At 65.1% G+C, this 51901-nt stretch carries 29 protein-coding genes, 1 tRNA gene, 9 pseudogenes and 1 CRISPR repeat array; of the genes and pseudogenes, 18 read left to right on the top strand and 21 right to left on the bottom strand.

The genetic code is table 11. The annotated features are described in order from the left end of the window. Window positions 1–311 precede the first annotated feature (311 nt). Window positions 312–1134: direct repeats of the CRISPR family, unit length 29 nt; unit sequence CTGCTCCCCGCGCACGCGGGGATGGTCCC. A 138-nt stretch (window positions 1135–1272) separates the two neighbouring features. Then, window positions 1273–2865 carry an ISL3 family transposase gene (locus MB828_RS30785; protein ID WP_301651035.1) on the top strand — a complete coding sequence of 531 codons (1593 nt, stop codon included), beginning with the start codon at window positions 1273–1275 and terminating at the stop codon, window positions 2863–2865. A gap of 235 nt (window positions 2866–3100) precedes the next feature. Here the strand turns inward: MB828_RS30785 and MB828_RS30790 are convergent, their stop codons facing one another. Continuing rightward, complete coding sequence (locus tag MB828_RS30790; protein WP_301651036.1) at window positions 3101–3268, bottom strand: ATP-binding protein; 168 nt, start codon at window positions 3266–3268, stop codon at window positions 3101–3103. A gap of 130 nt (window positions 3269–3398) precedes the next feature. Here MB828_RS30790 and MB828_RS30795 point away from each other — a divergent pair, with 130 nt between their 5' ends. The 4 genes from MB828_RS30795 (at window position 3399) to MB828_RS30810 (ending at window position 6802) form a co-directional block, all read left to right on the top strand. Further along, window positions 3399–4463: a tyrosine-type recombinase/integrase gene (locus MB828_RS30795; RefSeq protein WP_301651037.1), complete on the top strand. Its 1065-nt coding sequence runs from the start codon at window positions 3399–3401 to the stop codon at window positions 4461–4463. Further along, window positions 4460–4777, top strand: coding sequence for a helix-turn-helix domain-containing protein (locus MB828_RS30800; RefSeq protein WP_301651038.1), 318 nt, complete (start codon window positions 4460–4462; stop codon window positions 4775–4777). Before MB828_RS30795 ends, MB828_RS30800 begins: the two co-directional genes overlap by 4 nt. Window positions 4778–5181: 404 nt before the next feature. Then, complete coding sequence (locus tag MB828_RS30805) at window positions 5182–6420, top strand: tyrosine-type recombinase/integrase (RefSeq protein ID WP_301651039.1); 1239 nt, start codon at window positions 5182–5184, stop codon at window positions 6418–6420. Window positions 6421–6430: 10 nt separating this feature from the next. Beyond that, window positions 6431–6802, top strand: a complete 372-nt coding sequence (locus MB828_RS30810; RefSeq protein WP_301651040.1) for a hypothetical protein — start codon at window positions 6431–6433, stop codon at window positions 6800–6802. A gap of 49 nt (window positions 6803–6851) precedes the next feature. Here MB828_RS30810 and MB828_RS30815 read toward each other — a convergent pair. From MB828_RS30815 to MB828_RS30845, 6 genes and pseudogenes are all read right to left on the bottom strand, one after another. Further along, window positions 6852–6947: pseudogene (locus MB828_RS30815) on the bottom strand (IS21-like element helper ATPase IstB); the annotation flags it as partial. Window positions 6948–7321: 374 nt separating this feature from the next. After that, complete coding sequence (locus tag MB828_RS30820; RefSeq protein ID WP_301651041.1) at window positions 7322–8755, bottom strand: hypothetical protein; 1434 nt, start codon at window positions 8753–8755, stop codon at window positions 7322–7324. A gap of 295 nt (window positions 8756–9050) precedes the next feature. Continuing rightward, window positions 9051–9125, bottom strand: a tRNA-OTHER gene (locus MB828_RS30825). Window positions 9126–9375: 250 nt separating this feature from the next. Continuing rightward, window positions 9376–10326 (bottom strand): PIN domain-containing protein, encoded by a 951-nt coding sequence (locus MB828_RS30835; protein WP_301651042.1) that lies wholly within the window; start codon window positions 10324–10326, stop codon window positions 9376–9378. A 654-nt stretch (window positions 10327–10980) separates the two neighbouring features. Further along, a complete protein-coding gene (locus tag MB828_RS30840; protein ID WP_301651043.1) occupies window positions 10981–11301 on the bottom strand; it encodes a hypothetical protein in 321 nt (106 codons plus the stop codon). A gap of 37 nt (window positions 11302–11338) precedes the next feature. Further along, on the bottom strand, window positions 11339–13570 hold the full coding sequence (locus MB828_RS30845) for a transcriptional regulator (protein ID WP_301651044.1): 2232 nt from the start codon (window positions 13568–13570) through the stop codon (window positions 11339–11341). Window positions 13571–13914: 344 nt separating this feature from the next. Here MB828_RS30845 and MB828_RS30850 point away from each other — a divergent pair, with 344 nt between their 5' ends. Together MB828_RS30850 and MB828_RS30855 are read left to right on the top strand one after the other, a co-directional pair. Continuing rightward, window positions 13915–14121, top strand: coding sequence for a hypothetical protein (locus MB828_RS30850; protein WP_301651045.1), 207 nt, complete (start codon window positions 13915–13917; stop codon window positions 14119–14121). A 414-nt stretch (window positions 14122–14535) separates the two neighbouring features. Beyond that, window positions 14536–14691 carry a hypothetical protein gene (locus MB828_RS30855; protein WP_301651046.1) on the top strand — a complete coding sequence of 52 codons (156 nt, stop codon included), beginning with the start codon at window positions 14536–14538 and terminating at the stop codon, window positions 14689–14691. A gap of 129 nt (window positions 14692–14820) precedes the next feature. Here the strand turns inward: MB828_RS30855 and MB828_RS30860 are convergent, their stop codons facing one another. Further along, window positions 14821–16056 (bottom strand): IS701 family transposase, encoded by a 1236-nt coding sequence (locus tag MB828_RS30860; protein ID WP_301651047.1) that lies wholly within the window; start codon window positions 16054–16056, stop codon window positions 14821–14823. Window positions 16057–17128: 1072 nt separating this feature from the next. Between MB828_RS30860 and MB828_RS30865 the strand changes: the two genes are divergently transcribed. Beyond that, window positions 17129–18055 (top strand): hypothetical protein, encoded by a 927-nt coding sequence (locus MB828_RS30865; protein ID WP_301651048.1) that lies wholly within the window; start codon window positions 17129–17131, stop codon window positions 18053–18055. Window positions 18056–18136: 81 nt separating this feature from the next. Here MB828_RS30865 and MB828_RS30870 read toward each other — a convergent pair. After that, window positions 18137–18956: pseudogene (locus MB828_RS30870) on the bottom strand (IS5 family transposase); the annotation flags it as partial. A 295-nt stretch (window positions 18957–19251) separates the two neighbouring features. Between MB828_RS30870 and MB828_RS30875 the strand changes: the two are divergent. After that, complete coding sequence (locus MB828_RS30875; protein ID WP_301651049.1) at window positions 19252–19704, top strand: DUF6228 family protein; 453 nt, start codon at window positions 19252–19254, stop codon at window positions 19702–19704. Between the two features lie 22 nt (window positions 19705–19726). On the opposite strand, the pseudogene MB828_RS30880 reads toward MB828_RS30875, so the two are convergent. Next, window positions 19727–20528, bottom strand: a pseudogene (locus MB828_RS30880) (IS5 family transposase). Between the two features lie 98 nt (window positions 20529–20626). Between MB828_RS30880 and MB828_RS30885 the strand changes: the two are divergent. Then, window positions 20627–21010, top strand: coding sequence for a hypothetical protein (locus tag MB828_RS30885; protein WP_301651050.1), 384 nt, complete (start codon window positions 20627–20629; stop codon window positions 21008–21010). A 117-nt stretch (window positions 21011–21127) separates the two neighbouring features. On the opposite strand, the gene MB828_RS30890 is transcribed toward MB828_RS30885, so the two are convergent. From MB828_RS30890 to MB828_RS30900, 3 genes and pseudogenes are all read right to left on the bottom strand, one after another. After that, window positions 21128–21739, bottom strand: a complete 612-nt coding sequence (locus tag MB828_RS30890; protein ID WP_301651051.1) for a hypothetical protein — start codon at window positions 21737–21739, stop codon at window positions 21128–21130. A gap of 284 nt (window positions 21740–22023) precedes the next feature. Beyond that, window positions 22024–22320 (bottom strand): annotated as a pseudogene (locus MB828_RS30895) (transposase); the annotation flags it as partial. Between the two features lie 349 nt (window positions 22321–22669). Further along, complete coding sequence (locus MB828_RS30900) at window positions 22670–22972, bottom strand: hypothetical protein (RefSeq protein WP_301651052.1); 303 nt, start codon at window positions 22970–22972, stop codon at window positions 22670–22672. A 113-nt stretch (window positions 22973–23085) separates the two neighbouring features. Between MB828_RS30900 and MB828_RS30905 the strand changes: the two genes are divergently transcribed. Beyond that, a complete protein-coding gene (locus MB828_RS30905) occupies window positions 23086–23481 on the top strand; it encodes an Imm7 family immunity protein (protein WP_301651053.1) in 396 nt (131 codons plus the stop codon). 360 nt (window positions 23482–23841) lie between these two features. Here MB828_RS30905 and MB828_RS30910 read toward each other — a convergent pair whose 3' ends face one another. The 4 genes and pseudogenes from MB828_RS30910 to MB828_RS30925 all read right to left on the bottom strand — a co-directional run bounded on the left by MB828_RS30910 (window position 23842) and on the right by MB828_RS30925 (window position 29528). Continuing rightward, window positions 23842–24699, bottom strand: coding sequence for an IS5 family transposase (locus MB828_RS30910; protein WP_301651054.1), 858 nt, complete (start codon window positions 24697–24699; stop codon window positions 23842–23844). A gap of 350 nt (window positions 24700–25049) precedes the next feature. Beyond that, window positions 25050–26837: a Shedu anti-phage system protein SduA domain-containing protein gene (locus tag MB828_RS30915; RefSeq protein ID WP_301651055.1), complete on the bottom strand. Its 1788-nt coding sequence runs from the start codon at window positions 26835–26837 to the stop codon at window positions 25050–25052. 26 nt (window positions 26838–26863) lie between these two features. Next, window positions 26864–28547 (bottom strand): annotated as a pseudogene (locus MB828_RS30920) (ISAzo13 family transposase). 232 nt (window positions 28548–28779) lie between these two features. Next, a pseudogene (locus tag MB828_RS30925) lies at window positions 28780–29528 on the bottom strand (transposase family protein). A gap of 459 nt (window positions 29529–29987) precedes the next feature. Here MB828_RS30925 and MB828_RS30930 point away from each other — a divergent pair. From MB828_RS30930 to MB828_RS30940, 3 genes are all read left to right on the top strand, one after another. Beyond that, window positions 29988–31583: an ATP-dependent nuclease gene (locus tag MB828_RS30930; protein ID WP_301651056.1), complete on the top strand. Its 1596-nt coding sequence runs from the start codon at window positions 29988–29990 to the stop codon at window positions 31581–31583. Between the two features lie 4 nt (window positions 31584–31587). Then, entirely contained in the window at window positions 31588–32604 is a 1017-nt protein-coding gene (locus MB828_RS30935; RefSeq protein WP_301651057.1) for a UvrD-helicase domain-containing protein, read from the top strand. Window positions 32605–32687: 83 nt separating this feature from the next. Next, window positions 32688–33524, top strand: coding sequence for a hypothetical protein (locus MB828_RS30940; RefSeq protein WP_301651058.1), 837 nt, complete (start codon window positions 32688–32690; stop codon window positions 33522–33524). Window positions 33525–34184: 660 nt separating this feature from the next. Here the strand turns inward: MB828_RS30940 and MB828_RS46990 are convergent. Further along, entirely contained in the window at window positions 34185–34601 is a 417-nt protein-coding gene (locus MB828_RS46990; RefSeq protein ID WP_430381450.1) for an ankyrin repeat domain-containing protein, read from the bottom strand. Further along, window positions 34588–41283 (bottom strand): GH-E family nuclease, encoded by a 6696-nt coding sequence (locus tag MB828_RS30945; RefSeq protein ID WP_301651059.1) that lies wholly within the window; start codon window positions 41281–41283, stop codon window positions 34588–34590. The genes MB828_RS46990 and MB828_RS30945 overlap by 14 nt, the downstream gene beginning before the upstream one ends. A gap of 1271 nt (window positions 41284–42554) precedes the next feature. On the opposite strand from MB828_RS30945, the gene MB828_RS30950 reads away from it, so the two are divergent. Both MB828_RS30950 and MB828_RS30955 read left to right on the top strand, forming a co-directional pair. Then, complete coding sequence (locus MB828_RS30950; protein ID WP_301651060.1) at window positions 42555–47378, top strand: LamG-like jellyroll fold domain-containing protein; 4824 nt, start codon at window positions 42555–42557, stop codon at window positions 47376–47378. A 556-nt stretch (window positions 47379–47934) separates the two neighbouring features. Next, a pseudogene (locus tag MB828_RS30955) lies at window positions 47935–48453 on the top strand (lamin tail domain-containing protein); the annotation flags it as partial. A 313-nt stretch (window positions 48454–48766) separates the two neighbouring features. Here MB828_RS30955 and MB828_RS46995 read toward each other — a convergent pair. After that, a pseudogene (locus MB828_RS46995) lies at window positions 48767–49463 on the bottom strand (HNH endonuclease family protein). A gap of 188 nt (window positions 49464–49651) precedes the next feature. On the opposite strand from MB828_RS46995, the gene MB828_RS30965 reads away from it, so the two are divergent. Next, on the top strand, window positions 49652–50338 hold the full coding sequence (locus MB828_RS30965; protein WP_301651061.1) for a GmrSD restriction endonuclease domain-containing protein: 687 nt from the start codon (window positions 49652–49654) through the stop codon (window positions 50336–50338). A gap of 59 nt (window positions 50339–50397) precedes the next feature. Next, window positions 50398–50616: a hypothetical protein gene (locus MB828_RS30970; protein WP_343236215.1), complete on the top strand. Its 219-nt coding sequence runs from the start codon at window positions 50398–50400 to the stop codon at window positions 50614–50616. 637 nt (window positions 50617–51253) lie between these two features. On the opposite strand, the pseudogene MB828_RS30975 reads toward MB828_RS30970, so the two are convergent. Beyond that, window positions 51254–51610 (bottom strand): annotated as a pseudogene (locus MB828_RS30975) (lamin tail domain-containing protein); the annotation flags it as partial. Window positions 51611–51901: the final 291 nt, after the last annotated feature.

Below are 51901 nucleotides of genomic sequence, written 5' to 3' on the forward strand. Positions count from 1 at the left end.
AGCCGTCGCTGTCACGATCATGCTTCGCCCACACCAGCCGAGCTGGGCCGCTCAACCGAACGCGCAGCCCGATCTGCTCTCCCCCTCACGTGCCATGCCAGATGACTACACGCAAAACCCATAGTCGGGCCGCTTTTCCAGGGAAACCGGCTCGATCAACCTCAAGTCCCCCAGCCGTGATCCATAAGTGTCTAGACTGCGCTGTCAACTCAATCCGGTCGATCGAACTGAGAGGTTTGGGCACTATGCCGGATTCCGTGGAAGTGTTGAAAAACCCGTCCACCGCCCAGCAAAGTCCCAGGTCACGTAGCCTGCTCCCCGCGCACGCGGGGATGGTCCCTGCTCGCCCCACAGGGAGGCGAGACGCTTGTCCTGCTCCCCGCGCACGCGGGGATGGTCCCGAGCTGAGGGCGCGGGCCCAGGCGGCGGCGGACTGCTCCCCGCGCACGCGGGGATGGTCCCATCACGTCGGTGTGTTCGCTGAGCATCTTGTCCTGCTCCCCACGCACGCGGGGATGGTCCCTACCACCTAGCGTCGCTGATCATCTTGCAGCACTGCTCCCCGCGCACGCGGGGATGGTCCCGCGTCGAGGAAATCGTAGAGTTGATTGACGGGCTGCTCCCCGCGCACGCGGGGATGGTCCCACGGTCAACATCGCCGATGGTGCCATCACCACCTGCTCCTCGCGCACGCGGGGATGGTCCCTCCAGCGTGCCGTCAGGGCGGATCGTGACGAGCTGCTCCCCGCGCACGCGGGGATGGTCCCACCGCGTCGGCGATGCGGGTGACTTCGTCGGTGCTGCTCCCCCGCGCACGCGGGGATGGTCCCACGGCCGAGGCGATCCACGAGCTTCTCCAGGACTGCTCCCCGCGCACGCGGGGATGGTCCCGGAAGGCCCCCGGTTGGCCGAATTTTCGGTCCTGCTCCCCGCGCACGCGGGGATGGTCCCGCCTCCGCCACCTACATCACGCACGCCAAGGACTGCTCCCCGCGCACGCGGGGATGGTCCCGCGGACAACTACGAGAAGGGCCTGATCACGTTCTGCTCCCCGCGCACGCGGGGATGGTCCCCGCCGCCGCCTCCGCAGCCCATACCGGAGGAGCTGCTCCCCGCGCACGCGGGGATGGTCCCGGGTAGACCGTGGCCGCCTGGGTGGTCGGGCCGCTGCTCCCCGCGCACGCGGGTGTCGGCGACGCGTGAATCGTGGTTCTGGATCACTTTTGGTGCTGATGCCACGGAGGGTCACCAGGCCCGCGATCATGAACGGTCGTGACCCATGACCTGCTCCAGGACCTCTGGCTCCACCAGACCACCGACGTCGCGGTCAGCGCCGTCACCATCCACGCCGACCACGTCACCGTCCACGCCGCCACCACCAGGGCGGGCGCGGCGTGTCCGACGTGCGGGACGTCTTCGGGTCGCGTCCACAGCAGCTATGTACGCAGGCTTGACGACAGCGCCGCAGGCCAGCGCCGGGTCGTCGTCGAGTTACGGGTCCGCCGGTTCCGCTGCCGCCAACCAGCCTGCGAGCGGGCGACGTTCGTCGAACAGGTCGAGGGCGTCACCTTCCGACACGGGCGCCGAAGCCAACAACTCCAAGCCGCGTTGCAGAGGCTCGGGCTGATGCTCGCCGGCCGGGCTGGGTCCCGCCTTGCCGAGGCGTTCGCCGTCCCGGTCAGCCGCTCCACGCTCCTTCGCCTGATCCGCGCTCTGCCCGAAGAAGCCCCACCAGTGCCGCGCGTGCTGGGAATCGACGAGTTCGCCCTGCGCAAGGGGCATGTCTACGCAACCATCCTGGTGGACATCGAGACCCGCCGACCGGTCGACCTGCTGCCCGACCGCACCGTCGAGACCGTCCGTGCCTGGCTGGCCGCCCACCCGGGAGTGAAGGTCATCTGCCGCGACCGCTCCGCTCTGTATGCCGAGGCCGCACGGCTCGGCGCCCCGGACGCCATCCACGTCGCCGACCGCTTCCACCTGTGGCAGAACCTCGCCGACGCCGTCGAGAAGACCGTGCTCCAGCACCGCGCCCTGCTGCCCGAACCGCCGCCACCCGCAGGGACCACCGAGCCCCTGACCCTGCCGGTCACCGCTGCCGAGCCCCGGCGGACCGGACCCCTGTCGGACCGCGTCCGCGAACAGCACGCGGCCGTCCACGCCCTGATCCGCGAGGACGTCAGCCTGCGCGCCATCGGCCGGCGACTGGGCCTGGCCCGCGGCACCATCCGCCGCCTGGCCCACGCCGCGGACCCCGACGAACTGCTGGTCGGCCGCTGGACCGGACGCACCAGCATCCTCGACCCCTACAAGCCCTACCTCAACCAGCGGTACGCCGAAGGCTTCACCGTCGCCCGCCGCCTGTTCGAAGAGATCCGGCAGCGCGGCTTCCCGGGCCAGGAGCAGATCGTCCGCGTCTACATACGGCAGCTGCGGGAGGCGTTCCCTCACCAAGACCCGCCCCGCCGCAAGCCCTCCGTGAGGGACGTGACCGGGTGGATCACTCGCCACCCCGACCGGCTCGACGACGCCGACGCGCAGCAGCTCAAGGAGATCCTCGCGCGCGTCCCGGCGCTCGCCCGCACCGCCGATCACGTCAGAGACTTCGCCGAGCTGATGAACGACCGCCGCGGCCACCAGCTCCAAGACTGGATCGCCCGCGTCCAACAAGACCAGGTCCCCGCCCTGCAGAGCTTCGCCACCGGCCTCCTGCAGGACCTCGACGCCGTCGTCGCCGGGCTCACCCTGCGCTACAGCTCAGGAGCAGTCGAGGGCCACAACAACAAGATCAAGATGCTCAAGCGTCAGATGTTCGGCCGCGCCAACTTCGACCTCCTGCGCAAACGCATCCTTCACGCGGCATGAGCCTGGTGGTGGCGGCGTGGACGGTGACGTGGTCGGCGTGGATGGTGACGGCGCTGACCGCGACGTCGGTGGTCTGGTGGAGCCAGAGGTCCTGGAGCAGGTCATGGGTCACGACCGTTCATGATCGCGGGCCTGGTGACCCTCCGTGGCATCAGCACCAAAAGTGATCCAGAACCTGAATCGTGACCCAGTTCCGACGGGTGAAAAGTGACCCCCTCTGCGTCATTGATGTTGGTCATTCCCCCGTGTTGGCGGCGGGAACCCGTCCGAGGTCGCGGCCGCGCATGCGGTAGGAGTCGCCCTTAAGCGAGATCACTTCGGCATGGTGGACGAGGCGGTCGATCATCGCGGCGGCGACGGTGTCATCGCCGAAGACCTCGCCCCAGCGATCTGGGGCTGGCACTTGTTCCCTCACAAGAGTTGACGCTGCCACCTGGCCGTATACCGCTCCTGGGGTCCTCGTTGGTTCTCGCGGTAGTGCCCTGGTTTTCAAGGTGCTGCCTTGACCGTTCAGGTGCGAGGAAGGTGTGCCGGTGGCCGAGGCCAGACTCCAGGTCATCGCGGGCGGGGCCGTCCCGCAGAAACCGCTGGCGACGGACCCGTGGCAGTTCCAGACCACATGCGTCGACGCGTTCGTCGCCTCCTGGCGGGCCCGCGGGTTCAGCCCGGTGACCATCGACAACGACATCGGCCTGCTGGAGCGAACCCTCGCTGCTCTGGGCCGACCCGCGTGGGAGGTGACGCCGGAGGACATCGACCGGGTGGTCGGCGACCTGGCGGTCAAGGGCCGGTCGACGTCGACCCGGCGCGAGTATGTGCAGATCTTCAAGGGGTTCCACCGGTTCCTGCAGGCCCGCATGGCGGCCGAGATCGAGGCAGCGTTCGGTGTCCGTCTGGTCTGCCCGGTCGACGAGTTCAACGCCTCCCGGCATGTCGGCGACGACTCCCCGGCCCTGGTGCCGCCGCCAACACCGGAACGGGTAGCGGAGTTCTTCGACTTCATGAAGCAGCGGATCGCGACCGCGAGGAAGTACGGGCCCGCCGCCCGGGACTATGCGATGTTCCGGACCCTCTATCACGCCGGCCTCCGCTCGGAGGAGGCATCGCTGCTGGACAAGCCGGATGTGCACTTCAGCCGCGGCCCGTTCGGCAAGCTCCACGTCCGCTTCGGCAAAGGGGCTCACACCTCCGGGCCCCGGCCCCGCTGGGTGCCCATGCTCGACGGCCTGGACCTGGTGCTGCGATGGTTCCTGGACGACGTGCGCCCCAAGTTTCCCGACTCTCCTGTGCTGTTCGCCGATGAGTCCGGCGGAGCCCTGCATCGCGGAACGATCCGCAACCGGCTGCGCTATCTCATGGAGCTCGAAGGGCGGCCGGCCTCGGAACGGTTCAGCCCGCATGCGCTGCGGAGGGCCTGCGCGACCCACAACTACGAACGAGGTGTCGACCTGGTGGCCATCCAGCAGATGCTCGGTCACTGGACGGTCAGCTCGACCATGCGTTATGTCCGGCCTTCCGCGACGTTCATCGAGGACGCCTATCAGCGGGCGGTCGCCGGCACTCTGGCCGAGCTGACCGGGAAGGACACCACGGCATGAAGATCCGATGGCGGCTGCGGATGGCCGCCGCCCAGCGCGAGGTGTGGACCGGGACCGAACTGCGGCGGCTGCTGGCCGAGAAGGCCGGCCTTGAGCTCTCCTCGGCATCGGTGTCCGCGCTGTTCACCAAGGAGCCCTCGCAGGTGAAGATGACCACCCTGGCCGCGTTGTGCACCGCGCTGGAGTGCACCCCCAACGACCTGATCGAGGTCGACACCACCCCCGTCGAGCGGCCGGTGGCTCCGCCCCGGCCCGTCGCCGACGTCCCGACGGCCGTCGGTTCCGCCCGGGGCCGGTCGATGCCGCCTCTGTGACCTGCGGACCTTTCCGTGAGTAAGAAGCAGCGGGACTGTGTCACCTGCGGCGGGCCGGTCGGCTATCGCGACCGCCAACACTGCTGCCGGTGCTGGCGCCGGATGAAAGAACAGGCAGCGAAGGCGGTGTGTCCGTCCTGCGGCAAGGACCGGGTCCTCCAGGAGGACACTGGCCGGTGCATCACCTGCTCACGCGTCTGCGACGAGTGCGGCCAACCCGTCCGCGCGGCCTATAACCGGCTCTGCGGAGCCTGCCGGCGAAAGGCAGACCGGCTCGCGACCAGCAGCCCTGCCCACGCTGCGGCAAGCACGGATACCTCCGCGAGGAGACCGGCTGGTGCGGACATTGCTCGCGGCCCCGACAGGACAAGCAGCCCCCGCGGACCTGCCGCGAGTGCGGACAAGTGCGACGGCATGCCGGCCTTGGCCTGTGCTCAGCCTGCTGGCAGAAACATCCTGGCCGACCATTCATCCGCGGCGAGCACCTCCGCGACCAACTCACCAACCCGCCGACGTGGCTGGACGACTTCGTCGGGCATGTCGCGGCCCGCTTCTGTGTCTCCCGGGCCTGCGGCCTGATCACCAGCCTCGGCCGCCTCCTGCAGGACGAGCACCCCAATTCGCCCCAGGCGCTTCTGGAACGGTCCCGACGACCAGGACGATCGATGGGCACCTTCGCCCGTGCGCTTGAGGACTTCTTCACCCATCGTGGCCTGGCCCTGCCCACCGATCAGGCCGAACGGCTCGCCGCCGGGCGGCGCAAGCGCCGCATCGATGCCGTCCCCGGGCCCCTCAGGACAGCCGTTGCCGCCTTCGACGCCTCCCGCATGCGGGCCCAGGACCGGGCCCGCCGGGCCGGCACTCGCCCCCGCAGCAACCACACTCTGGAAACCGCCCTGTCCATCCTGCGGGACCTGGCCCGCTTCCTCACCGAGCACCGCGGCAAGGACGACTGGGCCCTGACCGACGTGCACGACATCGAAGCCTTCCTGGCCACCTCGCCCAAGGCCCGCAAGCGTCGGCTGGTGGTGCTGCGGCAGTTCTTCCGCTTCGCTCGCTCCCCGCACATCGTGCTGATCGACCCGACCCGCACTCTGATCGTGAAAGAACGCAACGGCTTCCGCGGCCGCACCCTCACCCTCGACCAGCAGCGCGAGCTCTTCCGTCGATGGACGACCGACGATCAGGTTCACCCGCACGAGGCTCTGCTCGGCATCCTCGCTCTGCTGCACGGAGCCTCCAGCACACAGGTCCGGACATTGAAGATCACGGACATCGACGCTGCGGCCCAGACCGTCCGGCTCGGCAAGCGCCCCCATCCCGTCCCTCTGGATCCCGCCTCCTGGACCGTGCTGGAACGCTGCCTGGACCACCGCGCAAAATGGCCGACGACCAACCCGCATGTGATGGTCACCAAAGGAACCAAGGCCGGGCGGAGCCCGGCCTCAACTGCCTATTTTTCCCATGCACTTGACGACTGCGGATACCCACCCCGGATGATCCGCAGCACCCGCCTCGTCGACCTGGTGAACACCATGGACCCCAAGCTCGTCGCCGCCGCGTTCGGCATGGACCCGCAGGCCACCCTCATCTACCTTGCTGATCACATCGCCCCAGGACGCCTGCCCGACCAGCACCCGTAGAGGAACTTGCATGCGGCACCTCACCCCCTCTTTCGCCCTCGCTGCCCTCCAGCGCGGACGGCAGATCGAGCAGTTCCTCGGCAGGACCGAACGCGACGGTCACCAAGGGCTTTGCTGGATCGCCCTCAGCCCCGGCCCTTCCGGCGTGACGATCTATGTGAGTGACGTCGAAGACGTCGGCACCGACAACTTCTTCGATATCACCGAGTTCCCGCCCCTGGACCCCGAGGAGAACACGTGGGGACGGGAGATCGCGGTCCTGCCCACCCCCGAGGAAGCCTTGCACCTTGCCCAGCGTGACCTCGCCGCAGACCCCGAACGCTGGGTCAACCAGGGCATCGTCTGTGACGAGTACCAGGACTTCCGCAAGATGAACCCGTAATGTTTCGGCGTCGCCTGGCACGTGTTCGCCGGAACATGTGCGCTTTGCCGAACGACTCGTTGGAGGCGATGGCGACGCTGTTCTTCTCCTCACGTTCGGTCAGGACCTGGAAGAGGAGTTCGGCGCCGTGGCGGTCGAGGTCCATCGACTGATCTCGCCTGCGCTCAGGTCCGCGTCTGCCGTGCACTCGCGCATGGATCTCCCCACGTTGCTGAACCGCATGGTTGGAGGAAGCCCAGGAAGATCTGGAGGCTGCTCGAGCGACGAACCGCGAACTGACCAGGGCGCTCAACCAAACAGGGTGATCAGACTGGTGATACCGCCCCGTTCATCTGGGGCGGTATCACCAGTCTGCGCGCCCTCGGTGTGTTGTCAGCCCGGTCCTTGCCGAGTGCTCGGTGTAGAGCCGAAGAAAGCACCGATCCTTACGGACTCAGTCGGCGAACGACTAGAATATCTGGCAGGTGTGAACCGAGACGCTGGCCGCATATTGAAGAACTTCGTCGATAAAAGACTTAATTACCAAAGTCGAGTCAAGGAAGAGAAGTCGGAAAGGTCAATGGCCTGCTCAAGAGCCCAATTCGCCTTTGCGGCAACCATTCCTGGAGGCTCCTGGGTTCGGCGCGAAGCAATGACAATGGTATCCAGAAGTGCACCGAGGAGTACCTCGGCCGATGGCAGTAGGATCCCGAATCCGTAGGGCTCCAACTCCCCGGCATGAACGATGGAGTTTCTGGCCGCATAGAGGCGCGACAGGGAAATCATGAAACTATTTTTTAGAGATCTAACCTCGTTCGGATCGTTGATAAGTTTCGTTACCCGTTCGACGGCAAGCTGACCGAGTGCGTTCGTAATTGCAAGGCTCCCACCTGTCCGCAGGTGGTCCTCAATCTCTCTGGCTCGGGCATTGGCGGAGAGATTCTTTAGATTTACTGCCAGAGCATCCTGGCTAGAACGAGAGTGGCTAACTGCAAGGCCATTGAGTTCATCGAAGATGAAGCGACATGTCAGGATATCCGCAGCTCGCTCGGCTACTACGGCAAGCTGTCCGAAGTCCTCCCTTCCGGCGAGCAAGGTCTCCACGGCTGCCCATGAGCTAATGCAAGTACTGCGATCCAGCCCGGATTGAAAATCGCTCAGCAAGTCGATTGCAGATTCAATTTGGCTGGGCAGGGTATCGAATAGCTCTATCCCACCATCTTCGTCCAGGGATGGGATGCGGAATGATCTGGTGCGCTCATTTGGAAGACTCGCCGAGAATTCACCCGGGCTCACCCACGCCACGGCCTGGTGCATGATTCTTCGTTTACTGCTTGCCAGGCCTGCCCGAGTTTCAATCTGAGCCATGCGTTTCTGGGAAGTTTCAAGTACGGTATATTTGTCTATCGCGTTAATGGTCAACTCAAAGCCGCCCACATGGGCTGGCATTTCATGTGAAGGGAACAGCTCGGCGAAGCGCTGCGAGAAGTCTTTTCTTGATAGCCAGGGCTTCCCGCTCCGGCTGTCCATGCGGGCGGATTTGGCCAGTGGGATCAAGACGGTCCAGGGGCCCTCATCCTGGCCCAGTCGGCTGGCTTCTTCGAGGATTTGAGCCATTGAGCTAGAGCTCTTATTCCGACTCAACTCATAGCTGAACTTATTGACGATCCAAGATTCAGAGAATCCCATCATTTGCAGATGCGAGCCAATTAGCTGAGCCGAGGTGTCAATGTCCAGAGAAAATTGCCCTACGGATTTCGTCTCGTCGGAATTTTGAATCCGGTCGATCCAAAGATTCATATATTCGGCGTCGAGCGTATTGACCTCATGGAGCAGAAGATTGAACGAATAGCTACCTTTTTGGAACCTATCCAGGTTATTCTTCTTGGGGAGGGCCCTGATTACTGCCCCACGCCTTTTGCCAATTATGCACGGGTCTTGCAGAATCATGGAATTTGCCGCTGCGAGAGCCACCTCCTGAGCGCGAGCAGATGCCCTGGGGTCGGCAAGCGCCAGGAGTTCGCGCAGTTGGCCGATTGTTCCGTATCTCCATGATCGCCTAGACCATGGAGAGTCGGGTCCTCTGAAAAGCTCCTTGATTCGCAAAGCCAGCACGTGGCCCGCGCTTCCGTCGACAAACATTCCTTCATTGCATCACACAAGCGACGTGTGTGCAGGGCGTTTCGATTTCCGACTGGCCAGTTTCTGTTGGATCAGATAAGCCGACGGATAGCAAAGGGCGAGGAGCTGAAGCTCCTCGCCCTTGCCGTGGTCTGGCTGGCAGGACTCGAACCTGCGATCTCCCTTTTGTTGAAGGGTGCTCTAGCCGCTGAGCTACAACCGCCCCCATGCTACCAGCACTGCCATGTCTGCCACGACTCAGGTTGAACTCGCGAAGTCGCCGTTCAGGGTTGTTCGGTGGTCAGCCCGGTCCCGGCCAGACATCCGTCGATGAACTGGGGCCGACACTGGATCTTCCATAAGCCGTGTCTGACCGTTCGTACGAGGTGGTCGCGGTCGGCGAGGTTCTGGGTTCCTCGCCAGCGAACCCGGTCGTCCGAGGTGATGGTGGGATGGCTGGCCGTAGCAGTTTCTCAACTGACCGTAGGAGCCTCGGCTTCGGCCTGTCGGGCGCGCCGCTGGGCACGTACGCCGGTGCCAGACCTGTCCGGGGCCGACCAATCCGGTTCGTCACCCGGGTCCTTCGTGACCACCTTGGTCACCTGCAATCCGGCGGCCCGGCCGCGGGTGTGCTGACTCGTATCGCACGTCAGCAACCGAACGTTGCAGCCGGCCAAGCCCTGGATGGCCACCGTCCGGTCGATGATCTCGATATCGGGGCGGTCCAGGCGCACGTGGCCGGGGGGATCGAGGACGATCTCCACGTTGACCCTACCGAGGGTCTCGCCGTCCTGAACGGAGTGCTCCCCCTCATGCAGAACCCCGTGGGTACTGCCGTTGAGGACCCCGTCGAGGAGACCGAGCGTGTGGGCGGCACGCCAGCGGGCCCGATGCTTGCTCGCGTCCTTGAGGTCGTCCAACTCGTCGACCACCACGATCGGGAACAGCAGACGCACGAACTGCCAGCGTGGCACGTCGAGCACCTCGTGCAGGTCGACGTCGGCCAGCTTCACCTCGTTTTGGATGTAGAAACTGGAGTCGGCCACGACGAACGTCTCCCGCTGGCTCCACCGGCCGATCTGCGTATCCAGCGCGGCCACGGCCGTCTCGAAGGCCTCAATCCGTTCGGTGACCTCAAGTTGGACCAGGCCGTTCACTAGGCGCTGCTGGTCGGTCCCGGCGAGCATGCCGCAGCTGCCCAGCAGCGTCCGGTAGCGGTCGGTGAATACGAGCTGGTCGAGGTCCCGGTCGCTGATTTGGGGTCGCAGCATCTGCGCAGACTCCGTGGCCCACTCCAGATACGCCAGCAGCCCGGCGAATGCGCTGCCGTACGGCCGCTGCAGGTTCATCGCCGTGGTGTGGACGCCGCTGAGGGCCTGCCGGATGTTCTTCCGGTCCGCGCCGGGGCGCGGTGTGATGAGCATGCGCCGATCATGTCAGCGCGGCCCCAGGTGCACCTGGTGTTTCCACGAGGAGTTCGACCTACACCTGGTTCCTCCGACTCGAGCAGCCACTTGAATCACATCTGTTGCGCTCGATAGCCTCTGACCTACAAGGCATCTGAACTGTACTCATTGAGAGCCGATGAGCTTCACAGAGCTGCCCTCCCCTACAGAAGGAGGGTGGCGTAGCGAGATTGTGGATCACCGCCGGATCGACGTTGGGATTGACCCTGTAGTCGAACTCCCGCAGCGACTTCTCGCGGGGAAATTGCCTGCCCGGATGCGGCATTCGGCTCGGCGCCGGTCCCGGTCCTCGCACTCGGCCATCAGCAGGTCGGCGAGGAGTCCAGCATAGGACAGGCCCTCGCATTCGGCCCGGGCGATTCGTGTCGGCGGCCTGGGCCCGCATGGTGGGCAGACGCAGCAGCCGGCAGGCGGTGTCGATCGCCGCGTCGGACGCCTGTGCGGTCAGTGCGTGATGGGCGGTGGTCATGATGAGTCCATCCGGCGAAGCCGCAACAGCTCGTCCCACTGCTCCAAGCGGGGCAGGGGACGCTGATCGGCGGGCAGAGCACGGGGAGACGCCGCGGTGTCGGTCTCGCGCAACGGGCGCAGCCCCGCCTGCGTAACAGCTCGTCATTCCCAGTCGCTCGTCGTCCTACTTCGTAGTTCCGCCAGGCGAGTGAGGGCGCTGGGGTTGCCTGCGTCAGCAGCCATCAGGGCGAGTTGGTCGGCCTGTCGTCCGTCTCCCGCCATTTCGCGCATGATCGCCACCCTGGCCATGGCGTCAGTGTCTCCGGCCTCGGCAGCTTGTCGGCCCAAGCTTTCGGCCCCCTCCTGGTTTCCCGAGACCTCCCGCATGTCGAGCAGCCTCACCAACGCTGAGGTATTGCCTCTTTGGGCCGCTTGCTGAGCAAAACGCTCTGCTCCTTTGGGATCCCCGGTGAGTTCACGCATCTCAGCAAGGCGAGCGAGAGCGCTGGTGTCACCCGCGTCAGCAGCCAGCAGCCAGCAGGGCGAGCTTCTCGGCACCTTCTCGATCGCCTGTTGCTTCCCTTATGTCGGCCAGGCGGGCAGCGGCGCTGGGGTTTCCTGTTTCGGCCATCTGTCGCGCAAGGAGCTCTGCCCCTTCGGAGTCTCCGGCGGCTTCTTTGAGTTCTGTGAGCCGGGCCAGGGCGGTGGGGTTGCCCGCTGTAGCGGCTTGCTGGAGGAGAAGCTCAGCTCCTCGGTGGTCTCCTCCTACTTCGCGAATGGCAGCGATACGTATCAGGGCGAAGCGGTGGCCGGCTTCGATGGCTTGTTTCGCCAGTTCTTCGGCTTCCTGATGTGCGCCTGCTGCTTCACGCATCTCGGCGAGCCGGACGAGCGCGAAGGACTGGCCGGCTTTTGCGGCGCGTCGGGCGAGTTGCTCGGCTTCTTCTTGGTAGCCGGCTGTCTCCCGCGCAGCGGCGAGACGAGCTAAGGCGCTTGCGTTTCCCACACGGCCGGCACGCTGGTAGAGACGCTGAGCCTCATTGCGGGCGATGCGGCCGCCGCTCTCCCTGATCGCCGCAAGCCGAACGAGGGCCGTCGTGTCTCCAGCCCTGGCGGCCAACCGTCCCAGTCGTTCGGCTCCTTGTCTGGCTCCTGCCAGTTCTCGTATTTCGGCCAGTCGAACGAGCGGGCCCGTGTCGCCCGCGGCGGCGGCCTGCAGCGCGAGGTCTTCGGCCTTTTCCCGGTCGCCCCACCTCTCACGTATCTCGGCGAGCTGACCGAGTCCTCTGATATCGCCTGCGTCCGCGGCTCGCCGGGCGAGGGCTTCAGCCTCATGGCTGTGGCCAGCCCTGTCCTTTATGACAGCGAGTTGGATCAGAGCATTGGTGCTGCCTGCGTCTGCGGCTTGCTGGAGGAGCAGGTCGGCTTCCTTCTCGGCGCCGTTCATCCGTCTGATCTCAGCAAGCCGGGCGATCGCATCGGTGTTGCCCGCATCGGCGGCCTGCTGGGCGAGTTGTTCGGTCCAGTGGAATCGGTGGCGGATCCGGGCTGCGTCAGCGAGGTTGATAAGGCTCTCGGGGGTGAGATGGTCGTGTGCCGCTTGCCAGAACGACTCCGGAGGGCAGAGGCGTGCGCGGCTGCGTCGTCCGTGTTGCTCCAGATAGTCCGCGAGTCGGTAGGCGTGTGACGGGGCGGTCTCCGCCGCGGAGGATCTTCGAGTGGGACGGGGCCGGACGCGGCGTAGTGGGGCCAGACGTCCGTGGACTGGGGAGGTCACGTCGGAGAACGCCTGATCAAGCCAGTTGTCAGCGAGGTCGTCGTACTCATCGTCGCTGAGGTAGTCCTCGACGGCCTGTTCGAGAAACCCGACTGGAAGGTGCAGACCGCCGCCGAGACGTCGCGCGTCCATGGCGACTTCGAGCAGGGCTCGCACGGGCGGGTCAGCGCTCTCGTAGCGGCGTAGGAGCTCCGGGGCTCCCGCGAGGAACTGGGTCAGCCGGCCACTGTCGGTGTGCTGAAGTGCATGAGCGAGCTGTCGGTCGCCTGCGCCGGCAAGAGCCTGGGCCTTGGCAATGGCGATATGGTCGAAGTGATCGGGCAGAGTGATGAGGCGCCCAGCCAGCAGAGCACGGGCCTGCGGATACGGGTCGGGACTGCCTGGACGGGGCAAGGGCATGTAGTCGTTCTGATACTCGGGCCAGAGGGTTCCCAGGACGAGCACCGGGCTGCGGGAGACATCAGTGAGCAGCCGGTGGACGGCGGCGGCGATCCGTTCTCCGTCCTCACTGCCAAGGTATTGCTGGGTGTCATTAAGCCAGACCACGGTCCGCGGCTCCACCCGGTGCAGGTCAGCCAACGCGGCGTCGGCCCGTGTGGGGTCGAACGGATGCCATAGCCGCCATCCGAAAGCCGCCAGTGGCTGGATGGCCTCCCAGCAAGCGCGGGTCTTGCCGGTGGAGGAGGACCCCACGAGGACAGCCATCCCACTGTGCCCCTCGTCGGCGGCTTCAACAAGGGCTGCGAGATGCTCGTCATGCGGACGTCGTACGTAGGCTGGCAGTGTTCCGGATCTGCCGTTCCGATTTCGGTCTCTTCCTGCGCTGGAGCCAGAGTTCGGCGCCTCGACGGCGAAGTGGACTTCCAGATCGTGGGGATCCCACATCGGAATGGGCCTGCCCAGCACTGCTGTATCCGCAGTGGTGCCCTGACCACGTCCGTAGGCAGTATCGAGGAGGCCCAGCAGTACGGTCACGTCGAGCCGCAGGGCCCGGCCCAGCGCTCCCACGGTGTCGGCCGTCGGGCCTGGCGCGCCGGAACTCAAGGCACGGCTGACCGTTGTACGCCCCAAGCGTGCAGCACGGGCGAGTTCGGTCTGGTTGATCCCCCGAGCTATCCGCCCGGTCTCAAGCCGGGACCGCAACTCCGCCAAGGCCGCGGGATCGTGCACATCATCCATCCCCACGCGGAGCCCCCACTCCTCGCCTTGCCCCGTTGTTCGCCCGTGTTCATCTTCGAGCAGTGAACCCTGATGAACACGGCATCCCCGAAAGTCCGTGACACGAGATCAGCCACACTGACCGGAAGGGATGTCCGACCTTGTCCGACCACTACGCCGTTATTCTCCTCGCCTGCGCTCTGGTTGTGTTGACCGGGATCCTCTGCGCGGCAGCGGCCGGCTACCTGGCTCGCCGCGACCACGCCACCTACCCGGCTGCACTCACCCGGGCAGCCATGGCCTTTGCTGCAACCCTCACCCTGGCCACCGCTGTGCTGACAGCCCTTACCAGTCTTCTACGGCACTGATACACCCACCACGCGGCGGATCTGGAGCGCAAGCACAGCAATCCCACACTCCGCGTTCGACGCGATGCCGCCTGAAGAGCATTCCCCTCGCGTGGGGAATACCACATCGACAGCAGAGCACGGGGCGTCTTACCCGAAGATATCCACACCCTGACAGGCGACGGTAATGTTGGCCTCGCAGCCGCAGGTTCTGGCGAGCCGACAAGTCGTCACAACCCGCGTGATCCGTGAACCACGACCCGGACCGCTGCCCACCATCGTCCGTCTGTGGCCAGCCCCCATTGGGGCCACCTGACCGTTTTGCCCTGCCATACCTGAGCTTTACTGTCGGCGTGGATCTCAGTTCTGACCGTTCGCGGTCGAACTGAGCACACACCCAACTCCGGTTCGGCCCTTGTAGAAGGTGTCGAGTCGATGGATGTGCTCACGCTATGGATCCTGGCCACCTCCGGTGTCGTAGCCAGCGTCCTGTTCGCGGTCCGGGGCATTCTGGAACAGCTTCCAGGAGTGTTCGCCGCGTGGCACCGGGCAAAAAGGGCTCTGCGGAACCAGGAACCGGACGGCGACTAGTAGTGCTTCGTTAGGTTCTGGGCTGTCTGCTGATGCCCCGAGGGCTGGGCAGGGGGCGTCCGCAGGTGGTGAAGGTACCGGTCCAGCACCTCAGCAGGTCCTGCAGAGCGTCGAGGACCTGGTAGAGGGTTAGGCCGGTGTGCGGACTTTTGGGTCGAGCCGCCTGAAGGTGAGGAAGGCCTGTGCGGCGGTGACGAGGGTGACGTGGTGGTGCCAGCCGCGCCAGGTTCGGCCTTCGAAGTGGTCCAGTCCCAGGCCGTGTTTGAGTTCGCGGTAGTCGTGTTCGATCCGCCAGCGCATCTTGGCCCATCGCACCAGGTCAGCGGCCGGTGTGGTGGCGGGCAGGTTCGATATCCAGTAGTCCGTCGGAGTGTCCTGGCTGTCCGGCCATTCGACGAGGAGTGTCTGGACGGGCAGGACGCCGTCCCACCGGTTGCGGCCGCCGCCCGCCTCCTGAGCTGCGGCCAGGGACTGCTTGCCCGCGGGCCGCACTGTCAGCACCGCGAACCGCGAGGTCATCGTGCCTTTGCTGCCCTGCCTCCAGGTCACCTCGGTGAACCGCTCCGCACCCGCCTCCGCTGCGAGGACACAGACGGCTCGCGGTGGGGTGCGGTAGCGGGGAAGGGTGGGTGGTCCGAGCCCGCCATAAGCAGGCTGGTGCGGCTCGACATCCTCCGGGTGGGCGACTTCCTTCCCGTTCAGGGCGAGGACATAGGACAGCCCTCGCTCCTGGAGACCGAGCCGGAAGGGGGTGCTGACGCCGTAGCCGGCGTCGGCGACCACCACCGGCGCCTTCAGCTGCCACTCGGTGAGTGTGTCCAGCAGGCCGAGCCCGAGACGCCACTTCTCCTGGTGCACCACGTCGTCGGGGACTCCTGCCCTGCGGCATCGGTCCGGCTCGTCCGTCCACTCACGCGGCAGATACAACTGCCACTCCAACGGGCACGAGGCAGTGTCGGTGGCGGCATGGACACTGACCGCTACCTGGCAGTTCGCCCGTTTGCCGACTGCTCCGCAGTACTGGCGGGCCACCCCGACCGTCGCCTTGCCGCACTTGGGGAACGACACGTCGTCGATCACCCACACCTCGGGCCTGACAACTGAGGACAGCCGCTCGGCGATCCGCTGCCGGACCGGCAGCGGATCCCACGGCGACTGGTTCACGAACTGCTGCAGGGCCTGCATGTTGCCGTCCGGCAGCCGCTCGGCCATCGGCTGGACCGACTTGCGCCGGCCGTCGAGCATCAGGCCCCGCAGATAGCACTCGCCCCACCGCCGCTGATCCCGCCGCGGTAACGACCCGAACACATCGGCAACGAACTCCGCCAACTCGCCCCGGAGCCGTTCCACTTCCCCCAACCTCACTCCGGGAAGCTGCCCACGATCAGCCGAGATCACCCAACGTAACGAAGCACTACTAATTGCCGACCGAACGTTCCTCCGCCGGTCCCCGTGCTGAAGTCTGAGCACAGCAAGCGGGCGGAAAACCCTGTTGTCGCACTATGGCCGAGAATGGGTATTTACCAGAGCGACCGCGAAGCCCGGTCCTGGCGCACGACTACGAGTTGCCATGCGTCAGACCGTCCAGCTTCCCAGGTGCCCAGACCCGGAGGCGCGAGGACAGGACGGCAAAGCCGACCACCTCGGAAGGCGGGGGTCCAGACCCGCCCAGTCGGATCCGGCAGGCGCTCACAGTTGCTTGCTTCAGCCGGCATCGCAGCATCGCGCCCGGAACCGATCCAACAAGCGGTGGAGGCGTTCAGTGGCCGCTCTCCAGCCCATCAGGCTCGCGCCGCCTCTTTTGTTCCGTGACGGTGGGCATGGCGGGCTGCTGCCCAACCGGTCCAGGAAAGCGAAGAGTTGGGGGGCTGTGCGTGTGACCGGGGACCTGGGAGCAGCCGGAGGACGACATTCCCTTTGAGTTTTAGACGTCTTTTTGCCCTGTATGCGACCTAAGGCGGGGTGGCGCAAGGTGGCGCTTGGCGCGGGAGCGGCGAGAGGGCATATGCGGCTGGGTTGAGCCAGGCAGACTTCCTCTCGGGAACGAGCCCCGATGTAGGCCGTCCTGAGCCGTTGCCTGCAGTGCGCGGGTCCGCCGTCACGGTGGCTTCGCGCAAGCCAAGCGGCAGTTTCTGTACACCCGACTCTAACGAGGAGCGAGGCGCACGCGGATGACGTGAGCCGATCCAGCCATGCCGACATCCTTCATCCATGACGTCAGCGTTCAGTACATCGCTGCCGTGATGTTCGCTCTCACCGCGGTCACCGCTGGTGCGATCCGCTCCGCCTGGCGCCGTAGGCGCCGCCGTCAGGTGCGTGAGCAGGTCCTACAGTCGCGGCACCCGGCCGTCTTGGACACCCGGGCCCAGGCAGATCGCGATCCCACACCATCCCAGGCGACGGAGACGTCGTCTGGGAGACGACGCGAGGAGTCGTCTTGAGGACGACACTCGACCCTGGAGACGAGCAGCGCCCGGATCCTGAGCACAACCGGGACCAGGCGTGGGCACGGCTGACCCGGACTCCCTCGGGCACCCGCCGGCTTCCCTTGCGCAGCGGCGGCTCGCCGGGACGGCTGATGGATATCGCACGGAACTACGACCGCGTCTGCCAGTGGGCCGAGGGCATCCTGCTGCCCGACGCCACCGACGCTGACGTGCTTGCCGCGCTGCTGGTCATCCGGATGCTGCGCGAGAAGCTCGACCATGACGAACTCAAGCTCACCTCTCTCGCCCGTACCAGAAAGATCACTTGGGCCCGTATCGCCCAATGGCAGGAGCTCAGCGGGCGCCAGGCAGCAGAGCGGCGACACCTTCAGCTCAGCCGGGCCTACACCCGACCCGACGGCACGGTGCCGCGCACTCAGAGCGAGCGGGTCGAGCAGGCCCGCGAACGCCGAAGCCGGCGCGCCGAACGAGAGTGGGCCCGCCAACACGCGCAACGAATCCGCCGCATAGCAACCCAGTTGGCCGCTGTTGATGACCTCCAGGAGCGCGTCGACCGGTCACAGGAGGCACGGGTCATCCTGGCGGTGCGCGGCTCCGAAGCCAAGGACAACCCCGAGCCGGTCCCGCTCGTGTGGCCAACGGCCCTGCGGGACTGCGTCGCCGAGGACGAACGGTTCCGCAGTGCCCCGCAGCAGCCCACCGACGGCGATGACCCGGACGGCCCGGACTGGCACTGGCAGCAGCAGGAAGCCGACATCCTGCACCGACTACTCGGTCTGGTCCGGTACGCGGCCAGCCCGCGCAACATCGACCTGTCCGACCTCCCCAGCCTGGTCGATGCCATCCGTGTCCTTCACCGCGACTCGCAGCAGCAGGCCAAGATTCGCAGGCAGCCAAGACCGGGTGCTTCTACGTAGCAGCCGCTCAACAAAGCGCACTGACTGAGCGTTTGGTCCAGTGATTCGTGTTTGGTCCCGGGTCGGATTCCGCGCCAGTTCGGGTGTGGCTTCACCGGTGAGTCTGCAGGCCATGAGGTCGATCATGGCGAGGTGGATCACGGCTTCGGAGCGGTGGGGGTGCGTCTCGTAGTCGCGGGCGAGGCATCGGTGGTGCACGAGCCAGCCGATGCTGTGCTCGATGGTCCACCGTCTCGGGATGATCGTGAACCCGCGGGCGCCGGCCCGGTGTTGGCCGGGGTGGACGTCGATGCCGAGGCGCTCCGTGGTCGATTGCAGTGGTGCGGCAAGCCGCGTTGACCCAGGCCTTCCTGATGTGCGGGTGCGCGGCGGCGATGTGGGACAGCCGGATCACGCCGGCTGCGGTCTCGGAGACTCCGGCGGCGGTGACCAGCACGGTCAGCAGCAGGCCAAGAGGGTCGCGGCCGAGGTGGCGCTTGCGCCCGATGATCCGTTTCCCGGAGTCCGTGCCCTGGTCCACGAGGTACACGTTGGCGGAAGTCTTGATGATCTGGGAGTCCAGCACGCAGGCGGATGGTTCCGTGCTTAGACCCTCGGCTTTGCGGACCAGGCGCCGCGGCAGGCCGGTGAGCTGCTCGAACACCCTGTCCTGTTGCCATTTGGCGAAGTACCCGTAAGTCGTGGCCCAAAGTGGGAAGTCGTGCGGGAGGCAGTGTCAGGGGGTGCCGGTGCAGTCCACGTAGCAGGATGGCGTTCATGATCTGGCGCAGGTCGTGCTCGGGCGGTCGGCCGAGTCCAGCGGACGGGCACGGCGCTGGTTGCGCCAGGACGTCAGGACGGGCTCGATCAGTTCCCAGGACGTGTTCGGCAGGTCGCTGGGGCAGGGACCGTGCGGGGTCATGTTCGGGAAGTAGCCGACCGCGGCCGGCCCTACCAGCGGCCAAAGGGCGGTGCGCGGGGGCGTGTTGGGAGCAGACAGGAGCAGTCGGAACGAAACGATTCCCGGGTGTCGCGGACGGGGCGACTGCCCCGTCAAGCACAGCGGCTCCGGCGCCGCAGGACTCCGAAAACGTCACTTATAGCTCGTAACAGAATGACCGCGTCGAAGGAGCGGTCGGCTTTCTCCGGAGACCGGTGTCCGGCAGGAAGGGCAAAACTCCTGGTCACAGGGAGTCTCGTGCCCGTAGCCTGCACACGTGATCGAGGAAGACGAGCTCAGCCCGGTTGTCCGCGTCGGAGCTGACCGTTATCGAACGATCAGCCTGCGCTTCCACCAGCTCACACGTTCCTTCCCGGAAGAGCGTGACGACCCGATGCGCGACTTCCTCGTGACAGCTCAAGGTGAGTCGGCGCGGATCGAGGTCATGGTCAGGACCTGGGGCGGTGACGACCTCGACGTCTTCCTTGCCGAACTGGCAGAGGAATTTCGAGGATGGAACGGCACCAGGGCCTGGCGCTCTCTTGAGGGTGACCTATCGCTGGCTGCCGAGCACGCAGGATCACATGTCCGGTTGACGTGGGGGCTGCATGACCGGCTCCCCGATGACGAGTGGCGTTTCGAGATGACGACCATCCATGCTCCTGGGGAAGACATGCGAAGTCTTGCCATCGAAATGCGTACGTTCTTGGAGTCGGACCCGCCGTCGTGAGCGGAAGCAGTTCGTCAGTCGCCTATGGTCGGCACAAGGCGCCAAGTTGTCGATGAGTGATCAGGCAACAGGCGAGTCTGAGGAACGCTTCGTGGATGTCGGCCCGCCGTTCCCAGCGCATCCGTAGACGTCGGAAGCCGTGCAACCAGGCGAATGTCCTCTCGACCACCCGCCGGTAGACGCCCAGACCAGTGCCGTGCCGGGCACCACGACGAGCGATCGCTGGCACGATGCCTCGATCACGGACCTGGTTGCGGTAGATGTCGTGGTCGTAGCCGCGGTCGGCGAACAGCGAATCAGGTTTGCGGCGGGGCGGCCGCGAACCGGTGGGATCGCGTCGAGCAGAGGCAGCAGCTGAGTGACGTCGTTGCGGTTACCGCCGGTGAGCACGACCGCGAGCGGGGTGCCGTGCCCGTCGGTGATCAGGTGGTGCTTCGAGTCAGCTCGGCCCCGGTCGACCGGCGACGGGCCCGTGTGCTGCCCCCTTTTAGCGCCCTGACATGGGACGAGTCGACCACGCAACGGGACCAGTCCAGTCGGGAGGCCGCATTGAGGTCGGCGAGCAGGACTTCGTGCAGAGCCTGCCAGACACCCGCTTAGTTCCAGTCCCGCAGACGTCGCCAACAGGTCATGCCCGAGCCGAAGCCCAGCTCCTTGGGTAGGTACTGCCACTGAATCCCGGTGTGCAGCACGTACAGAATCCCGCACAACACATCCCGGTCAGGTAACGGCTTGCGGCCCGGGTGCCGGAAGCGCCGTTCGCGCTGAGGCAGCAGCAGCTTCAGACGGTCCCACAGCTCATCCGGCACGACCCACGGCGACATCTCCACACGGGACCGAACGCTCAACTCCCGCCGTAGGCACGGTCATCAGCAGCGATCCATCTCATTGTGTTAGCCGCTGTAAGTTGCGATCTGTGTCCATGGCGTTCATCCACAATTCAGGAGCGGGAGGCCTTTTTTACCAGATCAACAATGGGCTGGATTCTGTGTGGTTGGATCTTCGCAGTATCCAGCAGGCGTCGCCGTCGGCCCTCATGCGGGTTCGAGGGGTTGCAGAAAGCTTGATCGATCGACTTGAGGATGTCGGTGGAGAGGCAGCCGGCTTCGCCGCAGACGCCATTTCCCTATCGGTTGCCTCCATGTCGAGCTTCCTCGGGCAGGTCGCCCTCGGCATCCTCTTGAGTGAGCAGGGCGGTGAGGACCTTCTCCCAGGTGCCGTCGGCCGCCCACATCCGAAGCCGGTTGTGGGCTCCCTTCCACGACCCGAAATGCTCGGTCAGGTCCAGTCCCGGTGCGGTATTTGAACGCGATCGCGTCGATCACCTGCCGGTGATCACGCCACCGCCCTCCCCGCGCTTCGGCGTCCGGTCCGGCAGCAACGGCTCGATGCATGCCCACTGGGCGTCAGTCATCGACACACATCAACCAACGATCCGATGATCTGAAGGAAACGGCCTAGACCGAGTAGGCGGTGCAGGATGTCGGCTTCCTGCTGCTGCCAGTGCCACACTCGCGCGACCAGCGTAGATGCTCCGGACTCGCTCGCCGATTGGGAGGTAGACCGTATCGGCTTGATGTGCCAGCTCGACCAGGTGGATCTGTGCGCTGGTGTGCAGGAGGCCAGCCCTCTCCGCCATGTAGCCCACGAGCGTTGCTGCGGCTCCCCTGATGTCGTCGGCAAGGATGAACCCCAGCTCGGCAGTTACCTTCGACAGCTCGATCTCGAAAGCTTGACCAGCCTCCTCACGCCGTTGCGCAGTGCCGGAGCCTCGGGATGCCGCCCCCTGGGAGGTGACGTCCCAGCGCACTGCGCCGTTGTAGTCGTAGAGCTTGTCGACGGCGTTCCGAACCAGTTGGTTGAACGCCACTAGGTGTTGCAGTTCAAATTCCTCCTGCCGCGCACGGAGTGCATCCGCTGCGTCGTCGGCACGATCCTTGCGTTGTCGACGGTAGGCAAGCCAACCGTTGAGCTGCGTTGCCAGGCCGCCGAGGAAAAACGCGGCGATCCCCCACCAGAAGTTCCATCCCTCCACGCGCGGCAGTGTACGACGATCCCGACCGCTCTGGAGAGAGCTGACCGCGCAGTGCTCTGGGCAGTCTGGGGGTGTGCCTCGCGCTTCCAAAGCCCGGCAGAGCAGCCGCCGTGGGTGGCACTACATCCTCACGATCACCTGGGGGTTTCGCCACATGGAAACAATGACTGCCTGCGGAACGGTTGGGTCGTGTCCGCGGGAGTGGTGTATCGACGGCCACTCGGTGATCTCACTTTGAGGCTATGCGCTGTGTTCGGTGGGCAGGGCTGTCTCGTCGGTCTCTGACTCGATCGGGTGAGACGGATCTTGGCGAGGAGTTCGCGGTCCATGTAGCGGCGGGCCTCGGTCCATTCGTCGTTCTGCTCGGCCGGGACCGCGCCGACGAGCCGGATCAGGGCGGTGCGTTCGGGGAAGATGCCGACCACGCCGGTGCGGCGGCGGATCTCCTTGTTCAGCCGTTCCTGCGCCTGCGGATTGTTCGACCAGATCTGCCGCCAGATCTCCCGCGGGAATGCGGTGAAGGTCAGCAGGTCGTGCTGGGCAGCGTCCAAGTGGACAAGCGCCATTGGCAGCTTGGCCGACGTGTGACCACTCGGGGACTCCTGGATGGCGGAGTTCAAGAGTCGGAGCTGGCACGGCCCTTGCGCGAACATGCCGAACGCGCACGCGCGTGGCCGCGAACCAGGAAGCTGCTCATCGGGGCTTGCGGAGTCGTATGAAGCTCACGTTCGATGGGAGGACGCAGAGCGACGGCATCAGGGCCTGGAGTAGGTCTCCGCCAGGGCTTATTGCGAAAGCGCAGGCCGCAGCCACTCATTGGTGGCGATTAAGCAGCCGCACTCAACCGAGTGCCGCCGCTTGTAGTCGTCGGCGGCGCAGCGTATGGATTCTGATCCGCGACCTGGTTCCGGCATTGGTTGTCGCCGAGGGCTAGGCAGTGGTAGAAGCCGGCTCCGGTGGGTAGCCCTTGGCGCGGAGGAAGGTGTCGAGGGCGAGGGTGACGATGTCGCCGTGGGGGATGCCGCTGTCGGCGTTGTAGCGGCGGATGCGGCGTTGGAGTTGGAGGGTTTCGGGTACGGCGTAGTTGAGCTGTCCGCGGACGGTGTGGCGGCTTTGGATGACTGCTTGTGTGTCTGGATGTGGGGTGAACGGATCGTCGGTGGGCTCGGCTTGGGTTTCGAGTAGGTCGGCGAGCTCGCGCAGCAGGCGGACGTGGTGGGTGTGGTCAGGCATGTGTGGGGTCTCCGGTTGCTGCGACTAGGCAAATAGTGATCCGCCTAAGGCGTGTCCGGCGGATCATGCTGCCGCCGGAGCCGTGAAGCGGGTCATCTCGCTACGATCGTGGGATGTTTGAGTACCACGGGTGGATCACGGTCAGGGAGACCGCAGCCAATGACGACGATGAGATTCGGTTGCGGCAGATCGTGGATGAGCTTCGCCGTCACATCACCCAGATGGGCAGCCCGTACTTGCTTGACCTCAGGTGGATGAACGGCGCACCGTTCATCCACCTCGGCGGCTCTTCCAATCACCGCTTGTCTCCTGACGTTGTCGAACTGTTTGAGCATGTGGCCATGGTCGCCCCTGGTTCCTACGGACTTCTCCACTTTCACGATGACGAGGAACCGGATCGCGAGAACGAGATACAGGTGCTGAGGCTCGTTCGAGGCACGATCACGCAGCACGGGGAGGCATTGCTGTCTCCATACATCCCGACGGTGGAAGATCCCTTCACGGCTTGAGACGTCGTGTAGCCGACGGGGAGTAGTGCGGGTGAACTGTGGGGTGTGGCATTCTGGGGTCGTCCCAAGGACATGGACGCCACCAAGGCCCGCTAAAACCAGCGGTGGTGTCCGGAACCGACCTCCAATCGGTGCCAGCGAAGCCTCCAGGATGGCCATCCTGGGGGCTTTCGTGCGCTCCGGCACCGGTCGGAGGCAGGCGTCCCCATCGCGGCTCGACCGGAGACGACCGAGAGGCCTGTCGGAGTCGCCACCCTGGATCCGCACCGTCAACGCCGGTCGCCCAAAAAGCAGTTTGGGAGGCCGATGCCTCTGACTGCCTCTGAGAGGTCGTTTTCTCCCGTTGTTTCATCCCGGAATTTACTGTTTGGTCTGCGGTGTCGGGTCGCGCCAGGAGATGGTGTTCTCGCTGATGAGACGGCGGACCATGAGGTCGGTCATGGCGAGGTGGATCATGGCTTCGGAACGGACGGTCAGAGTCTCGTAGTCGCGCGCGAGACGTCGGTGGAGCATGAGCCAGCCATAGGTCCGCTCGACGGCCCAGCGCTTCGGGATCGGGGTGAAGCCCCTGGTCCCAGGGGTGCGGGCGGTGATTTCCATGTCGATGCCGAGGGCGGCGGCGTGCTCGACGAGGTGCTGGCGGTAGCCGCCGTCCACCCATACTTTGCGGATGCCGGGGTGGTCGGCGGCAACCTGGTCCAGGAGTCGGGTGCCGGCGACGGAGTCCTGAACACTGGCCGCGGTGACCAGCACAGCCAGCAGGAGACCGACGGTGTCGGTGACGATGTTCCGCTTTCTGCCCACGATCTTTTTCCCGGCGTCGATGCCCTGGCTGGAGACATGAACGCTGGTGGAGGTCTTGACGCTCTGGGCGTCGATCACGCAGGCCGACGGCTCGGCGTCCCGTCCTTCCTTCTCCCGTAGCAGTTGCCTGAGCAGGCCGTTGAGATGGGCGAACACGCCTTCCTGCTGCCACTTGGCGAAGTAGCCGTAGACCGTGTTCCAGTGCGGGAAATCGTGCGGGAGATAGCGCCACTGGATCCCGGTGCGGTCCCCATACAAGATCGCGTCCATGATGTCGCGCAGGTCGTGCTCGGGCGGCCGGCCGAAGTCCAGAGCCCTGCCCCGGCACTCGAAGCGCCAGGCTGAGAGTACCGGCTCGATCAACTCCCAGCGGGCATCGGACAGATCACTCGGATACGGACGTCGCGACGGCATGTTATGGGCGTATCGCCGCGGATCGGGGGGTTGCCAGGCGCGAAGCAACGGCGCCCGAAGCACACGGCCACGAAGACGGGGCATCCTGGGATGAGACATGAATGAGTCGCATCCCGCCCCGTCGGCCACCCCGCAGGACCCACAGGACCCGACCGCACGCACAGCCCCTTCCGCACCGCCACCCCGCACCCCGAGAATCGCCCCATACCTGTTCGAGACAGATGAAAACGACCTCTGAGCGACCCGGGTCGAACCGGGGTCGAATCAGAGCGTTTTCCTCTGACTGTCTCCGATCGCCTCTGCAACCCGACCTAGCAGGTCACAGCCTCATCGCCTCGCATAAGCGCTGGTCAGAAAAATGCGCTAGCTGTACCAGGAGTTTCGAAGTCGTCCTCGACGAAGCGAAGCGCTTCTTCCGCGCGTTCGATCAGATCCAAGTAGGTGAGTACCTGAACTCGGCTCTGGTCCGCGTTGAAGGAGCGGATGGTACGGGCGACCATTTGCTGAGTGACTCCAGGTACCTCCACGTGATCAGGATTCCCGATCACAACAGTTCCCTGTGTACGAAGGTAGTCGTAGTCAAGGTCGAGTGTGTTGCGGTGGATTGTTTCCAGTGTCGGTCCCGCGTCATCCATTCTCTGAACGTAGTTTCTGCATTGACTCACCGCCTCGTGCACCTCGTTCGACATGATCAGGCCGTTTCGGTGCCACCTGACAAGTGCGGCGCCGGGCTTCTTGAGTTCGACGACGTGGACACTGCGGTCAGCGCGCACGAGAAGAATGTCGTGTTGGTCAAGGGGCAACAGGTCACGTCGTTCCGAGGCTTCTGTGTACTCACCCCCGAAGATCCAGTGATTGCGTCCGATTATCCGTTGAACTGCGGCCTCCGGTGCACTCCTGTCGCTGACGACATCCCGAAGCTCCTGCAGCAGTTCGCGGCGTTGCCTGATGGCCTTTAGCTCGGCCGATCGGTGGTCCTGCTCGGTCGAGTCCAATGCGGGAACGACGCTCCCGTCCTTGCGGTACGTGACGACCTGAATCCGCACATGTTCGTCGGCGCCCGAATCAGGGGGCCCGGATTCTTCGTCTGGTCTCGCCGCCGCAATTACGTCATAGTGACCGCCGCCTATCCAGTTCACTTCATTTGTGATGCCGCCTGAGTCCTCACCGCTGATCACTTTGTCCAGACGGTCACGGACGACGTGCGACTCGCTGTCGACAGCGAGCCAGTGGCGGCCAGTTTTGTGCGCGACCGCAGCGGCCGTGCCTGAGTCGCCGAAGTAGTCGAACACGAGGTCACCCGGGTTGGTCGCGATCGTGAGAATGTGTTGCAGTAGTTGTTCTGGCGGTGGAGCCGGCTGGTGCGTGTCGTCGAGCAGTCCGCGCAGGGCCTGGCCCGCTTGGAAACTTGTCCCCACCTCGTCCGGGCTCCATACCGTGGTGGGCGGTTTGTCAGGGGCCTCCCATAGATAGAGCTTCAGCGTCGGACGGCCGTTGGGCGACCATGCGATACGTCCGTCGCGATCGAGTTCCTCGAAACGCTGCTGGGTGAATCGCCAAGAACGGCGGGCAGGTGGCTGTATGGCGGTGCCGAACGGACCCACCACTTCGTAGCGCAGGTTCTCACGAAGAACGGGGTAGGACAGGTCGGCTGCTCGCCACGGCCCGCGAGGATCGTTGTCAGGGTTGCGGAAACTCGGGTCTGCTTCGGCTGTGCGAGGGAGAGGGTTCGGCTGCCATGCCGAGGCGTCTTTCGCGAAGACAAGTAGGTAGTCGTGGCTGACCGTGAAGTGACGGGAGTCATTCCGTGCAGGCTTCTGAACGACGACTGTAGATACGAAGTTCGATCGGCCGTAGACCTTGTTCATGAGCACACGGCAGTCAGCGAACTGCCGGTCGTCGACATGCGCCCACACAGAGCCGTCAGGGGCGAGCAGGTCGCGCACCAGACGCAGATGTACCTGCATCATGCCGAGCCAGGAGGGGCGGCCAGGAGCCTCGTGGGGCTCGAACGCCCATTGCGTGTTCCACGACGGTCGCAGATACGCCGACTTGACTCTGCCTCGATAGTGGCCGGTGTCCTTCAGGGTACGAAGTGCGTTCTCGTTGCCGCCGTGGATGAGCAGGTTATCCGCCATCTGATCAGCTTAGGGCTTGCCGGGAATCAACACGTTGGTTTGATCTTGGTTTTGGCGGTGTCGAGGAACCTGGCGACGTCTTCCCGTGTGCGGAAACGGGCGGTCGAGGCTGGGAGATGAACACCATGGGCTTCCAGGAGCGGTCGGACGTCTTTCACTGCGCGGCTGATGGTCATGGCAGTGGTGTTGAAGAGCTGGCCCAGGAGGTCCATGGTTGCAAGTTTCCGCAGGTGGAGCTCGGTGACCAGGACCCGGTCGGCTGAGGTGAGCTTGGCTTTGGCGCCTGCGCCAGGGGCTACCAGGCGCTCGTGGCCTCGGCGTGTGCGGAGCAGTTGCTCGCGTTCGCGTTGAACCTCCATTGCTGGAGTCAACGAGCCGATGAGTTCGCTGAGCTGGGGGCGGGTCATCCCAGTCAGTTCCGGGTCCTGGAGCGAACGCCGCGTGAGGCGGGTCGGTTTGTCCGCCAGGGCCTCGTCCGGTGTGCTGCCGGTGATCGCCGCGTCCGTTGGACGCTGGGGGTGGAGGGTGTAGTTCCAGTCGCCGTGGAAGCGATGGCGAGTGACGGGCAGGGCGGCGATCTCGTCGTCGCTGATGTGGATGCCGGTGGGGTACTCACCGTTGTCGAGTTCGGCATGGACGATAAGGCCGGTGCGGCTGGTGGTCGCGGCGATGGTTTGGAGCATGACTTCATGGCTGGTCAGGGGTCTACCGCGCCAGTTCATGGTGATGTGGGAGAACAGTCGATGCTCGATCTTGTTCCACTTCGAGGTGCCGGGCGGCAGGTGACACACCGTGATCTCAAGGCCGGTCTCGGCAGCGGGTCGGCGAGCTGGGTCTTCCAGCTGCGGGTGCGGTTGCCGTTGGAGCCCCCGCCGTCGGCGGTGATCAGCAGCCGGCGGGCGCAGGGGTAGTCGTGGCGGCCGCGGGCCTGCCACCAGCGTCGGATCGAGACAACGGCGACCGCCGCGGTGTCGTGATCGGTGCCGATGCTGACCCAGCCTGTGTTCGCCGCCATGTCATAGATTCCGTACGGAATCGCTTTCTTGGCCTGGCCGGGGAAGTCGTGCGTCTTGACCCTCACGGGCTGCCCTGCGGGCTGCCATTCGTGCCCGGCGTTCTTGTAGTCGCCGATCAGCTCCTTCTTCTTGCTGTCCACGCTGATCACTGGGTCACCGGCGTCCCTGTGGTCTCGTGCCTGCTCATTGAGGTAGCAGAACTGGGCGTCCCCTGTCGGGGTGCTGAGCACCCTCGATGGTCTTGGCGTTGGCCTGCAGACTGAAGCCTTCCTCTCGCAGCAGGCCGGCGACCGTGTCGGCGGAAACCCGGTGGCCCTGCCGGGTCAGCTCCGCTGCCAGCTTCCGGGTCGACTTCGTCGTCCACCGCAGCGGCGACATCGGATCGCCCCGCTCGTCGGGCTCGACCAGCGCAGGCAGCGCCGGCCGCAGCCCCGGATCAAGGTCCACAGCCTTCTTCCGGCCCCCACCAGGGCGACGCACCCGTCCCAACAGGCCTGACCTGACTCCAGTTCAGCCGCTCCGCGAGAGACCGTGCCCTCCCAAACCCCGGCCGCGGCAGCGACGAGCCTGATCCCACCACGCCCCAGCGACAGCGCTTCCGCCCCTATGGCCGACGCTGACGCTCGGCCAGATGCGACAACAGCACCTGGAACTTCGCCGCCAGGACGGCTTCGATCCCCTCCGGTCTCCCCATACCAGAGCAACGAGTCCCGCAGCTGGAAGCCACGACTTGTTTCCCGGCAAGCCCTTAGAGCTCGTAACACGATCTTGTGACGTGCGCTGGTGGGGCGTGACTTGTAGGAGGATTCCGCCGTTCGTGAGGTGTGGGGAAGCAACCGTGGATCGTGGACGACGCCTTGTGGACGCTGATCGAGCCATTGCTGCCGTCCTGGCCCGAGATGACCTTGTAGAACAAGTGAGGTCTTTCAGCGCTGCCGCTCCAGAGTGAGGACGGCCGCGGAGATTGACGACATTCGATTCGGGCTGCACCGGGATCGTCGGAAGATGCGCCAGCACTTCAAGCGTGCGACGCCGCGCTCGACCGGTGCCCGTGCCGCGGACAGAGCGCGATTGATGGTTTGCTGGGTCGGCGTGAGGTTACGGCCCGGCGGGCGTCTGAGGGGTGTCGTCACCCATGGGCCAGCTCCCATGTAGGCGCGGTCGGCGAGGATGGGAACGCCCTGGCGCTCGCAGATGCGGATGATCCGGTGGGCGCGGGCCGCGGTCAGAGCATGGGCGCGGCTGGGCAGAGCAGGCGAGATCCACAGCAGTTGCCCGACCGGGTCGGTCACCACCTGCACGTTCACCCCGTGCATGCGGTGCTTGTGGGAGAAGTCGGCCCGGCTGTCGCCGACCCGGTCGCACTCCGCCAGGGTGCCGTCGAGCAGGACGTAGTCCGGTTCCGCCTCGCGCAAGGCGCGCAGCAGGCCGGGTGCGCGGTCGGCGAGCAGGTCGACGATGGCTGTCGTGTAGGCGTGAGCGGTGCCGACGGATTGCCGAACCCGGCCGCGAGCTGGGCGAGGGTGTCGTGCCGGCGCAGGTACACCAGGCCGACCAGAGCACGCTGGTGCGGTGGGAGCTTGCAGCGGCGGTCACCCTCGCGGGTGGCGATGAGCATGGCTACCCACTCGACCAGGCCGTGAGGCAGATCGAGTGCGGCAGAACACAGAACCAACGGGGCTCCTGTGCCTGTGGGTCGAGTCTTCGAACACCTCCCCAACGGCACGGGAGCCTCATGCGTTGCGGGCACCGATCCCCTCCCCCGATCAGTGGCCCCGCTGACAGACCTCAGTGAACTTGAAGCAGCACGAGCAAGCAGAGCACCGCCGCACCTACGGCGGTGCTCCGCTTGTTACCGGTAGGTCATTTTCATTCACGAGTCGCGTGCGGGGTATTTTTGAGCCACATGGCCGAAAGTGACAGGTAGGGCGCAAATAGCTTTGGCCAAAGCAAATAGATAGCTTGTTCGAAGTTTTGCGACTCTGTCGGCTCTGCCCCGTAATCACCGGGACGCCTGCTACGCTCCCTGTCACTTGTTCGAGGGTGTGCGGTGGGGACCCGTGCGGCAGACGATTCTGCTAATCACGCTTGCGCTCGCCTCCGGATGGTGAGAATTTTATACTGGGGGGGGCGAATGCTTTCTAGAATTTTCATTCAGAACTACCGTGCTTTTCGTAAGTTCAAGCTCGATTTCGACCCCACGATGAACATCCTGGTGGGCGACAACGACGCTGGTAAGTCGACGATTTTGGAAGCGATTAGTCTTGCTCTGACTGGCAGGCTGCGGGGGCGGCTCCTTGCCCAGGACTTGTCGCCGTATCTGTTCCACCAAGGCGCTGCCGCCGAGTACATCACCGCCCTGCGAGAGGGGCGGGAAGCCAGGCCACCAGAGATCATCATTGACCTCTTTCTCGACAGCAAGACGGCACCGGCCGAACTGATGGGAACGAACAACCTCCTGAGGATCAACGAGCCGGGTGTGCGTATTCGTGTGGCACTGAACCCCGACTACGAGCCCGAGTACAAGGAGTTCATCAAGGACCCGAACCAGGTTCGATTGGTTCCGACCGAATACTACAAGGTCGACTGGTTGGCCTTCTCGGGGAATGGGATCACCTTCCGCAGCATCCCGGCCACAGCCTCACTCATCGACGCTTCCAACATCCATCTTCAGAGTGGTGTCGACTACTACCTAAACGGCATCATCAACTCGCACCTTGCGCCGGACGAACGTGTAAAGCTGACGCGCGCGTACCGCAGTCTCCGTGAGAATTTCGCAGCGGACGACTCGATCGTGAAGATCAATGAGAAGTTGCGTGGCGCCCCCAGTGACGTAAGCGACCGCGAGCTGACGCTCGGTATCGACGTGTCGCAGAAGTCGAGCTGGGAGAGCAGTATTGTTCCGCACCTCGACGAGCTGCCATTTCAGTATGTCGGCAAGGGAGAGCAGAGTACGCTCAAGATTCTTCTTGCTCTTAACAAGAAGGTGGAAGACGCTCACATCGTTCTCGTCGAGGAGCCGGAAAACCACCTGTCATTCTCCAACTTGGGCAAGCTGGTTAAAAAGATCGGGGATAAGTGCGAGGGCAAGCAGGTCTTCATCACCACGCACAGTTCCTACGTGCTGAACAAGCTTGGGTTGGAAAAGCTCGTCCTGCTCTCAGCGACGGAGGGCTTCCGGCTCGATAGTCTCCCGGCTGACACGCAGGATTATTTCCGCAAGCTCTCGGGCTACGACACTTTGCGTCTCGTGCTTGCGCGACGGTCAATTCTCGTTGAGGGGCCTTCTGACGAACTCATCGTCCAGCGTGCGTACAAGGATGTCCACGGCTGCTTGCCTATCGAAGATGGCGTTGATGTGATCAGCGTTCGCGGTCTGGCATTCCGTCGTTTTCTCGACATCGCGTCACTCACTGGCAACGTGGTCGCCGTCGTGAGGGATAACGACGGCAAGGACGCCACGGAAGTGCAGCAAAAATACGCCGCACACACCGCCTACCCAAATATCTCTGTCCATGTAGGCCAGGGTAAGGCGTATCAGACCCTTGAGCCGCAGCTCCTAAAGGTGAACGGCCTCGCCGCACTGAACGCTGTCCTTGGGGAGAACTTCACCTCCGAAGTAGACCTGCTTGAGCACATGGAGGACCGGAAGACAACCTGTGCTCTCACGATCTTCTCCAGCGACCAGACCATCAACATGCCGGAGTACATCAGGGATGCAGTCGCCTAATAACTTGGCCGTCATCGCGACGGCCGGCTCGCGGAAGACCCAGCACATCATCGACTGTGTCATCGCTGATCCGAGTAAGCGTGTCTTGGTGACGACGTACACCAACGAGAACCTGCATCAGATCGTGAATCGACTCAGTGCAGGCACCGGGGTGCTTCCAGGTCACGTCACGGTGATGGGCTGGTTTACCTTTCTTCTAAACGAGTGCGCTCGTCCGTACCAAAGCTTCGTCCTCGGTGAAACGGGAATGATGGGCGGGCTCAACTTCGTGGGACGGCGTTCCAGATATATCCCGAGGAGTAAACCCAGGTATTACTACCTTGACTCCGGCCGAGCTGTGTACCGGGATGGCGTCTCGGCGTTCGCCTTCGAAGCCAACAAGTTGAGCAAAGGCATGGTCGTCGACCGGCTCTCGCGGATGTACGACCACATCTACATTGATGAAATCCAGGACATGGCCGGGTATGACCTGGAACTCCTCGAACTCCTAATGAAGTCGCCGGTTGCTGTCACCGTCGTGGGGGACCCTCGCCAGGCCACCTTTGTGACGAACAATTCCGCAAAGAACAAGCAGTTCAAGGGAAGCGGTATCGTCGAGTGGCTCGGCAAGCGCACTAGGCTCTGCCACATCGAGAACCGCATTGAGAGCTACCGGTGCAACCAAGAAATCTGCAACTTTGCAGACGACCTGTATCCAGAGCTGGCGCGGACGATCTCTAAGAATACTGAGATCACTGGCCACGACGGCATATTTAAAATCAAAAAGTCGGACGTGCAGGAGTACGTGGAGCGGTACGCGCCAATCGTGCTGCGTTGGGACAAGCGGGCCGACACATGCGGCCTTGATGCAATGAACATGGGAACCTCGAAGGGCAGTACCTTTGAACGGGTGCTCATCTTCCCGACGAAGCCCATGATCGCTTACTACCAGACCCGAGACTTCAATCAGGCGGGGGACAGGGCGAAGCTGTACGTTGCGGTGACGCGGGCTAAGTACAGCGTGGCCTTCGTCCTCCCGTAGCAGCCCAAAAATCGGGTGAGTCCTCTCGTATTCAGTCGCTACGGTTGGCGAATATAGGCACTGACGCTCGAGAGGAACGCCTCATGTCGAAAACTAAGTCGGCACCGAGTCCTTGGGATTCACCGATCTTCCAGCCGCTACTACACGAGGCGGGCCTTGCAGCCCAGACCTTGTGTATCGGACTCACCACTTTGAGAAAGGCAAACTACCAGCAGACGGAGAGATACTACGGAGGTTTCTTCAACTACACCATCGGGCTGGAGCGGGTCATGAAACTGACCATCCTGCTCGACTCCCTTGTGGAAGACGGGAATTTCCTCAGCGATCAGCAACTCAAGAGCGCGTACGGCCACGACTTGAACAAACTCCTTGACGCCGTTCAGGAGATCCGGGTGAAGCTCGATGAGAGCGAGCTTCGCTGGCAATTGCCGCATCCGGACATCATCGACGACGCGGTAGTGTTCCTTGCCGAGTTTGCGAAAACCACCCGTTACTACAACCTTGACGTCCTGTCGGGTAAGACGCCGTCTCTGGACCCGGTGGCTCGCTGGTTTCAGATAGTTGGGAAGCCACTGCTCGACAAGCGGCCTGCGTGGCAAACACTTCGGAACGCGGGTCGCGCGAGCGCTGTCGCGGGGCTCATTGGAGACAAGATGCTGATCCGCTCCATTACGGAAGACGGTATCCCGGTGGACAGCGTCGAAGAAGCCGCCATCGCTGAGCGCAACAGCGAGTACGTAGCGAAAGAAGGCACCTTCCTCTGTGCAGCGCTGGCGAGGCACGTTATCGAAGTGCTTTGCGACCGAGGACTTGCAGCACGAGGCGCTGGCCACGTGATTCCGGCCTTTGGTGACTTCTTCGCCTTGTTTAACAACCGCGATGATCTCCTCAAGAACAGAAGGTCGTTCTCGATACGCTGACGGAGCTCGGAGCTGACCTACCGAGGTTGGGCACTGCTGTCCGGCCTCGGCGAGGTAGCTACACGTTCTTCGGCACGAAACTCTGTGACGCCCACCTATCCGACCACTACCGCTGATCCATGACGGACGACCAACGCCCACTTGCGAGACCTACGCCGCTTGATCCCTACAGTTCAAGTGCGCCGTATCTGGTCGTCGTCGTCGACACCAACGCACTGTTGAGCAGTATCGAGAACGACTGCCGTAAGGGATTCCGGTCGCGGCTGCTGCGGCTTGGGTACTTCACCCGATGAGCGAAGGCCGGTGTCCTGCGGCGCGACGACCCCGGCAGAGAAGAGCAAGCGTGCACAGCCATCGAGACGGACCTCGCCGCCGATTTGAATTCTGCCGTTGCGGTGACGTTGCCGCCCGATGCCGCTCCACCCATCATCACCAGGCGGCCGATGCGAGAGCGGAGTTCGGGGTAGACAGCCAGGGGCACCCGTGACGATCGCGGCGATCGGCCCCATGACCAACACTGGCCCGGCACGCTGAAGTGCCGGCGGCTGGCAGTCGATGTGGTGTGCGACTCCACTCCGGCACGCGGCGCCACCCAAGACACCACAGAGGCCCCACTGGAAACCGATTCCAGTGAGACCTCATGCGGGCCGCTCGAGACGATTACTCAGAACTCCCCAGGTCCGCAAAGTGCTGAGCCACATCAAAATTGGCGATCAGTCGAGCAAGACCAAGGGGGGTCTGTCCGCTCGCATTCTCAGCCATAGGGTCAGCGCCTCGCTCTCGCAGCAAGGTAATGACATCCCCTCGACCCCGAGAGTTGAATACCGCGACGAATAGCGCGGTATTTCCAAACCGATTCCTCGGATCAACGTCGGCGCCAGCATTCAACAGCGCCTCCGCAGCGCCAGCATGTCCCTCCTGCGCCGCCAGGTGCAACGGGGTGAATCCGTTACTATCGGCGGCGCTGGGGTCAGCGCCAACACCGATCAACCGTTCGACCTCGGCGAGATCCCCACGCAAAGCCGCAGCATGGAGCGGGGTTCGCCCCTGACGATCACGTACATCATGGTTGCTCATACTGATGACTCATATTGTTGTAGGGATCTTCGATTTGATAGTGGCTGGGATCATTCTCAAAATCGATGAACTTCTGGCGCGTCCAGCCTTGCTTCTGAGCCATGTCCCGATTACGCCAGTACTCGAATCCCGGCTTGTGCCCGTAGTGGAAGGGCCCTGCCGCCGGAATGCTCTGACCAGTGTTCGGATCAATGAAATTGCCGTCGGCATCTCTTGGCGCAGCATCTTGAACAGCCTGCTTCGTCGACGAGCGGAGCGTGACACGAGCGTACGTTTCATCGGGATCCACCCTATCGGGATCCGACCGGAATCGCCCGTCGGGACCACGCGTTACTCCACACAGCCCGTCGTCGTTATGGACCAAGATCGGGACGCCGCCCGCCACAACATAGTACGTGTGGAGTTGGCGGACGGTCAGGTTCCAGCGGTCCGCCAGACCAGGTGTGGCCTTGCTGGCGACTACGTAGACGTGACCATTGGCTGCCGTGTTGAGTGCGTCACCATAGTGCAGTTCACCGGCGGAGACCCAGGTTCGGGTTGTGTCGTTCCAGAAGGGGTGGTTAGCGGTGGTGTGGAGAGTGGTGGTATGGCCCCGCTTGGTGCGAATGGTGAGGTCGAGCAGGTCGTGGTCGCGGTTGGTCCACACATGCTGGACTGTGCGGGTTCCTTGGTGTTTTCCGGTTTTGGGATTGGCGGCCTGGACTTTGTCCCCGACCTTGATCTTGCCGATCGGCTTGGTCTTGCCGTGAGCCATCAGAACCGGGGTAGAGGGTGCGAAGCTGAAGCACTCTCCGAAAAGTTCGGAGTCGCCGAATTCTCCGCCAGCCAGCAGCATGCCGGCGTCTTCACCTTGTTCAGCGGCGCGTTGATAGGTGGGTGAATCCGGATCGGCGCCAAGATCCTTCATAAAGTCATCAATTGCACTCGGGTTACTGGCGCAGAGTCCCGAGTAAACCTGGCAGCCTGGATTCACTAGTGTGTCACTCAGGTGAAGGAGTGCGTCGACTATGCCAGCAACATTGCCGAGTGCGATTGACTCGCCGAGGCCCTTGGACCGTGTGGTCGTGCCATTGCCGTTGCCATTATTGGTTTGGAGTGGGGCGTATGTGGATGCTTCGCCGGAGACTGCTATGTATTTTCCGTGGCGCTTTTCGTAGCAGCCCTCTGTAGTGCACCCAGGGCCGCTCTTTTTCCCCTCGTGCCAGACAGACCCGTTGTTACCTCCGGCGTCACATCCGTCACAGAAGAGTCCGGTCGGGTCGGACTCGCTGACGGGGTTGTCGCCAGCGTAGGTGTATCCGCCGAGTTCTTGGGGGCTGGTGGCTTCGAATACGGGGTCGAGGCTGATGAAGCGGCCGATGGTGGGGTCGTATTCGCGGGCGCCGATGTCGGTGAGGCCGGTGGTGGTGTCGGTGGTTTTGTTGAGGAAGGTGCGGTTGTCGGCCCAGGTGGTGGTGGTGCCGCGGGAGTTGCCGTAGGGGTCGAACTGGCGCCAGGTGGGGGTCTGGGCGGTGTAGTCGAGGTAGAGGCTGTTGGTTCCGTGCTGGTCGGCGGCGATTTCGAAGCCGTAGTTGGTTCCGGTGCCGGTGCGGACGATGGTGGCGCCGCCGGGGGCGGTGTAGTAGCGCACGCCGGTGGCGGTGCCGGCGGAGTCGTTGAGGGTGATCTGTTCGCTGCCGAGGTAGAGCGTGGTGGTGCTGGGGTCGACCTGGAGAAGCAGGTTGCCGTCGGTGTCGTAGATGTAGTTGGTGGCGGTGCCGGTGGTGCTATTGGAGACGCTGGTCAGCTGTCCGGCGCTGTTCCAGAGGAGAGTCTGGTCGCCGGCGCTTGTGTGGCGCGTCTGGGTGTTGCCGGCGGCGTCGTAGGTGTAGCTGGTGGAGCTGGTGGAGCCGCCGGTGTTGGTGGTGCCGGTCAGGGTGTTGGGCTGGGTGCTTGACCAGGCGCTAGTGGTGAGGGTGTCGCTGCCAGTGCCGGACGTGGTGTGCTGGGTCTGGGTGAGCCGGTTGCCGATCTCGTCATAGGACCAGCTGGTCCAGTACGTGCCGCTGGTGATCCCGTCCCCGACGGTGCTGTGGCTGCTGCTGGTGGGGGTGGCGGAGCAGTTGTCCGTCGCGGTCCACGCACTGGTGAGGCGGTCGAGGGGGTCGTAGGCGTAGCACTGGGTCTCGGCCGTGGTGCTGGAGCCGGAGCGGGTCTCGGTCTGGCGGGTGATGTTGCCTGACAGGTCGTACTTGTACGCGGTCTCGTCGACGCTGGTGGGGCTGGTGGTGGAGCGGGTGACGAGCTGGTCGGTCAGGTCTCCGGTGTGGGCGTCGTAGGCATCGGTGACGGTGGCGTAGGAGGTGGAGGAGCCGAGCTGTACCTGGGCGACCTGGCCGTAGGCGCTGTAGGTGGTGCTTTGGGCGTAGCCGTAGGTGGTGGTGGCCAGTCCAGAGGGTTGGCCGTCGTTGTTGTAGGTGTGGGTGACGGTCTCGGCGGGCAGTCCGCCGCCAGCGCCGTAGGCGTCGGTCCACAGCAGCCCGTTGATGCTGGTGTACGTGTGGGTGATCTTCCAGGTCTTACCGAGGACCGAGCCCTGTGCGGCGGAGGGGATGATGGTCTCCTCGCCCAGGGACTCGCCGAAGACGTTGAAGTTCACGGCCTGCTGCACGTAGGCGTAGCCGCCGCTGTAGGAGGTGGCGGTGGTGACGTGTCCGACCGGGTAGGTCATGCCGGAGATGGCGGTGTCGGAGTTGTCGTAGACCCAGGCTGCAGTCTGGTTGCCGGGCGAGGTGGTGGAGGCGTAGGCGGCCTGGGCGGCGGTAGCCGCGGCGTACTGGCCTGTTTTCCGGTCGAGGGCGTCGTAGGTGTAGGACACGTACTGGCCGCGGGAATCCTTGGCCTGCAGCAGGTTGCCGTCCCCGTCGTACGTCATATCGGAGGACTTGCCGGCCGTGGGGTCGGTCTTGGAGGTCACCTCGCCGGCCAGGTCGTAGGTGGTGGTCCACACGTGGTTCTTGGCGTCGGTGGTGGTGGACTGCTGGTTGTGGCCGTCGTATCCGTAGGTGGTGGCGGTGGTGGCGCCGCCGGTGAGGTAGAAGATTCCGGTGGCTGCGTTGAGCGGCGTGGTGAGGGTCGGTGCGGTGGTGTATTCGTCGAGTTCGCTGGTGCGGCCGACCGGGTCGGTGCGGGTGGTCTTGGTGACGCCTCCGGTGGGCGGGATGACGGTGGTGGCGTCGCCGTTGTAGACCGTGGTGGTGGTCGTGACGATCGAGCCGTTCTTCTCGGAGATGTCGTAGATCTGCCGGCCGAGCCCGTCGTAGGTGTACACGTCTTGGTCGGCGACCTGGTTGTCGGGCACCGAGTCCAGCGCCAGGGTGGGGGTGGTGGCGGAGTCCCAGTAGTCGTTGTTCTTCTTCGCCGTCCAGCCGCGTGAGTCGTAGAGCGTGTCGTTGATCAGACGGCCGCCCTGCGGGGTGTAGGTCTGGGTCTGGCGGGTGCGGCCGAGGGAGTCCTCGATGCTGGCCGAGGTGAGGTAGCCGCTGTTGTCGTTGAGGGTGTTGGTCACCACACCCGACAGCGAGCTGTTGGACAGCGTGTAGGTGTAGGTGAGATTGGCCAGCGAAGTGGTCGCGCGGGAGTTCTTCCACACCGACGTGGCCCGGCCCAGCGCGTCGTACTGGACGGTGGTCACCACGTGGTTGACGTCGGTGCTCGTGAGCGTGAGTCCGCGTTCGGGGTCGAGTGTCGAGCTGGTGGTGTGGGCGACGCCGCTCACGATGGGCGCCGTGACCGTCTGTCCAGTGGTCAGGTAGGCGGAGTTGACCGTGTAGCTGGTCGTGGTGGTGCTGTTGTTGCCGTTGGTGGTGCTGGCCAGGCGGTGGTAGGTGCTGTCGTAGGTGTTCTTCGCGGTGGTCCGCCAGGTGAAGGCGCCCGAGCCGTAGTCGGTGGCCTTGCGGGTCATGGTGACCAGGCCCATGGTCGGAGCGGCGGCCTGCGGGAAGCCGGTGGAGAAGGTGGCGTCGTCGTAGAAAGTCCGGGTGGCGGAGACGACCTGGTCGGGCCGGTTGACACTGGCCGGGGCGCCCAGGGTGTTCAGGCCGCTGGGCACAGAGGCCACAGAACCCTCGGTGAAGCCGGAGCAGGCGATGGAGTCTTCTTCGGTGCCGGAGACCAGGCCGACGAGGTTGGCGCTGGTGTTGGCCGGGGCGTAGGTGGTGGCGGTGCACCGGTCGTAGTCGGTGTTGGCCGGCACGGTGTGCGTGTAGGTGTAGGTCGGCAGGCCGAAGTCATCGTCGGTGCGGGTGGCGTCGTAGGTGGTGTCGGTCTCGTTGTAGCGCCAGCTGGTGCTGCCCTTGTCGGTCAGCCGTTGCCGGGTCCACACCTCGGCGGTGCCGCTCGCGTTGGCGGTCAGGTCCGGCAGCCCGGACCGGGAGCGGGTCGCGGTGGCCGCGGAGACCCAGTACGAGGTGATCGTGGAGTGGTCAACGCCACCGCCGTTGCCGAGGTAGGAAGTGGACTCCAGAATGCTGCCCGCGAGTTGGGGGGAGTCGGTGTGGGTGCCGCCCTGGGAGTCGGTCAGCGGCACGCTGCGGGTCTTCGTGGACGAGAGCCAGTCGCCGTCCATGCCCTGGTAGTAGGAGTCGACCTGCTTGGTCTGGGCGTCGCCGGAGCCGTTGCCGGTGGTGGTGGTCACCTGCTGGTAGCCGCGCCACTGCCCGTACGTGCGGTACTTGGCCTTGGTGGTCTCGTCGTCGTCGTAGTGCCAGGCCGCACCGCTGTAGGAGTAGTCGGTCTCCTTGGTCGCCGAGCCGCCGGTGGTGTCGGTCTCCAGGACCTCCTGGACCGCGTACTTGTTGAACCAGTCCAGCATCGGGCTGATGTAGCCGCTGGGCGTCCAGTACTCCGGGAAGCACGAGGCGGTGTTCGAGGACGGGGTGGCCGAGGTCGAGCAGGCGGTCGGCAGCGTGTAGGAGACGCCGGTGACGCCGCCCAGCTCGTTGGTGATCTTGGTGATGCGGTAGCGGAACAGCCCCGGGTAGGTGGAGGTGCTCACCCGGTTCTCCAGGGCCGAGCCGGTGAACTGCACCGCCGGCATGGTGATCGACGAGGTCGAGCCGCCCGCCGTGGTGTCCGAGCCCGTGCGCTGGATCGAGGACAGCCACAGCGTCGCGCTGGTCGCATCGCCGGTCGACGGCTCGGTCTGCGTCAGCGCGTAGTTGTCGACCGTCACGTACGCGCTGGAGGAGACCGAGTACTGCTTCGTGGTGATCGAGGCCAGGCGGACGGTGGAGAAGAACGACGGCGCGTACGGGTTGCAGGTCGCCCCCTTCGCGCAGACAAGGTCGTAGGGGACGTCGGGGTAGTAGGCAGCATTGGAGGAGGTCTCCGCGCTGCCGCAGTTGGTGCTGGTGGAGGTGCAGCGCACCGACGGGTTGTAGACGATCTTGTCCGGGACCGTGCCGTAGGGGCCGGTGGCGGTGGTGAAGCCGTAGTCGATGTGCGCGAGGTAGGAGTCGCGCACATACTGGACCTGGGAGGCTCCGTTGTAGGCGCCGTAGTAGTTGGTGTCCTGCGTGTAGTAGTACGCCATCGCGTCACCGGTGGCGGAGGTGACGTAGTCCAGGTGCCACTTGTAGGCCATCGTGCAGTAGCTGCTGGTGGCCGTGGAGCTGTAGCAGGGGTCGCCGGAGTGGGCGGAATACACGCGCTCGGAGTCCACCGAGTTCGTCGTGCCATTCCCGGACGCCCAGCCAGGCAGCTCGTTGCGGCCGAAGTAGTACTTGGTGCCGTCCCGCTCCGTGATCACCCAGTACGACGTGTCATACGTGCCCGACCCGTTCGACGAGCCCGTCACCTTACTGACCGTCGCACCGTTGTCGTCGGCCAGCTTGTAGGTGGAGGTGCCCTTGTCGTAGACGATCGACGTCGACGACCCGTTCAGCGACATTGTCAGAACCGGGCCGTCGTAGCACTCGTCCGACGTGGTCACCGACCCGGCGCTGCCCTCGGGAGAATCAGAGCAAGGCGTGAACTCCTGGGCCACGAAGGAGTCCTGGGTCGTCCATCCGTCGCCGACCCAGGACGACTGGGCCTGGGTGTTGGCCGTCTTCCCGTCGACGCTGCCGGAGTCGTAGGACAGCGACGCGTCCGGCGCCAGCGACGTCGAGGCCGCAGGCGACTCCACCTTGTAGGTGTAGGTGAAGTCACCCGAGGACCCCGACTGGCCCCAGGAACCCGCAGACGACAGAGTCGAGGCGTAGTTGCCGCCGGCTCCGCCCTCCTGACCGGTCGAGTCGGTGGCCGCGATCACGGTGGCCGCGCCGGACGTCGAGGCCGCCTGGGCCGTTGCCGACGCGGAGACCGAACCGGTGTAGACGGCCGCCCCCGCACCAGTGCCGCGCTGGCCGGTGAAAGCGGCGTTCTTCGCTGAGGTGGTTCCGCCGAGCGTGACGTCTGCGGATACGGCTGCATTCTTGGGGTTGTTGCGTGACGTCAACGGCGTCTGCTTGCGGCACTTGGCCAGTTGAGGCGTCGTCAGCGCGCAAGCCGGCAGTTCCACCAGGTGCAGCCGGGAGGCATAGTTGCCGCCGATGGCCTGGCTGAACGCGCCGTAATCCAGTCCGACTTTCACCCGGCCCGAGCCGGCCACGGTGGTGCCGGCAGCAGGTGCAGTGGACAGGGTCCAGACCGGCCCGGACACGCCGAGGCGCGTGGACAGCGACCTCGACTGGACCGAGACTCCCAGCGTCGTTGGGCCGACATAGCTGCCCTTGCTGGGAGCTACAGCCTGTGCCCATACCGGTGTTCCCAAGGCTGTTGTCTTGGAGCCCGTGGACGCTGAGTGCTTGGGCGCAGTCAGTTTCAACGTCCCGGCCTTGGCCGCTGGCCACGTGGTCAGGGTCGGCACGACGGTGTGCCGGGTCGCGCTGGAGAGACGCACGTGCTTGTGCGGAACAGGCTTCATGCCCGTGACCGAACGGCCGAGATCCGGCTTCGGCTTCGCGGCAGAGGGGGCGGCCCCGGCGGTCAGGGGCTGCGCGGTCGCTGCCGATCCGAAGAGCAGACTCAGGCACAGGGACCAGGCCAGGACCGCGGCCCACCCTGCCAAGAGCCTTCCAGCGGTGCGCCGGTACCGCGCCCTCGCCGCTCCATTGTTCCTGCGCGCACGTCTACCGGACACGGCCTCCCCCTCGTCATGACGACATGCCGAAATACCGAACGACCACCTCGGCCTATAGCCGCGCTGGTGATCATTCGCCCGAGGGAAAGAACTACATGAAGGTTCAATGCAGAAGAATAATGAGTTGGGAAAAAACGAGCCCAAGAACCTCCATAAACTTCACCAGAAACAGACATCTACGGCACATAAAAGTCGTGATCTGGGTCACACAGACCCGCGTCGAACCAAGCAGTCCCCATACGGTGGCGCAGCCCCGACCAGCCAACATCGCGAACCGTGCACCCACCGGAAGGATGAGTGCACGGCCCGGCAGAACCACCATGCAATTGCCAAGAGAACTTTGCGACCCGATGACCTTCGCGCAGGGTTCGTTCAACACCGGTCGAGGGTAAGGCTCCTGGAATTTCCCATCAGTATGAATACGTGGGGGAAAGAAAATGCAAAAGACTTCGCGGACATCTCTGCCTCGTTCGCGGGCACGCCGTGCAATCGTCGGCGCTACCGCTCTTGCTGTCTCCGGCGCCTTGGGTCTGCCCGGCCTCGCGCAGGCGGCCACGTCGGCTCACGCCGACGCGACAGCCCGCTCATCGGCGCATGCTTCCGTCGGGCTGAGCCAGGCGCAGGCCCTGGCGAAGGCCCGGGCCACCGGCAGGCCGGTTCAGGCGACGGCTGAGACGACGGCATCCTCGACGCTTACCGCGAATCCGAACGGCACGCTGACGCTCAGACAGACGCTCGCTCCGGTCCGCAAACGAGTACACGGCAGTTGGAAAAGCCTGGATCCGACGCTCGTGCATCAGGTGGACGGCACCATCTCCCCCAAGGTGTCCACCAGTTCACTGACCCTGTCCGGTGGGAGCGCTGCCGGCCCGCTGGCCACCATGCGGGCTGGCATCGGCTCCCTGGCCGTCTCGCTCCCCGCAGCGTTCACCCTGCGCGCGCCCACTCTGTCAGGCCCTACAGCGACGTACCACGATGCCCTGCCCGGCGTGGACCTCGCGGTCACCGCGCAGGACACCGGCGGGTTCAGCGAGGTCCTGGTCGTCAAGAACGCCACCGCCGCCGCGAACCCTGCACTCACCGACCTGAACCTGTCCACCAAGGCCACAGGCGTGGTCCTGGCCAGTGATGCGGCCGGTGACATCACCGCCAAGGACCACCACGGGCAGACCGTGTTCTCGGCCACAGCCCCTACCATGTGGGACTCCAGCCACCCAGCCGCGAACACCCCGAAAACGACCGACCCGCACTCCGGACAGGCCGTCGACAAGCGCAGCGGCACACCCCTTGCCTCCAGCACCGCATCGCCGGGCAGCGCGGCCCGCACGGCGAGCCTGAAGGCCGCCTACCACCGCGGACACATCAGCCTGTCACCCCAGCGCACCCTGCTAAGGGGCAAGAACACCGTCTACCCCGTCTACATCGACCCCACGTTCACCCCTTCCATCGACCCCACGTTCACCCCTTCCGCTCAGACCGACACCGTCCAGGCGTGGGCGTTCGTCGACAGTGAGTGGCCCGACACCTCGTTCTACAAACCCGGCGCATCGACTCCCGGTCCGCTGCACGTCGGCTACACCGACTGGACCTCCGACGTCTCGACCAACCGCGCCTTGTTCCAGACGAGCATCCACAGCAGCATCTGGGGCGCGCAGGACGTGCTCTCGTCCCAGATCGCCTTCTACGAGAACTGGTCGGCCTCCTGCACGAAGGAGGAAGTCGACCTGTGGCACACCGGCTCCATCTCCTCCAGCACCACCTGGAACAGCACACACAGCTCCGGTGACCCCGACAAGAAGTTCTGGTTCAGCAAGCTCGACTCACAGACCGTCGCCCACGGCTGGTCCACCACCTGCGGACCCGAGGACGTCACCTTCGACATCACCTCGCTGATGAAGTCGGCCGCCAAGGGCAGGTGGACGCAGGCCACCTTCGGGCTGCGCGCCGCCGACGAATCCAACGACCTGGCCTGGAAGCAGTTCAGCAAGCAGGCCACCATCACCACCACCTACGACCACACCCCCAACACCCCCACCACCCTGACCACCAGCCCAAGCACCAGCTGCACCGCCACCACCCCCACCTCGCTCGGCCTTGGTGATGTAACTCTGCGCGCCGGGGTCTCCGACCCGGACGGCACCACCAGCCCGCTCACCGCGAACTTCACCCTGAAGAACATGACGAGCGGCACTACCTACACCCGGGCGATCAACTCCACAAGCGGCACCACCGCAAGCACCCTCTACTCCCATACGGACAAGACCGCGCCCTTCCAATCACTGACCGCGAAGACCGAGTTCGCCTGGTCGCTCACCGTCACCGACCATGACCTGACCAGCGACCCGTCCAAGACCTGCCACTTCTACTACGACCCCACCGCCCCCGGCGCCCCCACCGTCACCCTAGACCCGTCCTCCACGAACCAGTGCTCCGAACTCACTGACAGCCCCTCGGGCGACAGCCAGTGCACGGTGGGCACGGCCGCGAGCTTCACGATCACGGACACCGGCACCAGCACCGCGCCCGGTAGTTACCGCTACCAGCTCAACGGCGGCAACCCGGTCAGCGTCACCGCCTCCACCACCAGCCCCTACACCGCCACCATCTCCCTGAAGCCGACCACCCAGACCGACGTACTGACCGTCACGGCCGTCGGCACGAGCGGGAACATCGGCGACACCTACGACTACCGGTTCATCGCCGAGGCTCCCGCCACCGCCACCGCCGACGACCTCAACGGAGACGGCAACGCCGACCTGCTGACCGTCGGGGGCAAGAACTCCCTCCCGGCAGGGCTCTGGCAGGCCACAGGTACCGGAATCGGCAAGGTCGACACCACTGCCCGGAACATCGGCATCGACGGCACCGGCGTCCCCAGCACCCAGACCGCCACTCCCTTCACCAGCACCACCCAGGTCATCACCGGCCACTTCGCCACCGCCACCGGCTTCACCGATGTCCTGGACTACACCTACGACACAGCCAAAGCATCAGCCAGCGCCGAAATCCTGCGCGGCACAGGCGACGGAAGTCCCCTCGATCCCAACGGCGGCATCCCAGCGGCAAGCGACACCACCGCCACCTTCGGCCGCTCCGACACCACATCCGACAGCGACACCACCACCACCACAACCATCGCATTCGCGACATCCATCGCCAACGGCGGCGGCCTCTACAACTACGCCGGCAGCGACACCAACGTTGATGGCACATTCGATCCCACGGCCATGACCGGCTTCTCCGACCTGCTCATGGTCATCGGAGGCAAGCTCTACCTGTCACCCGACAGCGACCAGCACGGTGGCTACAACGGCGCCAACGCCGCCACCGAGCTCACCGAATACAACCCCTACTGCCTCGCCCAGAACACCGACACCGCCACCACCTGCACCACCGACTGGAGCGGTTGGACCATAACCGGCACCGTGCTGAACGGACTTCCCGCAGTATTCGCCCGTGACACCAGCACCAACAGCAGCGACCCCTCCGCCGGACAGCTGTGGTATCTCAGCCCCGCCAACCTGACGAAACTCGCCGACGACGCGATCAACAACCTCGTCATCGACACCACCCTCACCTCCGTCGAGGCCGCCACAACAGGCTGGGACGCAGGTAGCCAGCCCGCCCTGCAGGCCGCGGACATCAACAACGACGGCACCCCCGACCTGTGGACCGTCAGCAGCACCGGCACCGCAACCGCCCACGAGATGACCCTCTCGGGCACCACCGCCACCTGGAACACGCCCGCCGGCCAAGCCCTGAGCACCGACACCCACGACTGGCCCCTCAACGACTACAACACCGACACAGCTCACCCCTCCACCGCTCAGGACGGGGGCACCAACGCCATCACCCTCACCGGCACCAGCGGCGTCACCGCCTCCGAAGGCGGTCTCTTCGACCCCGACGTCCAACTCCACGCCACCAAAAGCGACTACCTCCAGGGCAGCAAAGCCCTGGACCTGACCAAATCGTTCACCGTCTCCATCTGGGCCAACCCAACTGCCTATGGCGGCGCGGTTCTGTCCCAGAGCGGCAGTGCCGACTCCGGCATCCTGCTCCTGCCCTCCACCGACGGCTGGCAGTTCAGCCTCAACACCGGCGCCGGCAGCGCCTGGTCCTTCGATACCGTCACCGGCGGCACCGTCCACCTCGGCACCTGGGCCCACCTCACCGCCACCTACAACAAGACCACCGCCGTCATGAACCTCTACGTCGACGACGTCTTCGTCGCCACCGGCAACCACACCGCACCCACCACCGGCGCCGGCGGCAACTTCCAGCTCGGCGACGACTGGCACACCAGCGCCCGCGCCGACTACTTCAGCGGGGAACTCGCCCGTGCCCAGACCTGGACGAGCGCCGTCGTACCCCCGGCTCAGCCCTACACCCCGGCCGGCTACCACCAGGCCGTCACCCCCACCCGCATCCTCGACACCCGCAGCGCCAGCGGCCTGACCTACACCAGCGGCATCACCGCCGGCGCCAGCACCATCACCACCGACTCCGTCACCCACCTCAAGATCGCGGGCGACACCGTCACCACCCCCGTCAGCGGCGCACCCGCCACCATCCCCAGCACCGTCACTGCAGTCGCCGTGGACGTCACCGCCACCGCGCAGACCGACAGCGGCTACGTCACCACCTACGCCGACGGCACCCAGCGGCCCAAGACCTCATCCACCAACTTCGCCGCCTCCACCACCGCGACCGGCTACCAGATCGTCCCCGTCGGCAACGACGGCAAGATCGACCTCTACACCCACATCGACAGCAGCACCGGCACCGCCGCTCTCATCATCGACGTCACCGGCTACTTCACCAGCGACCCCACCCTCACCGGCAACCAGACCTACACACCCCTGGGCAGCGCGGTCCGCGCCCTGGACACCCGCTCCAGCGTCGCGCACACCAGCCTGACCAGTACCGGCACCGTGGCCGCCGGCACCAACTTCACCCTGCAGATCACCGGTCTGAACGGCATCCCCAGCAACGCCACCGCCGTCGCCGTCAACCTCGCCGCCGCCAACGCCACCGGCAGCGGCTACCTCCAGGCATACGCCACCGGCTACGCCCCCACCGCCGCCACCAGCCTCAGCTTCAACACCGGCAACGCCATCGCCTCCCTCTCCGGGGACGTCCCGATCGGCACCTCCGGAACCATCACCGTCTCCGTCCACACCAACGCCACCGCCGTCCTCGCCGACATCTCCGGCTACTACACCACCGGCACCACCGGCCAGAAATTCCACACCATCAACCCCACCCGCCTCGTCGACACCCGCAGCGGCATCGGCGGCACCAGCACCCCCGTAGCCGCCAACACCGCCTACAACCTCACCTCCGCCATCACACAGCAAGTCACCACCGCCACCACCCCCACCCTCGCCGCCATGGTCACCGTCAACGGACCCACCGCCGGCGGCAACGCCATCGTCTACCCCACCAGCACCGGCAAACCCTCACCCGCCACCAGCAACCTCAACTGGGGCACCGGCGACACCCTCGCCAACCTCACCCTCACCCCCACCGACACCAACGGACAGATCAGCATCTACAACAGCAGCACCGGCACCGCCGACTTCATCGTCGACTCCAGCGGCTACTACACCTGACCAAACCAGCAGACACCGAAACAGGGGGGCCGGCCGCGTTCGCGCGGCCGGCCCCCCTGCTGCTGCGTGCCATGTCCAAAGGGTCTGCCCCGGCCTGGGCCGCCGCGTGGCGATCGTCGCACGGTCCGGCAACTGCTGCCTGGCCGACCCGGAGCGTGAGCACCCGCTGTGCACAAAGGCTCCCTCTTCCCAGGCCTTTGGCAGAGGGCGCCCTTTCGGGCTACGACGGCTGTTACGCATGTCCGGACCGGCTGAAGGCGGCCGGTGGCATCCGCTCGAGGCGGCGGGCCCGCCGAGTCGGCGGCACCGGCTGGTGACAGCCCATCAATTCGTCATGTTCATCGCATACATGCTGTTTCCATGTGAGAGTCACAGAAATATCTGTGATTCGTCACATGCTTCGCGTTTCCCTCACCTCGTGTCGGTGGGCGGGCAGGGTGTGGGTGTGCGGCCGACCGGCCGCCGACCCGCACCACACACCCAGGCCTGGCCTGCGGCTTCGTGCCGCTTGCCTGGGGTGTCCGGCCCCGTGAAGGGGGACTTCGTGTCTATTTCTGTGACTGCCCGCCGTGTGACCGCTGCCGCTGCCGTGGCTGCTGCCTGTGTGGGTGGGCTCGCGCTGCCCGCCGCGGCCGCCGGCCAGCCCGCCACCCGCCCGGACGACCGTGCGGTGGTGATCAGTGACGTGCAGTACGACTCTCCGGGCCGCGACGACCGCACCAACTGGTCCCTCAACAAGGAATGGGTGGACGTCACCAACACCTCGCGGCGGGCGGTGAACCTCGACGGCTGGACACTCTCCGACGAGGCCGGCCACACCTATACTTTCGACCGCTTCCGCCTGGACAGCCGCTCCACGGTCCGCGTCCACACCGGCATCGGCCGCGACCGCTCCACGGACGTGTACCAGGACCGCCACAACTACGTGTGGAACAACGACGCCGACACGGCGACCCTGCGCAACGACCACGACCGCGTCATCGACGAAGTCTCCTGGGGCTACCACCGCGGTGGCGGCCACCGGTTCGGAGACGGCGACCACCGCGGTGGCGATCGCTGGATCGGTGGTGAGCACCGCGGTCGTGGCGACCACCGGTTCGACGGTGAGCACCGTGGTGGTGGCGACCACCGGATTGGTGGAGACGATCGCCGTGGTGAGCACCTTGAGGGTGACGACCGCCGGTTCGGTGGTGAGCACCGCGGCGGCGGTGACCACCGCCGCTGACCGCACGTGGGTGCCCGGTGGCCGGGGTCCCCGGTCCGGTCACCGGCACTCTGCTGACCGGCAGTGCACTTGTTCGGGGCGTGCCGCCAGCCGCCGCCGTATACCGTCTCCTTCTGTCCGGCCCGTCACCCACTTCCGCCGTGGTGACGGGCCGGACGGCTGTTCAGCGGGTGAGGGTGACGGTGATGGGCTTGTCGGGGCATGCGGCGAGGCACTCGGCGAGGGCGTTGTGCTCGGCGGGGTCGACCCTCAGCTGGTAGCGGGTCTTGTCGGCAACCCAGTTGGTGACGTACTCGCACCAGTACGGGGTGTACGGCGGCAGCCACTCGGTGGGTCCTTGTCGGCCTTGGACCGGTTGGAGGCCGCGGAGACGGCGATCAGCGCCCGTGAGTCGTCCAGGTCGTTGGCGTAGGCCTCGCGTTCCTTCGCCGTCCACGTGGAGGCGCCGGAGTCCCAGGCCTCGGCGAGCGGGACCAGGTGGTCGACGTCCAGCTGGCTCGCGCTGTCGAGGTACCGGTCGCCGTAGGGCGAGTTCCAGCTGCCCCCGGTCAGCGCGCCCTTCGGTTCGACCTCGGGCGCGGTGACGGCTTCCTCGAGGAGGACCCGGCGCGGGTGTTGCAGCCGTCCTTGTCCGCGTCGGTCCAGTGCTTGAACTTGTCCCGGGAGTAGCCGGTGCGGTCCTCGTCCGCCGCGGTCAGTGCGGCCAACGCGTCGCGGACCGGGAGGGTGATGGTCTCGCCCGGCGTGTGGCGTACGGGCAGACGCTCTGCGGTGGTCGCGTGGGCGATGGTGGGGGTGAGCAGGGCGAGCGGCGCGAACAGCGCGGCGATCAGGGTGCGTCGGGTTCGAGCGAGGCGCACGGCCGGGTCCCCGTTTCGAAGATCACGAACAGGTTGGCGGCCGCCTCCCCGTAGAGGTGGTGCTTCGTTTCTGCAGTGAATTCTGCCCGCCGTCCGGGTGATGCCAGCCCGGTGCGCCCCTCTCAGAGCGTGCCGACCGCTATCTCTCTTGACCGCCAGTACTGCTGCCGGTCAAGAGAGATGAACGCATGCACCCCCTCCACAAAGCCGCCCTGACATCTGCAGTCGCGACCGTCCTGCTCGCTCCCCTCACAGTCGCTCCCGCCTCCGCCACCTCACAACCCGCCCACCACACAGTCCAGGCCGCACCGGCACACCGGGACCTGCCCGAACCTCCGCCGGCCGAAATCGTCCGCAAGGAACTCGCCGAGCTGAACGTCGCCGACCCGCACCCGATGACCGGCTACTCGCGGGCGAAGTTCCCGCACTGGGTCGTCCAGTACGGCACCTGCGACACCCGCGAGGTCGTCCTGCAACGCGACGGCCAGGACGTGGTCCAGGATGACCAGTGCCGTGCCATCTCCGGCACCTGGACCAGCCCCTACGACGACAAGGTCTTCACCGCCTCCGGCCAGCTCGACATCGACCACATGGTGCCCCTGGCCAACGCCTGGCGCTCAGGCGCCGACGAATGGGACACCGCGCTGCGCCGGAAGTTCGCCAACGACCTCATCGAACCCCAGCTGGTCGCCGTCTCCGCAGCCTCCAACCGGTCCAAGGGCGACCAGTCTCCCGACCAGTGGACGCCACCACTGCACTCCTACTGGTGTACCTACTCCCGTGCCTGGACCCACGTGAAGTACGCCTACCACCTCAACATCACCGAGGCGGAGAAGAACAAGCTCGACGAGATGCTCAACACCTGCCCCGCATGACAGACCGCCCGGACACCGCTTCCTGCCAGGACGATGTCACAGCAGGGCCCGGCGGAGTCATGACCGACGAAGTCGGCGTCATCACCGGCCAGCTGACCGTGTACAGCACCCTCGGGGACGACGCACACACCGCCCACGTCACCGTCCAGTACACCGGCGCCGACGAGTGGTACACCCTGACCGGCAGTCCCGTCCCCGTCCCGGACGGCAACCTGGCCGCTTACCACCAACGCCTACTCGACCGCATCCGCCAAGGCCATGCCACCGAGGCCACGTGACCGCCACCCACACCCGCGCCCGGCACAGCGTTGCGGCGCCCGGGCACCCCCAGGTGCCACCGTGTCAGGACGTCGGCCCTCCTGAAACCTAGGACTCCTTATGCTCCGACCCGACTCGCGCCTGGGGCGCCTCGTCAAAGCCCTCGCCGCCGAGCCCGCCCCCGCCTCGCCCGGCCGTGAACCTGGCCTAGCGCGTCGTCTTCTCGACGCACTCGCCTGCCGACCCTTGCGACGATGACCTGAGGCACAGGATCTCCGGTAGGCCATCGTGCCATCAGGGCAACCACCGACCTGGAAGATCCAGCTTCCGAATGTCGCGTACTTCGAACGATGCTCCCCACCGAGCACAACGCCTGTCCGGCTCGTCACCACGGCGGAAGTGGGTGACAGGCCGGACAGACAGACGGTATGCGGTGGGGGCCAGCGGTACGCCCTGAACAAGTGCACCGGCGGTCAACCGAAGTGCCGGTGACCGGACCGGGGTTTCCGGCCGCCGGCACCCACTCGGTCAGCGGCGGTGCTCACCGCCATCGCGGTGCTCGTCATGACCGCGGCCCTCACCACGGCGGTGCTCATCACCAAACTGGTGATCGTCACCACCCCGGTGTTCACCACCGCGGTGCTCCTCGCCGAACCGGTGCTCACCACCCTCGCGGTGCTCACCACCGTTCCAGGGATCACCGCCACCGCGGTGGTCGCCGTCGCCGATCCGGTGGCCGCCACCGTGGTGGTAGCCCCAGGAGACTTCGTCGATGACGCGGCCGTGGTCGTTGCGCAGGGTCGCCGTGTCGGCGTCGTTGTTCCACACGTAGTTGCGGCGGTCCTGGTAGACGTCGGTGGCGCGGTCGCGGCCGATGCCGGTGTGGACGCGGACCGTGGAACGGCCCTCCAAGCGGAACCGGTCGAAGGTGTAGGTGTGGCCGGCATCGTCCGAGAGTGTCCAGCCGTCCAGGTTCACCGGCCGCCGCGAGGTGTTGGTGACGTCCACCCACTCCTAATCCGTAGTTAAGAGCGGTCCAGCAGGACGAGGAGTCCGGCAGGGACGTTCGAGTGGCGGTGGCCAAACGGGACGCCGGGTGGATGCATACGGTCGGCTTGGCCCACGAGGCCTTCGGACAGACGGAGCACGTCTTGGCACTCGCCGGCCACCGCCACAGCAAGGCTCGAACGCTTGAGATAGATCGGTGCCGTCCAGCGCCGCGTCAACACCGCGCCTTGATCATTCGTTGGTGTTGGTGGGACGAGCCCACCCCACGGTGACCTCTCAATAGGCCTGAGCCGTCCG

It is taken from the genome of Streptomyces arenae, from assembly GCF_022343545.1.
Taxonomy (GTDB): domain Bacteria; phylum Actinomycetota; class Actinomycetes; order Streptomycetales; family Streptomycetaceae; genus Streptomyces; species Streptomyces humi.

Bases quoted from the DNA above. Each gene is read 5' to 3' on its own strand.
- MB828_RS30800 (WP_301651038.1), top strand. From the start codon at position 4,460: ATGAAGATCCGATGGCGGCTGCGGATGGCCGCCGCCCAGCGCGAGGTG.
- MB828_RS30810 (WP_301651040.1), top strand. From the start codon at position 6,431: ATGCGGCACCTCACCCCCTCTTTCGCCCTCGCTGCCCTCCAGCGCGGA.
- MB828_RS30835 (WP_301651042.1), bottom strand. From the start codon at position 10,326: ATGCTCATCACACCGCGCCCCGGCGCGGACCGGAAGAACATCCGGCAG.
- MB828_RS30840 (WP_301651043.1), bottom strand. From the start codon at position 11,301: ATGCGTGAACTCACCGGGGATCCCAAAGGAGCAGAGCGTTTTGCTCAG.
- MB828_RS30855 (WP_301651046.1), top strand. From the start codon at position 14,536: ATGGATGTGCTCACGCTATGGATCCTGGCCACCTCCGGTGTCGTAGCC.
- MB828_RS30885 (WP_301651050.1), top strand. From the start codon at position 20,627: ATGGCGTTCATCCACAATTCAGGAGCGGGAGGCCTTTTTTACCAGATC.
- MB828_RS30900 (WP_301651052.1), bottom strand. From the start codon at position 22,972: ATGCCTGACCACACCCACCACGTCCGCCTGCTGCGCGAGCTCGCCGAC.
- MB828_RS30905 (WP_301651053.1), top strand. From the start codon at position 23,086: ATGTTTGAGTACCACGGGTGGATCACGGTCAGGGAGACCGCAGCCAAT.
- MB828_RS30910 (WP_301651054.1), bottom strand. From the start codon at position 24,699: ATGCCGTCGCGACGTCCGTATCCGAGTGATCTGTCCGATGCCCGCTGG.
- MB828_RS30915 (WP_301651055.1), bottom strand. From the start codon at position 26,837: ATGGCGGATAACCTGCTCATCCACGGCGGCAACGAGAACGCACTTCGT.
- MB828_RS30930 (WP_301651056.1), top strand. From the start codon at position 29,988: ATGCTTTCTAGAATTTTCATTCAGAACTACCGTGCTTTTCGTAAGTTC.
- MB828_RS30940 (WP_301651058.1), top strand. From the start codon at position 32,688: ATGTCGAAAACTAAGTCGGCACCGAGTCCTTGGGATTCACCGATCTTC.
- MB828_RS46990 (WP_430381450.1), bottom strand. From the start codon at position 34,601: ATGAGCAACCATGATGTACGTGATCGTCAGGGGCGAACCCCGCTCCAT.
- MB828_RS30965 (WP_301651061.1), top strand. From the start codon at position 49,652: ATGCACCCCCTCCACAAAGCCGCCCTGACATCTGCAGTCGCGACCGTC.
- MB828_RS30970 (WP_343236215.1), top strand. From the start codon at position 50,398: ATGACCGACGAAGTCGGCGTCATCACCGGCCAGCTGACCGTGTACAGC.